The sequence below is a fragment of the Aquitalea sp. ASV15 genome, assembly GCF_016429115.1.
Classification (GTDB): Bacteria; Pseudomonadota; Gammaproteobacteria; order Burkholderiales; family Chromobacteriaceae; genus Aquitalea; species Aquitalea magnusonii.
Genome location: NZ_JAELTZ010000015.1, coordinates 1 through 55,587, shown reverse-complemented (window position 1 = coordinate 55,587; position 55,587 = coordinate 1). Strand labels below are relative to the sequence as shown.

The window sequence follows — 55,587 nt, the reverse complement described above, 5'->3', positions numbered from 1 at the left end:
AACATGCAAGCCATCCTGTTCGACATGGATGGACTGATGATCGACACCGAAAGTGTCAGCGGCCAGTCCTGGCTGCTGGCTGCTGCCGAAGTGGGCGTAACCATCCCCGAACAGGTCATCCTGGGCATGGTCGGGCTGTCGGTGCACAAATGCCGCGACCATGTCGCCGCGCATTTCCAGGACCACAAGCTGGCGGAAACACTCAGCCAGCGCTGCCGTCATCACTACCATCAGCTGATGAGTACCGGCGAACTCAGGCTCAAACCCGGCATCATCGAAGTGCTGGACTGGGTACAGGATCAGGCCATTCCCCATGCAGTGGCCACCTCGACCCAGCGCCTGATGTGCGATCTCAAACTGCAACGTAGCGGATTGGGGCCTTATTTCCAGCACACCGTTGCCGGCGATGAAGTGACCAATACCAAACCGGCCCCGGATGTCTACCTGGCTGCGGCAGCCCTGCTGGACATCGCACCGGCGGCCTGCGTGGTACTGGAAGATTCGCTGATCGGCATGCGGGCGGCACTGGCGGCCGGCATGCGGGTGATTCTGGTGCCGGACATGCTGCAGCCGGCCGCACATGAAACAGCCGGCGCACTGGCCGTCTGCCAAGACCTGCACCAGGCACTGCTGCTGCTGCAGACCCTGTAGACCACCCGCCCCAAAAAACAAGGGCCACTGCAATGCAGCGGCCCTTTCCCAGGCTCCTAGATCATCAAGCGTCGGCGCGAATGCGGGCGATCAGCTCGTCCCGCACCTGCTCATACTGCTCGATGCCAATCTGGCAGGTACCGGCCGCCTCATGCCCGCCACCGCCGTATTGCAGCATCAGTGCACCGACATTGGTAGGGCAGCTGCGATCGATGATCGACTTGCCGGTGGCAAACACGATGTTCTGCTTGTTCAGGCCCCACATCATGTGAATGGAGATATTGCACTGCGGATACATGGCATAAATCAGAAAGCGGTTGGCCGGGTAGATGGTTTCTTCCTGCAGCAGGTCAAGCAGCAGCAGATTGCCATGCACCTGGGCACAGCGCTGGATCTGCTCACGCGCCTGCTCCTGGTACTGCCTATACAGGTCCACCCGTTCCTTCACATCCGGCAAGGCCAGGATTTCCTCGATGCTGTGATCGCGGCAATAACCGATCAGATCCATCATCAGCTGATAGTTGCTGACGGTGAAATTGCGGAAACGGCCCAGCCCGGTACGGGCATCCATCAGGTAATTGAGCAATACCCAGCCGCTTGGATCAAGGATTTCATCGCGGGAGAACTGGGCAGAGTCGGCCTTGTCCACCGCCTCCATCATTTCGTCGCTGATACGGGTAAAAACCTGCTTGCCACCGAAATGGTCGTACACCACGCGGGCTGCCGAGGGGGCGGACGGATCGATGATGTGGTTATCGTGCTGACCATTGCGCAGCGTTTCCGACAAATGGTGATCAAAGGCCAGATAAGCGCCCGGCACATAAGGCAGGTTGGTAGTGATATCACGCTCGGTGATTTCCACCTTGCCATCCTGCATATCCTTGGGGTGAACAAACTTGATTTCATTCACCATGCCCAGCTCGTTCAGCAGCACGGCACAGACCAGGCCGTCAAAATCACTGCGCGTCACCAGGCGGTATTGCTGTTGCGACATCATTTTCTCCCCGAGATCAAGTCATATCAGCCGTGCCGACCCGCCAGCGCTGGCGGCAGGCAGCATCAGCTTTCATCCGTCATGAAATATACCTCACCCGCCAGCAGGTCGTGCAAGCGTGTTTGCAAGGCTTGGCTCTGTGCCAGCGGCATCGACAAGGTCAACACCACCTGCTCGCCGTATGCCGCCGCATCCACACTGATCGCCAGCTCGGCACAACAATGGCGCAGGCGCGACTCGCTGGCAAAGCCGACACGCGCCAGGCAGCTTTGCCGCGGCACCACCGGTTGCAACTGCGCAGTTTGCAATGCCGCATTGACCGCCTGAGTATAGGCGCGCACCAGGCCGCCCGCCCCCAGCTTGATGCCACCAAAATAACGCACCACCACGGCCAGTACATTGTGCAGTTGCTTGTGCATCAATACGTTGTATATAGGGCGGGCCGCCGTACCGGATGGCTCGCCATCATCGTCCAGCATGGAGTCACCGCTCACCAGCAGCACGGCGCAATAATGACGGGCATCGGGCCACTGCCGCCGCAAGGCGGCCAGTTGCAACATGGCTTCATCCCGGCTTTGCACCGGGTATAAACAGGCAATGAAGCGGCTTTTCTTGATGTCGATTTCCGCCATGACAGGCGCTACCAGCTGAAACATTGCTACGCTTTCCATGGTCAAAGCAAATGGAGTGGCCTGCATGGTAACGCCAATCCGCAATCGCCGCCCGCAACATCATCAAAAGGAGCCACGCCATGCCAGCCCTGTTGATCGTTCTGACCCTGTTACTGGAAGCACTGTGGCTGGCACTGGACAAGTACTGGCTTGATATGGAACAAGAAGCCGTGCTGGCCAGATACCTGCCTGACCGGGATCACTGCTGAAAGCAGTTGTCAGTCGCCGCATTCAGCATGAGAATGCCAAATCCATCGTCATGAAAGACGCCTTACCTTGACCCACACCATCTGGTTGGTCGCCGCCTTGCTGGCGCTGATCGCAGAGTTCATGTCCGGCACCTTCTACCTGCTGGTGCTGGCGCTGGCACTAGCCATGGCCGGCCTGGGCAGCCTGGCTGGCGCCAGCGAGACGCTCTGCTGGTTGCTGGCCAGCCTCAGCGGCAGCATCGGCGTAGGCTGCGTGGCGCGCTGGCGCGCCCGTCAGCGTCGAGGCAGGCCCACCACGACAGCGGTGGATGATCCTGACCTTGGCCAGACAGTGTGTATCAGCACGCTGCTGGATGGCAGACTGGCCCGCGTGCACTATCGCGGCACGGAATGGCAGGCCCGCCTGAGCGGCGACGGCCCATGGCAGGCCGGCATGCAGGCCTACATCCATGGCCGCGACGGCAATGTGCTGATTCTTTCCCTCAAGCAAACGGAAACCCGCTAATCATGGAATTCTTCATCATTCTGTTCCTGGCCGTGGTGGTATTCATCATCAAGTCGGTCAAGGTCGTGCCGCAGCAGCATGCCTATATTGTCGAACGCCTGGGCCGCTACCATGCCACGCTGACGCCCGGACTCAACATCCTCATTCCCTTCATCGACCGCCTGGCCTACAAACACAGCCTGAAAGAAGTGCCGCTGGAAGTACCCAGCCAGATCTGCATCACCCGCGACAACACCCAGCTGAAAGTGGACGGCATCCTGTACTTCCAGGTGACCGACCCGCAGCGCGCCTCCTATGGCACCAGTGACTACCTGCTGGCCATCACCCAGCTGTCGCAGACCACGCTGCGCTCGGTCATCGGCAAGATGGAACTGGACAAGACTTTCGAAGAGCGTGATGAAATCAACCAGATCGTGGTGGCCTCGCTGGATGAAGCCGCCATCAACTGGGGCGTGAAGGTATTGCGCTATGAAATCAAGGACCTGGTACCCCCACAGGACATCCTGCACTCGATGCAGGCACAGATTACCGCCGAGCGCGAAAAGCGCGCCCGCATCGCCCAGTCCGAAGGGGTGAAGATGGAGCAGATCAACCTGGCCAACGGTGCACGCGAAGCCGCCATCCAGAAATCACAAGGCGAGATGCAGGCCACCATCAACAACTCCGAAGGCAACAAGCAGGCTGCCATCAACAAGGCCCAGGGCGAGGCCGAGGCACTGCGGCTGGTGGCCGATGCCACGGCCGATGCCGTACGCCGCGTGGCCGAGGCGGTCAAGGTGGATGGCGGCATCGAAGCGGTGAACCTGAAGGTGGCCGAGCAATATGTCGCCGCCTTTGCCCAGCTGGCCAAGCAAAACAACACCGTCATCCTGCCGGCCAATGTGGCCGACGTCAGCTCGCTGGTGGCTACGGCCTTGAGCGTGGTCAAGCAAAGCAATCGTTAACATTTTCAACATGACGTCAGCCTTGCCCTGTCTTGTATAACGGGCAGGCTGCCCCCATAATCAGCCGCATGAAATTTTTATCCGACTTTCTTCCGGTAGCCCTGTTTTTCGGCAGTTACCTGATCACCCACGACATGTTCCTCGCCACCAAGGTGCTGGTTGCCGCCACCACCTTGCTGTTTGCCTGGACATGGTTCAAACACCGCAAGGTGGACGCCATGCAATGGATCAACCTGATCCTCAGCGTGGTGCTGGGTGCGGCGACCGTGATTTCGCACAACGACCTGTTCATCATCTGGAAATTCACCGTTCTGTACTGGCTGATGGCGCTGGCCTTGCTGGTCAGTGACTTCATGGGCAAGAACGGCCTGAAACTACTGATCGGCGAGCAACTCCAGCTGCCACAAGCCATCTGGCGCAAGCTGGCCTATGCCTGGGCTGCCTTCTTCAGCGCCATGGGCGCACTGAATCTGTATGTTGCCTTCAACTTCAGCCGTGAAATCTGGCTGAGCTTCAAGCTGTTCGGCAGTCTGGGCCTGATGGTGATTTTCATCATCGCGCAAAGCCTGTTCCTGTCCAAATACATCGAGGATAAAAAATAATGCTGTACATCATCAGCGGCCAGGACCATCCCGGCAGCCTGGACAAGCGGCTGGCCTCCCGTCCGGAACACCTGGCCCGTCTTTCCGCCCTGCAGGAACAAGGCCGCCTGGTACTGGCCGGCCCCTGCCCGGCCATCGACAGCATCGATCCGGGCAGCGCCGGTTTCACCGGCAGCCTGATCGTGGCCGAATTCGCCAGCCTGGAAGAAGCCCGCAACTGGGCCGATGCCGACCCCTATGTTGCTGCCGGCGTCTACGCGGCGGTGGAAGTAAAGCCCTTCCGCAAGGTATTTCCCGCATGAGTGACACCGTCGCCCTGCTGCAAGCGGCACTGCAAGCACTGCAACCCGAACATCTGGAAATCGAGGATGACAGTGCGGCACATGCCGGCCATGCTGGCGCCCGCTCCGGCGGCGGCCACTACAATCTGCTGATCGTTTCCAGCCGCTTTGCCGGGCTGGGCAGCGTGGCCCGCCACCGGCTGGTCTACGCCACCCTGGGCGATCTGATGCAAACCCGGGTGCATGCGCTGGCCATTCGCGCACTGACACCTGACGAACTTTGATTTCGAGAAAGAGTTATCCATGAAAAACGCCCGTATCGCCGCCCTGCTGCTGGCAGCCAGCATCAGTGTTCCGGCCATGGCCGAATCCATTGCCATGGTCAATGGCAAGGCCATCGACAAGACCGATCTGGACAATGCCGTCGCGCTGGTCGTGCAGAACAGCAATGGCAATGTGCAAGACTCCCCCGCCCTGCGCCAGCAGGTGAAGGACACCCTGATCAACCGCGAAGTGATCCTGCAGGAAGCCCAGAGCCGCAAGCTGGACCAGCAGCCGGCCTTTATCAAGCGCCTGGATGAAGTGCGCCAGGACATGCTGCGTGAAGCACTGTTTGCCGACCTGCTCAAGCAGGTGAAGATCAGCGATGCCCAGCTGCAGGAACGCTACGCCCAGACCCAGAGCAAGTTCGCCGGCACCAAGGACGTGCATGCGCACCAGATCACCGTTGGCAGCGAGGCCGAGGCACAGAAAATCATCGACAGCCTGAAAAAGGGCGGCAAGTTCGAAGAGCTGGCCAAGAGCCGTTCGCTCGACCCGGCAGCCAAGCAGAATGGCGGTGACATGGGCTGGGGCAATCTGGCACGCATGGAGCCGCAATTGGCCGAAGTGCTGAAGGGGCTGAACAAGGGCCAAGTCAGCAGCAAGCCGATGCAGACCCGCGTGGGCTGGATCGTGTTCAAGGTTGACGATGTACGCGATGCCAAACTGCCGCCGCTGGAAGAAGTAAAACCGCAGATCGAACGTCAGCTGCAGGAAGAAGCCATTGCCAAGGCAGTGGACGAACTGCGCGGCAAGGCGAAAATCCAGTAACACCACACCACTGCAAGTAACAACAGGAATACATCATGCGCAAGACTTTGCTGGCAAGCGCCCTGCTGGCCGCCCTGAGCACCACCGTCGTACTGGCTGCCGGCCCGTCCGTGAATGGCAATGAAATCTCCCAGGCCCGCATCGACGCCGTCGTGCAAATGATGGCCGCCCAGGGTCAGGCCGCTGACGACAAGACCAAGGACATGGTCAAGGATCAGCTGATCACCGCCGAAGTGCTGCGTCAGGAAGCCATCAAGAAGGGCTTCGACAAGACGGCCGACTTCAAGGCCGAACTGCAAAACATGGAAGCCATGGCCCTGGCCAACCGTGTGATCAAGGATTTCCAGAAAGCCAACCCGGTCACTGACGACCAGCTGAAGGCCGAATACGACAAGCTGGTGGCTTCGGTTCCGGAAACCAAGCAATACCACGCCCGTCACATTCTGGTAGGCAGCGAAGCGGAAGCCAAGGCCGTGATCGAAGCCCTGCGCAAGGGCAAGGCCTTCGACCTGCTGGCCAAGGAAAAATCCAAGGATCCGGGCAGCAAGGCTAGCGGCGGCGATCTGGGCTGGCAGGAAGCCGGCACTTTCGTACCGGAGTTCTCCGATGCCATGGCCAAGCTGAGCAAGGGCCAGGTCACCGCCAAGCCGGTGAAAACCCAGTTTGGCTGGCACATCATCAAGCTGGACGACGTGCGTACCGAGCGCAATGTTCCCTCGCTGGAAGATGCCCGTCCGCAGCTGACCCAGCGCATCATGGGCGCCCGTATCGAAAAATACGTGGGCGACCTGAAGGCCCAGGCCAAGATCCAGCAGTAAACCGTCATCGGCCCGGCTTGCCGGGTGATGCGCAGAAAAAAAGGGATGCTCACGCATCCCTTTTTTACCTGCCCGTGCCAGCCAGCATCAGTCCTCGTCGGCCCAGCCTGGTGCGCGCTTGCCGAGAAAAGCCGCCACGCCTTCCAGCTGCTCCTCGCCGCCCACCAACTCCAGCAAAGCCTGCCGACCTTGCTGCAGATGCTGCTCCAGCGACAGGTTCACGCTATCCTCGATCAATTGCCGGGCACGCGCCACGGCCTGCGGTGCCTGATTGGCCACCTTGCCAGCCAGGCTGACAGCGATGATCTTGGCAAAGCCCGGATCGACAATCTCCTCTACCAGACCGATATCATAGGCTTTTTGCGCGTCGACAATCTCGCCGCCCAGAATCATCCGTTTGGCCCAGGACACCCCCACCTTGTCCGCCAGCCGTTTACAGCCGCCACCGGCCGGCAGCAGGCCGACCCGGGCTTCCGGCAGGCCCAGTCTGGCACCACGTTCCACCACCATGTAGTCGCACATCAGGGCGCACTCCAGTCCGCCACCCAGGGCATAACCATTGATGGCAGCCACCGTCACGCCGGAATAATTGCGCACGGCGGCAAATGCAGCCGCAAAAGCATCCAGCAGGGCCTGTGCCTCCTGCTTGCTGCCGGCAGCAAACAGATTCAGGTCGGCACCGGCACAAAAAAAGGCATCGCCCGCCCCGGTCAACACGACCGAGCGCACGCTCTTGTCCGACTGCAGCGCTGACATCAGCCCGGCCAATTCCTGCAGGCTGGCAATGGTCCACAAGTTGGCGGGAGGGTGATTGATGGTGATGATTGCAGACTGGCCCAGATGTTCAAGCGTCAAATACTTGGCCATGTAGTTTCCTCAGTTTCTCTATGGGTCGTTACACATTGCGGCTCCTGCCCGCGTGGCCTTGTTACCAGACCATCCCCGATACCGACAGGAAAGAATGAGCATTCTCAGGGCTTGCACCACCTTTTTCCAGCATGGAATGCCGATATGCTCAACTTTTTTTCTAGATGGCTGCGCACTTGAATGCCAAACAGAATTTGCGTTTTTTTTACTATTACCATGTCACAATTTGCCTAATATTCAGGCAATCCGGCCTGTTGGCCGCTCTGTTAGAATAGAGGTTTAAGCAACAGGCTGTCGCATGTTAGAAACAAACTTCTGGATCATCTTCCTGACCGGCCTGCTGGGTGGCGGACATTGCATGGGCATGTGCGGCGGCATCATCACCGCGCTCACGCTGAACCTGCCGGCCGGGCAACGGCGCTGGCTGATCCTGCTTTCCTACAATATCGGTCGCATCGGCAGCTATGTGCTGGTGGGCGTCCTGCTGGGCGGCCTGGCCGGCGCCGGCCTCAGCCTGCTGACGGCGCGGCCGGCACAGCTTGCCTTGCTGGTGCTGGCCAACCTGATGCTGATTGCCATGGGCCTGTACCTGGCTGGCCTGTCTTCCGCCATCACTGCCCTGGAAAAACTGGGCCGGCCGGTATGGGCCCGTCTGCAACCCCTGCTGGCACGCTTGCTCCCCATCCGCAGTCCACGCACGGCACTGCTGGCAGGCATGCTGTGGGGCTGGCTGCCCTGCGGTCTGGTATACAGCGCCTCATTGTCCGCCCTGGCCAGCGGCAAAGCCACTCAGGGCGGTTTGCTGATGCTGGCTTTCGGCCTGGGCACCCTGCCGAATCTGTTGCTGATGGGGGTGTTTGCCGACACCTTGCGCCAGTGGCTGCAACAAAAACCGGTGCGTCTACTGGCTGGTTTGCTGGTTGCCGGCATGGGTCTGACTCGACTGGCACTGCTGGCTGCCGCTCATTAAAAAAGCCGTCGCGTTGGCGCGACGGCTTTATGAACGGATACGCAGACTGCCGCTGCCGCGTCAGCGAATGGACTTCAGGATGGTTTCCACATTGTAGTGAAACAGCTTGAGGTAATCGCTGGCCGGGCCGCTGGGCTTGGACAGGGCATCGGCATACAGCTCGCCGCCGATCTTCACCTTGGCTTCGCGGGTCAGCTGCTCCAGCAGGCGCTTGTCGGTCATGTTTTCCATGAACACCGCACTGACCTTTTCCTGCCGCACCTGGCGCACCAATTGCGCCACCCCCTTGGCCGAGGCTTCGGCTTCGGTGCTGACGCCCTGGATGGCCAGCAGCTTGATGCCGTAACGTTCACCAAAATAGCCGAAGGCATCATGCGAGGTCAGCATCTTGCGCTTGGCTGCCGGAATGGCGGCAAATTCCTTGGCCGCCCAATCGTCCTGCTGCTTCACCTTGGCGGCAAACTCCGCGGCACGGCGGGTATACTCCGCCTTGCCTTGCGGGTCGGCCTTGATCAGGCCATCGGTGATGTTGCGGATATAGACTTGCACCCGCTGCGGATCATGCCAGGCGTGCGGATCCACCATCTCATGGCCATGTTCTTCGCCTTCTTCGGCCGGCGCCAAGCGCGTCTTGATGCCCTTGCCCGCCTCGACCAGCACGCCCTTGAAGCTGGAAGCCTTGGTCAGACGACCCATCCAGCCCTCCAGACCCAGACCGTTGGTGACAAACAGCCGCGAAGCCGACAGTTTCTTCACATCGGCAGGCGATGGCTGAAACACATGGGCATCCTGATCGGGCCCCACCAGCGACACCACATCCACGCGATCGCCGCCGATTTGACGGGCCATGTCACCCACAATGCTGAAACTGGCCACCACCGGCAGCTTCGCCGCCAGGGCAAAGGCCGGCAGACTCAGCAATAACAAGCCGAACAGGCTTTTTTTCATGCCATCTCCTCAGGATTCAAAATGCCGCGCACGGATATAGCGCGGCAAGGCACCGCCCGCGGGCGCGAACAACAGGGAAAACAGATAGAACAGGCCGGCCACCAGGATGATGGCGGGGCCGGACGGCAGCTCGAAATGGTAGGACAGCAGCAAACCGGCCATGCCGCTGACAAAGGCCACACTCACCGCCATCACCAGCATACCTTCCACCGACTCCGACCACAGCCGCGCGGTGATTGCCGGCAGCATCATCAGGCCGACCGCCATCAGCGTGCCCAGCGCCTGGAAACCGGATACCAGGTTCAGCACCACCAGCATCAAAAAGGCCATGTGCCACAGGCCGCCACGCGCACCCACCGCACGCAGGAATACCGGGTCCAGGCTTTCCAGCAGCATGGGCCGATAGATAAAGGCCAGGCAGATCAGCGTGACCGAGGCCACTCCGCTCACCAGATAGAGTGCCGCATCATCCACCGCCAGCACCGAGCCAAACAGGATGTGCATCAGGTCGACATTGCTGCCGCTCTTGGACACCAGCAATACGCCAATGGCCAGTGACAACAAATAGAAGGCGGCAAAACTGGCATCTTCCTTGATGCTGGAAAAACGGGTGGCCAATCCGGCCAGCACCGCCACCAGCACGCCGGCGAAAAAGCCGCCCAGGCTCATGGCCGGCAGGCTGAGACCGGCCAGCATGAAGCCCACCGCCGCACCGGGCAGCACGGCATGGCTCATGGCATCGCCCATCAGGCTCATGCGCCGCATCACCAGAAACAGGCCGATGGGACCACTGCCCAGCGATAGCGCCAGACAACCGGCCAGCGCGCGGCGCATGAAGGCGAAATCCACAAAGGGAGCAATCAACAAGTCATACAGGTGTTGCATCAGACATTGACCCCGTCGACCCGGCAGACCGCTGCGCGGTCCTGCCAGTGGGCTGCGGTATCCACCGCCCGTTTCAGATTGGCATCGGTCAGCACCTGCTCGGTACGGCCCCAGGCCACCACCTCGCGCGCCAACAGCAAGGTATGCGGGAAATAGGCGCGCACCTGCTCGTAGTCATGCAGGACCGCGATGATGGTGCGGCCCTCTTCTTTCCAGCGCCGCACCAGCTCCAGCAAATCGAAGGTGGTTTTGGCATCCATGGCGGTGAAGGGCTCGTCCAGCAGGATCAGCCGCGCGTCCTGCAGCAGGATGCGGGCGAACAATACGCGCTGGAATTGCCCGCTGGACAGCGCGGAGATGGCACGCGGCGCGAAATCGGCCAGCCCTACCTGCTCTAGCGCATCCATGGCCTGCCCCAGGCCGGCACGCCCTACCTTGCCAAACGGCCCGGTGCGATGCCACAAGCCGGTGGCCACCAGGTCCAGCACACTGACCGGCAGCGAACGGTCGATCTCGGACTGCTGCGGCAGATAGGCAATATCCTGGCGGGCAAAACCATCCAGCCGGGCCTGACCGGAATCGGGCGTCAGGGCACCGATCATGGCCTTGAGCAAGGTGCTCTTGCCGGCACCGTTCGGCCCGAAAATGGCCGTGGCATCACCGGCAACAAAGCTGCCACTGACATGGTGTACGGCGGGATGACGCTGATAAGACACTGTCAGATTATCGAGAATGACTGTCATGCCACCTCCCGCAAGGCCCACAGCACCACGCCCCACAGACCGGCCAGCACCAGCAGGGCCAGCGCCAGGCGCTGCCAGGCGGACATGGCCAGCAGGCTGACGGGCGGGCGCAGATTGGCGGCAGTCAGATGCTGGTGCGGTGTGGCGGCATGATCATGAGCATGCTTATCAGCCGAAGAAGAATGTTGATGTTTCATGTTGCTACTTACTCGAAGCAAGCCTGCAAGGCTGCCTCAATCCTTGCGTTATCCAGCGCCGGGGCGATCAGCTCGAAGCGGCTGTCGCGCCGCCATGACACCTGGCTGGCGCTCCACTGCCCTTCCACCCAGTTCAGCCAGACCCAGCTGTCCAGCACCTTGAACACGCCCTTGGCCCTGACCAGACCAGGCAGCAGCTGGGGCAAGGTGTCAAAGAAATCGGTGAGCTTTTCGCCACTGAAAGCCTGCTCTGGCGGGAAGGTCCAGCCGGCAGAGTCCCAGCCGCTGCCACTATCCGCCGGAATGGCAGGCCGGTAGCGCGGCTTGAGCGTGACGGCGGCGTCCAGCCAGCTCACATCCAGCAGGCCATCGCGCACCTCGGCCACCACCGACTTGGGCGGGAACAGCTTGCCCGCCTGGCTACGGAAGGCTTCCAGCGTGTCCACATCGGCCATATCGATCTTGTTGGCTACCAGCACATCGGCAATGGCCACCTGGTCGCGGTACAAGGGCTGGCGCAGGTAGTCCGGGCTGACAAACTGGCGCGGATCGACCAGGGTCAGCACCGCACCCACTTCCAGTGCCTCACCCAGCGGTTTGGTGCGCAACTCGTCGATGACGCCAGCCGCATGGGCGAGGCCGCTGGCCTCGATCAGCAGACGGTCCGGTCGTTCGCGCCGCAGCAAGGTGGCGACGGTGGCCGTCATTTGCGGGCCCGCCACGCAGCACAGGCAGCCGCCGGCAATTTCCGCCACCGGCAGCTCGTCGTTCATCAGTGCGGCACCATCGATGCCCACTTCTCCGAATTCATTGACGATGACCGCCCATTTTTCACTGGCCGGACGGGTGGCAATCAAATGGCGCAGGGCTGTGGTCTTGCCCACGCCCAGAAAGCCGGTAAACAGATTGACGATGGTTTTTTTCATATGCGGCATGCCTTGCAAAGTCCGGTTAGCGTCAGGTTCTGGCGGCTGAGGGTAAAGTCGGCGGCGTCCGCCACATCGCGCAGGCCGGCCAGTGCCGCGATGACGTCCACTTCCTGTACCTTGCCGCAGGTTTCACAGACCAGAATCATGCTTTCGTGCTGACACTCGAAATGGTCACAGACAACAAAGCCGTTCAGGGCATCCACGCGGTGCAGCAAGCCCTGCTCGACCAGGAAATCCAGGGCGCGGTATACGGTGGGCGGGGCGGCAATGCCGCGCTCCTTTTGCAAATCGGCCAGCACCTGATAGGCCTTGACCACGCCCTCGTGGCGCAGCACCAGCTCCAGCACCTGGCGGCGCAGGGCAGTCAGCTTGCAGCCGCGGCGCTCGCAATGGGCTTCGGCAGCCTGGAGGTAATCCGTGCGGTTCATTGGCGACTCCTGTTGGCGAGGGCGAATGTTACTTTATAACATCAGTAGCGCACAACCATTAACACTACCGGGTTCTACCTGTCATCCACCCGTGTTAGCCTGCCTTATCCCCTGCAGCAGCTTGCAACCTTCAAAGGAGTTCACATGAAAAAAACCCTCATGCTCAGCCTTTGCGCCGTTCTGGCCAGCCCGGCCTTTGCCGCCACCGATCCGGTTTCTGCCCGTCAGGACATTTTCAAGCAGTTCAAGAAAGATGCCGCGGCGATGGGCAAGATGGTGAAGAGCGATACGATCAACAAGGAGGAATTCAGCAAGCTGGCTGCGCATCTGGATGAAGTGGCCCAGCAGCCCTGGCAACACTTCCCGGCTGGCACCGCCAGTGGGCAGGCTGCCAGAAAGACTGAAGCAAAGGCAGAAATCTGGAGCAAGCCCGCAGAATGGACCAAGGCTGTGGACAGCTTCAAGGCCGAAACCGGCAAATTGAAACAGGTCGCCGCCAACGGCGATGCGGCCAGCATCAAGAACCAGTTTGCTGCCGTGCAAAAAACCTGTAAGAGCTGCCACGACGCCTTTCGCAAAGACTGATAAACTCAGCGCTTGATCAAAAAAAGTTCAGCAACATTGCTGAACTTTTTTTATGAAGCCTCCTCACAACGCAGTTCCAACCACCGTAGCGCCAACATGAAACAGACTGTTACCGCCCTGCTGCTTGCCGCACTGGCCATTCCGGCTGCCATGGCCGACTCGCCCGCCGAAATCCGCACTCAAAGCTTCAAGAAGGTGCTGCGCGCCTTCGAACCCATGGGCATGGTGGTGCGTGATCGCGACCCCTACAACAAGGCCAAATTCATCGTCATGGCCGACGCGCTGAAGCAGATTGCCGGCGAGCCGTTCAACCACTTCCCCGCAGGCAGCATCGATGCCAAGAGCCGCGCCAAGCCGGAAATCTGGAGCCAGCCGGCCAAATTCCAGGCGGCACGCGACACCTTTCTCAAAGCCGTCAATGATCTGGACAGCACCGCCCACAACGGCGACCTGGCCAGCATCAAAAAGAGCTATGGCGTAGTGGCACAAAGCTGCAAGGCCTGTCATGACAGCTTCCGCGGCCCGGAAAAATAAACAGCCATCGACAAAGCAAAAAGCCCTGCGCTGCAGGGCTTTGCTTAGGTCAGATGCCGTTTTTCACAGGCGGGTAAGCAGGAAAATGCCACCACTGGCCGCCAGCAAGGCCAGCACCGCCAGCAAGCCGGAGCGGAAGCGCAATGGCGGCACCTCGGTGGACACCTCCTGGTAGCCGGTCAGCATGGGCTTGACCAGATTCTGCTTTCTGATCACCCGGTATGCCACGATTGCCGCCACATGCAGGGCCACCAGCAGCAGGATGATATTGAACAGCGCTTTGTGAAAACCGGTAATCGATTCGGACAGGCTGCTGCTGATCAACCTGGCCAGCGGCCCATCAAAGGTGTAGCTGTCCACATCGCTGGCAAACAGGCCACTCGCCACCTGTAATGACAGCACACCCAGCAAGGCCACCACCATCAGGCCACCCAGCGGATTGTGCCCCGGCTGCGGCCCGGCCCCCTCGCCCTTCAGATAACGAAGAATGGCCGCCGGCCCTTTGACAAACTGGCTGAAGCGGGCGGTTTCGCTGCCGATCACTCCCCAGATCAGGCGAAACAGCAGCAGCGCCGCCACGGCCTCGCCGCACAGCACATGATAGTGCAGCCAGTCACCACCCTGCTCGCCGCTGAACCACATGCCGGCAAACAGCACTACCAGCGTCCAGTGGAAAAACCGCGTCGGGGCATCCCACACCTTGATCATCCGCACCATCGTCACCCTCGCTCGGCAATTGTTCAAAGTGAAAAGTGTAACCAGCCCGCACCTTGCTGCCTACTGCCGACGCCTTAATCTCTGTTAAGCACACGGCAGCAGCAGCGCCACCGACCGGGGCATTTGCCGGTTCCGGATCCAAAAACCCACGCTTTTCGGGTAGTATTAGCCCTTTCGCCGCCCGCCTTCGCGCAGCCAGACCTGCCCGGAGCGGATGCCGGCCAACGCACTGACAGCCCGCTGCGGCTGTGTTTTCACGCATTGAGTTGGAGAATGTAATGACCCAAGCTTCACTGATGGAAGATCTGGAGGCACGCGGCCTGATCGCGCAAACCACAGACGCCGCCGCCTTGTCCGAACTGCTGGCCAAGGAACAGGTCACCCTGTATTGCGGATTCGACCCCACGGCCGACAGCCTGCATATCGGCAGCCTGGTTCCCATCCTGATGCTCAAGCGCTTCCAGCAAGCCGGTCATCGCCCCATCGCCCTGGTGGGCGGCGCCACCGGCATGATCGGCGACCCCAGCTTCAAGGCCACCGAACGCAAGCTGAACACCCCGGACGTGATTGAAGGCTGGGTGGACAAAATCCGCGCCCAGGTTTCGCCCTTCCTGTCTTTCGAAGGCGACAACGCCGCCGTCATGGCCAATAACTACGACTGGTTTGGCGGCATGGGCGCACTGGAATTCCTGCGCGACATCGGCAAGCATTTCTCGGTCAATGCCATGATCAAGAAAGAAGCGGTACAACAACGCATCAACCGCGACGACCAGGGCATTTCCTATACCGAGTTCTCCTACAGCCTGCTGCAGGGTTACGACTTTTCCGAGCTGAACCGCCGCCTGGGCTGCAAGCTGCAAATCGGTGGCTCCGACCAGTGGGGCAATATTACCGCCGGCACCGACCTTACCCGTCGCCTGAACCAGCAACAGGTATTCGGCCTGACCATGCCGCTGGTCACCAAATCGGACGGCACCAAGTTTGGCAAGACCGAATCCGGCACCATCTGGCTGGACGCACGCAAGACCTCGCCCTACGCCTTCTACCAGTTCTGGCTGGGCACGGCCGATGCCGATGTCTACAAATTCCTGCGCTACTTCAGCTTCCTGTCGGTGGCAGAAATCGCCGCCATCGAAGCAGCCGACAAGGCCCGCGATGGCAAGCCGGAAGCCCAGCGCATCCTGGCCGAACAAGTGACCGAACTGGTGCACGGCAAGGCCGCCCTGGCCGCCGCCCAGCGCATTACCCACAGCCTGTTCAGCAATGACCTGTCCAGCCTGACCGAGGACGACTTCGCCCAGTTGGCACAGGACGGCCTGCCGCACTTCGTGCTGAATGCCAGCGATGACAGCCTGATCGACGCCGTGGCCAATGGCGGCCTGGCCAAGTCCAAGAGTGAGGCACGTACCTTCATCCAGAGCGGCGCGGTCAGCATCAACGGCAACAAGGCAGACAGCATCGAGCATCGTTTCACTGCCGATGACCGACTGTTCGGTCGCTTCAGCCTGCTCAAGCGCGGCAAGAAGAACTATGCACTGATCGAATGGCAGGCCTGATACCGGCCTGATGCCCGCCTTGTCGGGCAATGCCACGGCGGCCCGCTACTGCACTTGCAGGCGGGCCGTTTTTTCATGGCGACACCGCGACACTCGACGCCGTGGCGACCATGCCACTAGAATTCCGCCATCCTCCCTTCTCACCAGGGCTAGCACCATGGAAAGAATCGGTTTTATCGGCCTGGGCCTGATGGGCCTGCCCCTATGCCGCAGGCTGCAGGCTGCCGGCTTCCCGCTCACCGTCTGGAACCGCTCGGCTGACAAGCTGGAGCAGGCTCGCACCGAGGGCATGCAAACCACCACTTCGCTGGTGGAACTGGCAGTCAGCAGCGACATGCTGATGCTGTGCATTGCCGATGGCGCTGCGGTGCAAAGCGTTGCCACGCAGTTAGCCCCGGCCCTGCGCACCGGGCAGCTGATCATCGACTTGTCCAGCATCGACCCGGACACCACCCGGCGCTGCGCAGAGCTGGTCAGGCAACAAGGGGCCAACTGGGTGGATGCGCCGGTATCCGGCGGGGTCAAGGGGGCGGAGCAAGGCAGCCTGGTGGTGATGGCGGGCGGCAGCGCGGCGGACATCCAGCGCGCCAGCCTGCCCTTGCAAGCCCTGTCACAACGCATCACCCGTATGGGAGAGGTCGGCAGCGGCCAGGTCACCAAGATCTGCAATCAATTGATTGTGGCCGCCAATGCCATGCTGATTGCCGAAGCAGTAGCGCTGGCCGAAAACAATGGCGTGGATGCCAGCCTGCTGGCACCGGCGCTGGCTGGCGGCTTTGCCGATTCGCTGCCGCTGCAAATCCTGGCCCCGCGCATGGCGGCGCGTCAGGCCGAGCCGGTGCAATGGAAGGTGGCCACCTTGCTGAAGGATCTGGACAACGCCGGCCAGCTATCCAAAAACAGCCAGTCCGCCACGCCGCTGGCGGCGCTGGCCAGCCAGCTGATGCGCCTGCACGCTGCCCGGGGCCACGCCACGGCCGACCTCAGCAGCGTCATCCAGCTCTATCAGGAGCAGGAGCAAGCCGCATGCTGAAACTGTCAGCCAATCTGAGCATGCTGTTTGCCCACCTGCCGTGGCCGCAGCGCTTTGCCGCCGCCCGTGCCGCCGGTTTTTCCGCCGTGGAAATCCAGTTTCCTTACGAACACACGGTAGAACAGCTGCAACACTGGCTGGGAGAGAAGCAGCTCAAGCTGGTGCTGATCAATGCTCCGGCTGGCGACCTGATGCAAGGCGGCAGCGGCCTGGCCGGCACACCCGGCCGGGAAGCGGAATTCGCCGCCGGCCTGCAGCAATGCCTGCACTATGCCACCGCTCTGGGCGTGGAGGCGGTCAACATCCTGCCGGGACGACTGAGCGCAGGCTGCAGCCGCGAACAGGCCATCGCGACATTGCATGGCAATCTGCTGCTGGCCGCCGACACGCTGGCCCCGCACCATATCCGCTGCACGGTGGAGGCCATCAACCGCCATGACATGCCGGACTTTCTCATCAGCACGCCCGCCGAGCTGCAGCAGCTGCCGGCGCATGCCAATCTTTACTGGCAGATCGACCTCTATCACATGGCGCGCATGGGCGAGCCGCTGGAGCCCTTGCTGCGCCAACACTGGCCGCGCATCGGCCACCTGCAGTTTGCCGATGTGCCGGGACGTGGCGCGCCGGGTAGCGGAGCGCTGGATTTCAGCGCCCTGTTCGCGCAGATCGCCAGCCTGCCCTATGCCTGCTGGAGTGGCGCGGAATATCGCGATACCGATGGTGCAGTGCAATGGCTGCAGCCATTGCTGGCAATGCAAGCCATGAATGGCCAGCAGGGCTGAATATTGCAGAAATATGCAATTTTTCTCTTTTTGCGACATCACCTGGCGGTGAATCAATCACTTAGCCAAGCACTTTGCAAAAACAGCTTGCAAACGCTTTCATTTTACCGTAAAGTGCCAACCCTTCTGATTTCCATTTCCACCGGCAGTTTTTGCAGCTGTTTTGCAGCATTGCCGGTGTGATGCTTCATCGTCCCTGACCGATATTCCAGGCTTCGTCCACGTAGTGTCTCTTTTGACTGGACTGCTGTTCGCCGCTTGCACAGGTTGGTGCCGATGACCGACGGCCTCTGAACGAGGCTGCTAACCGCCACATCTCCTGGCCAAGCGACACCGGCTCTACTCCGGTTTGAAAGGATATTATGCATTTCTCCGATCTGGGCATTGCCCCTACCATTCTGCGCGCACTCGAAACTGCTGGTTACACCTCGCCCACCGGCGTACAAGCCGAAGCCATCCCCGCTGCCATCGCTGGCCGCGACCTGCTGGTTTCCGCCCAAACCGGTAGCGGCAAGACCGCAGCCTTCCTGCTGCCGGCACTGACCAAGCTGTCCGAGCGCTCCACTGGCAAGGGCCAGGGTCCGCGCGTACTGGTACTGTGCCCGACTCGCGAACTGGCACAACAGGTTGAGAAAAACGCCCTGGAATACGGCAAGGACCTGCGCTGGATGAAAACCGCCTGCCTGGTTGGCGGCGCTTCCTTCGGCTACCAGACCCGCGCCCTGTCCCGCCCGATCGACCTGATCGTGGCCACCCCGGGCCGTCTGATGGACCACATGCGCTCCGGCCGCATCGACTTCTCCCGCCTGGAAATGCTGGTACTGGATGAAGCCGACCGCATGCTGGACATGGGCTTCATCGATGACATCGAAACCATCGTCAAGGCCACTCCGGAAACCCGTCAGACCGTACTGTTCTCCGCCACCCTGGACGGCACCGTTGGTCGCATGGCCGAAAAGATGACCCGCGATCCGCAGCGCATCGAAATCGCCCGCACCGAAACCTCCGGCGGCACCATCGAAGAGCACCTGCTGTACGCTGACGACCTGAACCACAAGCATCGCCTGCTGGATCACATCCTGAAGGAATCGGGTTTTGACCAGTGCGTGATCTTCTCGGCCACCAAGGCCTACACCGAAGAACTGGCCGACAAGCTGTCCGACCAGGGCTACTCCGCCGCCTGCCTGCATGGCGACATGCCGCAAAGCTGGCGTAACCGTACCCTGAACGACCTGCGTCGCGGCCGTATCAAAATCCTGGTGGCCACCGACGTGGCAGCCCGCGGTATCGACGTACCGACCATCACCCACGTGGTGAACTTCGACCTGCCCAAGCAAGCTGAAGACTACGTACACCGCATTGGCCGTACCGGTCGTGCCGGTCGCGATGGCACTGCCATCACCCTGGCGGAATCGAAAGAATTCCACAAGGTTCGCCGCATCGAGCAATACCTGAAGCGCCAGATCACCGAGGGCGTGATCGAAGGCATGGAGCCGACCCGTCGCCCGCCGAAAGGCCCGCGTCGCAACGGCAAGCCGGGCGGCTACGGCGCCCAGGGCCAGCGTCGCGGCAGCAGCAGTGGCAACGGCTACGGTCGCGAGCGTCGCGAAGGCGGCTATGGCCGTGGCACCGGCAGCAGCTATGACAAGCGCGGTCCGCGTTCGTCCAGCGCCAGCCAGGGCCAGCGCAGCACCCAGCGCGCTGACTGAGCAACAGGCAGTTGATTGAAAAAGGCGATCTGCGGATCGCCTTTTTTATTATCCAGTGCCAGCCATGCGCAAAATGCATGGCGACCCCGGCATAAACTCGCTTGTCAGCCTGCCATGCGCGCACCAGAATAGCCGGATACACCGCACTGGAAACCCGCATGACACCCCTGCTCACCATCCCCCAGCGCCTGGCCGCCTTGCGCCAGGCCATGCAGCAACAACATGTCGACGCCTGCCTGATCCCCTCCTCCGATCCGCACCTGTCGGAATACCTGCCCGCACACTGGCAGGCACGCCAATGGCTGTCCGGCTTCAAGGGTTCGATGGGCACGCTGATCGTGACAGCAGACCAAGCCGGCCTGTGGGCCGATAGCCGCTACTGGGAACAGGCGGAACAAGAGCTGGCAGGCAGCGGCATTACCCTGATGAAAATCCAGACTGCCGCCAGCACCCAGCATCTGGACTGGCTGGCACAGCAGCTGGGCAGCGGCCAGACACTGAGCGTAGACGGCGATGTATTGAGCCTGGCGGCAGCGCAAGCCCTGCAAACCACCCTGCACGCCAAGGGCGTACAGCTGCGCACCGACCTTGATCTGGTCGGTCAAATCTGGGCTGAGCGCCCAGCCCTGCCCCATGCTGCCATCTATGCGCACACCGCTCCATTTGCCAGCACCAGCCGTGCAGACAAGTTGCAGGCGGTGCGCCAGGCCATGCAGCAGGCAGCCGCCAGTCATCACTTCATTTCCACTCTGGACGACATTGCCTGGCTGTTCAATCTGCGCGGGGCTGATGTCAGCTACAATCCGGTGTTTGTCAGCCATGCACTGCTCAGCGCCACCCAGGCCACGCTGTTTGTCGACCGCAGCAAACTGGATGCCAGCCTGCAAGCCGAACTGGCCGCCGACGGCGTGGAGCTGGCGGATTACCATCAGGCCAAGACCGCACTCGGCCAGCTGCACGCCAGCGACGTCATTCTGATCGATCCGCGCCGCATCACCCTGGGCCTGCGCCAGGCGATGGCCACCGACAGCCGCGTCATCACGGCAATCAACCCCAGCACCTTGCTCAAATCGCGCAAGACCGCCGCCGAGGCCGCGCAGGTACGCGCCACCATGGAGCAGGATGGCGCCGCCTTGTGCGAGTTCTTTGCCTGGTTCGAACAGGCGGTCAACCATGAGACCATCAGCGAGCTGACCATAGACGAGCAGATCACCGCCGCCCGCGCCCGCCGCCCCGGCTTTGTCTCGCCCAGCTTCGCCACCATTGCCGGCTTCAATGCCAATGGCGCGCTGCCACACTACCGGGCAACGGAACAAGCGCATGCCAGCATTGCCGGCAACGGCCTGCTGCTGATCGACTCCGGCGGCCAGTATCTGGGTGGCACCACCGACATCACCCGCGTGGTGGCCGTCGGCACACCCAGCCCGGAACAAAAGCGCGACTTCACCCTGGTGCTGAAGGGAACCATCAATCTGTCGATGGCCCACTTTCCGCGCGGCACCCTGTCGCCGATGCTGGACGCGCTGGCCCGCGCGCCAATGTGGCAGCACGATATCGACTTTGGCCACGGCACCGGCCATGGCGTCGGTTACTTCCTCAATGTGCACGAAGGCCCGCAAACCATCTCGCGCAGCCTGCCTGACCCCAGCATGGCGATGCAGGAAGGCATGATCACCTCGATCGAGCCCGGCATTTACCGTCCCGGCCTATGGGGGGTGCGTATCGAGAACCTGGTGCTGAACGTCGCCGCCGGGCAGAACGACTTTGGTGACTTCCTGCGCTTTGAAACGCTAACCCTGTGTCCGATTGACAGCCGCTGCATCGAACACAGCCTGCTGTCACGCCAGGAGGTGGACTGGCTGAATCACTACCACGGCGAGGTACGACGCCGCCTGCTGCCACTGGTAGATGGCGCTGCCCGCGACTGGCTGCTGCAGGCTACACAAGCCATCTGAACAAGACAAAGCACAATAAAAAACGCCCTGATATTTCAGGGCGTTTTTTCATACCAGGCCAGCCAGAATGGCTTACATGGTTTCCAGCACCTTGATCCCCAACAGATCCAGGCCGGTCTTCAGCGTCTTGCCGGTCAGCGCAGCCAGTTGCAGGCGGCTGGCACGTACCTCGCCTTCGCTCTTGAGAATCGGGCAGGCTTCGTAAAAGCGCGAGAACAGCGTGGCGATCTGGTACAGATAGTTGGACAGATAATGCGGATAGCAGCCTTCTGCCACCGACAGCAAGGTGTCTTCAAACTGTGCCAGCGCCGCCGCCAGATGTTTTTCGGCCGGCTCGGTAATCACGATGGGCGCATCGGCATCCACGTTTTCCGCCTTGCGGAATACGCTTTGCACGCGAGTGTAGGCGTATTGCAGATACGGCGCGGTATTGCCTTCGAAGGCGAGCATGGTGTCCCAGTTGAAGATGTAATCGCTCATGCGGTTCTTCGACAGGTCGGCATATTTCACCGCACCGATGCCGACCACGGCGGCAATCTCGCGTCTTTCGGCTTCCGGCAGGTCCGGATTTTTAGCCGAAACCAGATCAAAAGCACGCTGCTCGGCCTCATCCAGCAGCTCGATCAGCTTGACCGTACCACCGGAGCGGGTCTTGAACGGCTTGCCGTCGTCGCCCATCATCACGCCAAAGCCAATATGCTCCAGCAGCATGCTTGCCGGGGCGAAACCGGCCTTGCGACAGATGCTGAACATCTGGGCAAAGTGCTGGCTTTGCCGTGCATCCACCACGTAGATGACGCGATCCAGATTCAGCACCTTGTGACGGTAGCGCACGGCGCCCAGGTCGGTGGTGGTATACAGGAAGCCGCCGTCTTTCTTGCGGATGATCACGCCCATCGGCTCGTCGTCCTGGGTGCGGAACTCTTCCAGGAACACCACCTCGGCGCCTTCGCTTTCGCTGAGCAGGCCAGCGGCACGCAGCTCTTCCACAATCACCGGCAGGTCATCGTTATAGGCCGATTCGCCACGCACATGCTCGCGCTTGAGGCCGACATTCAGCTTTTGATACACCGCCTCGCAATGCTTGAGCGAGATGTCGACAAACTGCGCCCACAGCTTGAGCACTTCTTCGTCACCACCCTGCAGACGCACCACGTAGTCACGCGCGCGGTCGGCGAATTCTTCGCTTTCGTCAAAGCGCACCTTGGCATTGCGGTAGAAGGTTTCCAGGTCGGACAATTCCAGCGCGCTATCACCGGCCTGGCGGATTTCCACCAGGTAAGCAGTCAGCATGCCGAACTGGGTACCCCAGTCGCCCACGTGGTTGGCACGCACCACATCGTGACCGAGGAATTCCATCACCCGCGCCAGTGCGTCACCAATAATGGAAGAACGCAGGTGGCCTACGTGCATTTCCTTGGCCAGATTGGGCGAGGAATACTCCACCATCACCCGCTGCGGCTGTACCGGTGTCACACCCAGCCGTGCGTCTTTCAGGGCAGTTTCGCTGCGTCGGGCCAGATATTCAGGGGCTAGATGAATATTGATGAAACCCGGGCCGGCGATTTCCACCTTGTCGGCAATGCCGTGCAAGTCCAGCGCCGCCACCACTTTTTGCGCCAGTTCGCGCGGATTGGTCTTGAGCGCCTTGGCCGCACCCATCACGCCATTGGCCTGATAGTCGCCAAATTCCGGCTTGGAAGCCGGCTGGATCACCGCCGGCGCATCCGGCGCACCGGCCGCGCTTAGCGCAGCCTGCACCCGTTCATTGATCAATTGCAGAATCGTCATGCCTAGCCCCATATTGCTGTGAAAACGAAAAAAATCCTTCGTTTTCGAAAAAAATAACACTGTCGATTGTATGCCCCCCAGCCTTGACGGGCAATGTTTGCATCGCAGCAAAATGGCGTCTTGCGCAGCAAGCCAAAGCAAAATACCGCCAGCATGCTCTGCATCCGTCGCGGCCGGCTACAGCCAGATGGTTTCGCCAATGGCCGGCAGCATGAAATCGTCAGGGCTGACCCCCTGCTCGCGCAAGGCCATGGCCAGCTCCGCCATCGGCTGCTGTATCGGTTCGTCAGTGAGAATGAAGGTGCCCCAGTGCACCGCCCAGGCCTTGCGCGCCGCCACATGCCTGAAAATGCGTACCGCCTCATCCGGATTGACATGCTGGGCGCGCATGACCTTGCGCGGCTCGTAAGCGCCGATTGGCAGCAAGGCCAAATCCACCGGCCCGATATGCAGGCCGATCTCATGAAACAGCTCGGCCTGATAACCGGTATCGCCGGGATACCAGATTTTCAGGCCCGCACCTTCCAGCAGATAGCCGCCCCACAGCGCCTTGTTCAGATCTCCCCACGGGCCACGATTGCTCCAGTGATGCGCCGGCGTCAGCAGCACACGCAGCGCACCGCGCTGCACGGCATGCCACCAGTCCAGCTCGACAATCCGCTCGGCCGGCACGCCGGCGGCGCGCACGGCACGTGCCACGCCCAGCGGCACCACGAAGTCGGGCGCCCCGCCCTGCTGGCGCGCCAGGCGCTTGAGCGTGGGAAAATCCAGATGGTCGTAATGCAGATGCGTCAGCAAGACCAGGTCTATGCGCGGCAAATCTGGCAGATCAATGGGCAAGGGCACTTGCCGCCGCGGCCCCAGATGGCGGAAGGGCGACACCCGTGGCGACAGTGCCGGATCAATCAGCACATTCTGTCCGGCCAACTGCACAAAGCTGCTGGCATGCCCCAGCCAGGTCACGCTGCTGCGCAGGTGATTGGCACGCAAGGCGGCGGGGTCGCCGCTGGTCAAGGGCACCATTTCCGGCCGGTGATCCGGGCGTGGCCGCCACCACTGTGCCAGCTTCCAGTGCAACAGGCTGCCCAGTGAAGGCAGGCGGAAGGGATAGAGATTGCGATAGCCGGCGGGGCCATGATGACGCGCCGCCGGCTGTGCCACATAGGGCGCACGGTTGAACAGCGAGGCCAGCCAGTCAGGACGTCTGAACATGCAGCATTCCAGCAAAGACAATGCATGAGTGTGCCGCCCCGGCCCTGCTTTGCCAAGCCAAAAGCGGAAAAAGTGCATCCATGAAAAATGGCCTCCAGCGGAGGCCATTCGAGCGCTAAAACAGTCTGGCGATCAGAAGCTGTACACTGCCTGGGCAGCGAAAATGTCGTTGCTCTTGCGATAGTTGCCACTATTACGCACAAACACATCGCGGTTGGCCCAGTCGTGGCGGTATTCCATCTTCAGGGTCAGCTGATCGGTCGGGTAGAACAGCAGGGCTGCCGTCAGAGCCTGACGGGTAGCACCGGAGCAGTCGGAACCATTGACCGAGCTATTGCTGAAGCAGGCCTGGGAAATGCCGAAGCCGTTGGTGCCATCCACCCCACCATAACCCGTACCGGAAGACAGCGCGATACCGCCGCCACCGCCGCCATTCTTGCTGTCATTCAGGTAGTCGTAACGCAGGGTGGCACCCATGCGGCCAAACAGTTCGCTGGTCCACTTCTGATGGGCCAGCAAGGAGAAGCCGTACCATACCGCGTCCTCACCATTCCAGGCAGCCTGCTTTTGCCGGCCATAATCCAGCTCGGCATTCAGCACGCCGTCGGTCATGGTGTAGGTGGCATCCAGCTCGGCAAAGTAGTAATTGCTGTACGGGCTGGTGGCATTACCCTGGTAGCCATAGCCCGTTCCAGTGGCATTGCTGTCCTTGCCTGGCAGGGTCTGACGGCCGGCATTGGCCGAAGCGCCGATATCCAGTGCACTGCTCCAGGTGTAATCAACACGGCCGGTTACGGTAGGCGTGTTGTTGGACTTGCCATTAGTCAAGTTGGCGTTGGTATGGTATTGCTCGTTGGCAATCATGAACTTGGTTGCCCACTCGCCATGCGCCCAGTTAAAGCCGGCACCCACATAGCCACCCGGATCGCTGAAGTCATACAGCAGGCCATGGGTAATGGTGTTCATCTGGTTGGACTGCTGTACTTCGTAGCCGCCAAAGCTGTTCATCAAGCCGGCCACCAGCTGGGTGGTATCGGACAGCGGATAGGTAATGACCGCCGTATTGATGATGTTGCCCAGACCGGTACTGCCGCTGCCGTTATTACTGCCGCCACTGGAGGAGCTGCTCTGCAGCAAGGTATTGCCCGAACCACGGTTGGGCAGGATGCTGATTTCCGCGCTCGGCGCCAGCGGGCCTACGCCGAAGGTTTTCTTGATATCCAGATAGACATCACCAAAGGTACTGTTGGTATAGGCATACTGGTTGCTGTGATTGACGAACTGGAAGCCCGAGCCCTTGGTGCTGCGGTTGTACAGATAGGTCGGGTCCAGATAGCCGGTCACACTCAAGCCGGCAATCGGGCCTTCGCTGGCATCGGTCGTCAGCTTGTCCACTTTCAGCTCCATGCCGGCCACCCGCTGCTTCAGCTCGGTATTGGCATCATCCGCTTCCGGAGCCTTGGCGGCAGTCGCGGCGTTCACGGCCTGCTGCAGCTGTTGCATTTGCGCCTGCAGAGCCTCTAACTGGGCTTTCAGCTTGGCGATCTCGTCTCCCTTGGCATCGGCCATGGCTACGCCGGGAAGACCTGCGATCAGAGCACTGATCAACAATTTCTTCATCTCACTTCTCCCTTGTCCTACTGCATGGATACCACGTTGTTTTTGCCTCTATAACCCCAACGGGGCAGCAACCGGAATGGTGCCTTATCCCTGCTGCTGCCCCGTCCTTGCCTGCGACCTGCCTTGGTGGCTTACGCCTGATTGAAGGCCAGTTGCATTTCACGGTCACGCTTGCGTTGTACCGAGCGCATATACAGATTGCCCGCCACGACACCCACCGACACCACGATGATGAACAGGGTGGCCAGGGCGTTCATTTCCGGGTTCAGACCCAGGCGCACGCGAGAGAAGATCACCATCGGCAGCGTGGTGGAACCCGGGCCGGACAGGAAGGCTGTCAGCACCAGGTCATCCAGCGACAGGGTGAAGGACAGCAGCCAGCCGGACACCAGTGCCTGGGAAATCAGCGGCAGGGTGATCACGAAGAACACCTTGAGCGGACGCGCTCCCAGATCCATGGCCGCTTCTTCCAGCGAACGGTTCAGTTCACGTACACGGGACTGCACCACGATGGCCACATAGGACACGCACAGCATCACGTGACCAATCCAGATGGTGAACACACCACGACCTTCCGGCCAGCCAAATGCCTGCTCCATGGCCACGAACAGCAGCAGCAGCGAGATACCCTGAATCACTTCGGGAATCACCAGCGGCGCATTGATCATGCCGGCAAACAGCGGGAACAGGCGGAAGCGGTTGAGCCGCGCCATCACGAAACCTGCCCAGGTGCCGATGACCACGGCCGCGGTGGCCGTCATCAGGGCAATCTTGATGCTGAGCAGGGCGGCATTGATCAGCTCGTCATCTTCCAGCAGTGCCCAGTACCACTTGGTGGAGAAACCGGACCATACCGTGACCAGCTTGGACTCGTTGAACGAGTAGATCACCAGCAGGACGATGGGCAGATAAAGGAAGGCATAGCCGAAGCCAAGTACCGCAAACGACAGCGGTTTGCTGGGTTTCATCGTGCTCATTTCACTTCCTCCATCACTTTCGCCTGGTAATGCTGGAACAGCGCCATCGGCACCAGCAGCAGCAGCACCATGGCGCAGGTCACGGTAGCAGCCATCGGCCAGTCCATATTGTTAAAGAATTCATCCCACATCACACGACCGATCATCAGCGTGTCCGAACCACCCAGCAGTTCCGGGATCACGTATTCGCCCACCGCCGGAATGAACACCAGCAGGCTGCCGGCGATGATGCCGTTTTTCGACAGCGGCAGGGTCACCTGGACAAAGGCCTTCCACGGACGGGCACCCAGGTCATAGGCGGCCTCCAGCAGGCGCAGGTCCATTTTCACCAGGTGGGCATACAGCGGCATGATCATGAAGGGCAGATAGGAGAACACCATGCCGATATACACGCCCCAGTTGGTGTGATACAGCCGCAGCGGGGTATCGATGACGCCCAGCCACATCAGGAACTGATTGAGGAAACCGTCATTCTTGAGAATGCCGATCCAGGCATAAACGCGAATCAGGTAGGAAGTCCAGAACGGCAGCATCACCATCATCATCAGCGTGTCACGAGCAGACTCGGAGGCACGGGCGATGTAATAGGCCATGGGGTAGCCGATCAGCAAGCACAGCACAGTCGAGACAAAAGCCATCTGCACCGAGCTGATGTAGGTGGCAAAGTACAGATCGTCACCCAGCATGAACTTGTAGTGACCGACATTCAGCACCAGGGTAAAGACATCGTCTTCGATCTTGGTCAGCGGCGTATAGGGCGGAATGCCCAGCTGCTGCTGCGAAAAGCTGATGCCGACCACCAGCAGGAAGGGCAGCAGGAAAAACACAAACAAAAACAGGAAGGGAACACCGATGACGGTAGTCCTGCCGGACGGAAACCATCGACTAAAATTGAGACTTTTCATGTTTAGCACCACTTGGCCGGTGGGACCGGCTTGCCAAGCACATCTTTACAGCCATCATATCAAGGCCCTGTCACGACTCGCCCTGATGTGATGACTTACGTTTCACTACAGCCCGGCTCTGCGGAACCAGACTGTAACCCTCACTCCAGTACTGCTTTTTCTTAGCCAGCTGCCGTGCCGGCAATGCGGTAGCAGCGGCTGTTGCATCCATCCCTGCGGCCTTGACGACCGCGGGGATCGTGCAGGTCAGAACCAGCCGGGCGCACAGCCACCCGGCTGATCAGGACACGGCTTAGCGGCCAGTCTTCAGCTGGGTCCACAGACGGTTCTGCAGACGCATGATGTCAGACGGCAGCGGCTTGAGCAGGAACAAGGTCTTCATGACCGATTCCGGCGGGTAGATGGACGGATCGTTGGCGATTTCCGGCTTGACGAACTTGCGGGCTGCCGCATTGGCAGTCGGGTAGAACACTTCGTCGGTAATCGCGGCATTGACTTCCGGATTCTCGATGTAGTTGATCCACTTGAGGGCCGCATCAACATGCGGTGCATCTTTCGGGATCACCATCACGTCAAACCAGATCGGTGCGCCGGACTTCGGAATCACGTAACCCAGCTGGTAGGTACGCTTGGCCTCGGCAGCGCGATGCTTGGCGATGTTGACGTCGCCAGACCAGCCCAGCGCCAGGCAGATGTCGCCGTTGGCCAGGTCATTGATATAGCCGGAAGAGTTGAACTGGGTGATGTAGGGGCGGATTTTCTTCAGCAGTTCGAAGGCGGCCTGGTAGTCGGCCGGGTTCTTGCTGTTCGGGTCCTTGCCCAGATGATGCAGGGCAACGGCGAACACGTCATTGGCCTGATCCAGTACCGATACGCCGCAGCCCTTGAGCTTGGAGACGTATTTCGGGTCAAACAGGATGTCCCAGGTATCCAGCGGGGTATCCTTGCCCAGGATGGCCTTGACCTTGGTGAAGTTGTAACCCAGGCCATCGGTGCCATAAGCCCACGGCACGCCATGTGCATTGCCCGGATCGGCATCCTGGATCTTGGCCATCAGCCCTTTGTCCAGATTCGCCAGATTGGGGATCTTGGACTTGTCCAGCTTCTGGTAGATGCCAGCCTCGATCTGCTTGGCCATGAAGTTGGAAGTGGGCACCACGATGTCGTAACCGGCGCGGCCGGTCATCATCTTGGCTTGCAGGGTATCGTCGCTGTCGTACACGTCATACTTGACCTTGACCCCGGCCTGCTTTTCAAAGCCAGGGATGGTGCTCTTGGCGATGTAATCAGACCAGTTGTAGACGTTCAGCACCTTGTCTTCTGCCAGTACGCCCGCACTAGGCAACAGCAGAAGCAGCGAACACAGCACTTTCTTGACAAGTTTCTTCTTCATTACAGGCTTCCTAATGTATTGCAAGACCATAAACTCCCTGTTGTCTGGGGACGCAAGGGACCTGATGAACTGCACCTCCTGTTGACCGTCCGGGGTTTCTCCCTCGAATCCGGTCAGCGCCAAACCTGGGGTAATAATGGCACGCTTAGGCATTAAGCAATATTCGTGCACAACATTTATAACCCCATCCTATCCACTCTGGCTATTGCTATCCCAGTTGGATGCGGTAACTGTCAGGCAAGAGACGACGAACTTGCAGCACGGAGCCGCCAGTCGTCCTGATATTTATTGTTATCACAGGAAACCTGTGGAAACCGGCTGGCCAGACAGCGCACTGCGCTGAGCATTGCAGCCTGTTTCCCGCAAGGGTAGACCTTCCCCATTACCAAGCCTCCTCCACTGTAGATGCCACCTCTGTAATGTTTAATAAAATCCACAATTCGTGGTGAGGTGTTACAGCTTTTTAACCACAAAGACATTCAGCCGCAACATGAATTTATTTTGCAGCGCAAAAAATTCAACAGCCGAATGCTCTTGACGGCGGTCCGTGTTTACTATTCTGAACATCTGATCATTTCCTCCGGCCCAAACCGCTGTACAGCACAAATTTGCCTATACATATGATCAAAACCAGCGCTCCGCCTGATGTTTCAAGGCTTTAGCAAGATCCGGGCAGGCGCGGCAGCTGTCTGCTTTCTGGTGGCCGACAGCAGCGCGCCTGATCACTCAACGCAGCCGGCCAGCTGCTGGCCGACAAAAAAGATTTTTTCTTGCCACAGGACAAGCTGAGGCAGATTTGCCACAGATCAAATCCAGTCCGTATTGGCCGTGGCAACAGGCGAAAGAAAAGCGGATGGCCCCTGCAGGCAATCCGCTCACGTTTTAGCAACTTTCGACAGCACGGTTACATTTGATCAGATCAACCGTGCCAGCAGCGCTTTTTCCATGCCGACCATGTCGGGGATACGCACCTGCATGCCATTGCCGGCGGCCAGCTCCACCGCCGCGCCATTGCGGGTCATCTGCTTGAGCTCGACGATACGGTTGCCGCGCGGATGAATCACTTCGATGCGATCGCCCACACCGAAGCGGTTTTTCACCTCTACCAGCGCCCAGCCCTCGGCATCGACTTCCAGCACATCGCCGACATACTGGCTTTGCTTGGCCTTGGAATGCCCGTCCAGATAGTTCTGGTAATCCTGGGTCTGATGGCGCTCCAGAAAGCCCGGGGTGTAGCCGCGATTGGCCAGCCCATCCAGCTCGGCCAGCAGGCCCAAATCAAAGGGACGCCCCGCCACCGCGTCGTCGATGGCGCGGCGATATACCTGGGCGGTACGCGCCACGTAGTACAGGCTCTTGGTGCGGCCTTCGATCTTGAGCGAATCCACCCCGATCTTCACCAGCTTCTCCACCTGCTCCACGGCACGCAGGTCCTTGGAGTTCATGATGTAAGTACCATGCTCGTCTTCGATGATGGGCATCAGCTCGCCCGGGCGGCTGCCCTCCTCGATCAGGTAGGTCTTGTCAGCCAGCGGATGACGCTCGGCGCCGCCGCAGGCAGCAAAGCTCTGGTTGGCTTCTTCCAGCGCCTTGTTGAAATCCAGCTTGATGGTTTGCACATCACCCGCGTCGTCACCCTGGGTATCGTGCATCTTGTAATCCCAACGGCAGGCATTGGTACAGGTACCCTGGTTCGGGTCACGGTGATTGAAATAGCCCGACAGCAGGCAGCGACCGGAGTAAGCAATGCACAGCGCGCCATGCACGAACACTTCCAGCTCGATATCCGGGCATTCCTGGCGGATTTCGGCAATCTCGTCCAGGCTCAGCTCGCGGGACAGGATGATGCGCGACACGCCCAGCTTCTGCCAGAACTTCACCCCCATGTAGTTGACGGTATTGGCCTGCACCGACAGATGAATCGGCACCTCGGGCCAGCGTTCGCGCACCATCATGATCAGGCCCGGATCGGCCATGATCAGCGCATCCGGCTTCATGGCGATCACCGGTTCCATGTCCGCCATATAGGTCTTGATCTTGCTATTGTGCGGCAGCAGGTTGCTGGCCACGAAAAACAGCTTGCCGCGTGCATGGGCTTCGTCAATACCGGTTTTCAGTTCTTCCAGCTTGAAGTCATTATTGCGGGCACGCAGCGAGTAGCGCGGCTGGCCGGCATAGACGGCATCGGCACCAAAATCGTAGGCGGCGCGCATTTTGTCCAGCGTGCCGGCGGGCAGCAGCAGTTCCGGGGCTTTCATCATGATGGCTTGGCTTCCTTAATGTGACAGGCAGGCAATGGGCAGCGGCAGTCGGTCCGGCGGCACAAAGCCGCGACGCGAGGCATCCTGGTTTAACCTGTCAGCAGAGTAATATTGCAGCACCACCGCCCGTGCATCCTGCAGCACATCGTCGCAGGTCGCGAGAAAGGACGGCCAGTCTTCCAGCATGGCCGGCTGCTCTTGGGCACGGTGGTAGAGAATGGACAACAGCGACATGGTCAGGGTGTGGTGGTATTTTTCCGCCGCTCCCTGCGCCATGGCATAGCGCGACAAGGCGCGCGCGCAGCGCACTGCCGCCTCGGCAGCCGGGTACTGGCGGCGGTAAGCCCAGGCCGCATACAAATGCGCCTGATGGGTAAAGTCGGATGCAGGCAGCGTACTGGATTCCAACTGACGCAAAAACGCCTGATAGTCCATGATTCGGGTATCTCCGAAAACTGTAAAAGCAAAAAGGCCCCGCCGTATCAGGGGCCTTTTCTTATGTTGCGGCGCGATTATGCGCCGTGCGCGCAGCCATCGTCAAGTCTGACACCCTGCAGCAATGCGACATTAAATCACTGTTTTCAATGCCCTTTTTCAGTCAGGGTTTTTGCAACAGCACCCACAGCATCAACAACTGCCCCAGCAAGGCCGGCAGCATCAGCAAAATGCACAACAAACTGGCCACGGGTGAGCTGGCAAAGTCCAGCACACTCAGGCAGGCCGCACACAGCACAAACAACAAGGTCGCCAGCAGCAGGCCGGCAAGGGCCAGTTTGCGTTGCTGGCGCAAGCGCCACAAAAGCCGGTAAAACATGCGGTACTCCATCAGGAAACGAACGGCAGCAGGGAGCTCAGTCCTTGGCTAGCTGCAACCATTGCAGCTCGGCCTCGGAAAAGCCTGCCTGCCGGCGGGCATCAATATTGTAGCTGCCACGGTGCGCGGTCAGATCATACTCTGCAAGCAGGCGGCTGAAGGTTGCCATCGGCTCCAGCGCACGCTGCCGGCACAGATAATGAAACCAGTGGTTGCCCACTTGCACATGGCCGATTTCATCGCGCAGGATAATATCCAGAATAGCCACACTGGCTTCATCGCCGATATTGGCCAGCTTGCGTTGCAATTCGGGGCTGGCATCCAGGCCGCGCGCTTCCAGTACGCGTGGCACCAGCGCCATGCGCACCAGCACATCATGGTCAGTGACATGGCAGATCTCCCACAGACCGTTATGGGCGGGAAAGTCGCCATAGCGGTAGCCCAGCTGCTGCAACCTGCCCTGCAACAGACGGAAATGGCCCGCCTCCTCCGCGGCAATGCGCAGCCAGTCGCTGACAAAATCATCCGGCATGTCGCGAAAACGCCAGGCCGCGTCCAGGGCCAGGTTGACCGCGTTGAATTCGATATGGGCGATGGCATGCAACATGGCGGGCTGGCCTTGCGGCGAACCCGGCCGCCGGCGCGGCACCTTGGTGGCATGCACCAGCTCAGGCCGCTCGGGATGGCCCGCCATCGGCAGCCGGGTCAATGGCGCATCTTCACGCGGCAACTCGCCACGCTGCCAGGCAGCATGGATGGCTTCGGTGGCAGCCAGCTTGTCGGCTACATCCGTGCAGAGCAAGGCCGCCTGAATGCGGGGATATAAAGCAGTAGGCATCATCATGGTGCGCCATTCTAGCCGTTTGCACCGCCATCAGGCAGGCTTGTCATCAAATCGGTGCATGGCACCCGGGCAACAGGCTGCCTGCTCCACCCTGCCGCATGCCCTATTTCCGGAATGTCGGGATCGTCGCCGGATAAGGCTTGATGCATAATGCCAACATCTGCCACAGGGAGAATGTCATGCTGTTCAATTCCAGCCAACTCGGTGCTGTAGAAGTGGATGAAAGCACCATCATCAATTTTGACCAGGGCATTCCCGCCCTGGAAAACTGCACCCAGTTCAAACTGTTCCACAATGCCGACAGCAATAATCCTTCGGTGTACTGGATGCAGTCACTGGACGACGCGGCCATCACCCTAAGCGTCACCCTGCCACAGCAGCTGGGCGTGCGTTATGAAGTGGAACTGAACGACGAGGAAGTGGCCCGCCTGCAATTGAGCAAGCCGGAAGACGCAGTCATCCTGGTGCTGCTCTACCAGGAACAGTCGGCAACCGAAGCCCACCCGGCGCTGGGCGAACTGAAAGCCAATATCCGCAATCCGCTGGTACTCAATCTGGCCAGCCGCCAGGGCCTGCAGAAAACCGGCCTGTCCTGCGACATCCTGATGCACAACCTCAGCTGACCCAACCCTGCCGCCCGGCCCCGCCGGGCGGTGCCGGAGCCACCCCCATGACCGCTCTTGCCTTGCCGCGCTGCCCCTGGTGTGGCGACGATCCGCTTTATATGGCCTATCACGATCAGGAATGGGGCCGCCCCCAGCACGATGATCACAAACTGTTTGAAATGCTGATTCTGGAAGGGGCGCAAGCCGGACTGTCGTGGATCACCATCTTGCGCAAGCGCGAGGGCTACCGCCGCGCCTTTCATGGCTTCGACCCGCAGCAAGTGGCACAAATGGGCGAGGATGATGTGGAAAAACTGATGCAGGACAGCAGCATCGTGCGCAACCGGCTGAAGATCAACAGCGCCATCCGCAATGCACGGGTATTCCTGCAATTGCAGCAGCAATATGGCAGCTTTGCCCAATGGCTATGGGCATATACCGATGGCCAAAGCCTGGTGAATCACTGGCAATCGCTGGCCGAATGTCCGGCCAGCACCCCGTTGTCCGACAGCATCAGCAAGGCTTTGAAAAAAGCGGGGATGAACTTTGTCGGCAGCACGGTGATTTACGCCTACCTGCAAGCCACCGGCGTGGTGAATGACCACCTGCTGGGCTGCCACCTGCATCCGGCCTATCCGCACTGAACGATTCAGGCCGCCTTGGTTTCGAACACCACAGTACGGAACAGCCCGTCCGCCGAGTGAAAAGGATGGGCACACACCACGCCACCATCCTGACAGAAGGCCATCATGCGCCAGCTCTGGATCAGTTCCTGCAATTCCTCTTCCGACCAGGGACCGGCAAAGCGGTCCGGCACTAGCGCTGACAACTCGGAACACAGGGCCTGGCGCTGTTCCGGCCTGTCCAGCTGCTGCACACTGAAAGACAGGGTCTTGCCGTGCTTCATGACAAATCCTTTCAACCCGAAATGGATATGAGGAGAACCGCCATCATTCCACGATTTATTATTCAGCACCAGTTGAAAGTCTATTAGGCGTGAGCGGTAAGTAAAAATACGGCAGGAATACAACGCTTCCAGCCAAGAAAAAGGGCCAGCCCACACGGGATGGCCCTTTGACCGCATGCCGGATGGCTGCAGGATCAGAACAACTTCAGCCCTTTCAGCATCACCACCAGAATCAGCAGCGGCGACACAAAGCGCACCACCACAAACAGCACACGCACCAGCGCCTCGTTATGCAGCCGCCCTTCATTGGACAGCGCTGCCTTCAGCCGGTCAAAACCCCACACCCAGCCCACGAACAGGCACAGGAAAATCCCGCCCAGCGGCATCAGGATGTTGGAGGTGACAAAGTCGAACAGGTCGAACATGGTCATGCCGAACAGCTTGAACTCGGCCATGCTGCTATTGGACAGCGCACAGCTGGCACCAATCACGGCCAGCAGCAGCAGGTTGAGCACGGTGGCCTTGGGGCGGCTGATGCCGAAACGCTCGCTCAATACCGATACCGGCACTTCCAGAATGGACAGCATGGCACCAGTGGAGGCAATCGCCGCCAGGATAAAGAAAGCCACCATGAACAACTGGCCCAGCGGCATGCTGGCAAACACTGCCGGAATCGTGATGAACAGCAGCGACGGACCGGCTTCCGGCTTGAAACCAAAGGCAAACACCGCCGGGAAGATGGCGATGCCAGCCAGCATGGAAACAAACAGGTCGGCACACATCACCCGCAGGGTGGTCGCCGGGATGTTCTGGTCGTCACGGAAATAGCTGCCGTAGGTCATCATGGTGCCCATGCCGATGGACAGCTTGAAGAAGGCCAGACCCACCGCGGTCAGCACCACCCCCGCCGTGATCTTGGAAAAATCCGGGGTAAACAGAAAGGACACCCCCTGCATGGCACCCGGCAGCATCAGGCTGCGCACGCCAATCACCAGCAACAGCAAGAACAGCAGGGGCATCAGCTTCTTGGTCACCGCCTCGATGCCCTTGGCTACCCCCATCAGCAGGATGCCGCCGATCAGCGCCAGTACCAGCCACTGCCACAGCAGCGATTGCACCGGGTCGGCAATCAGCGAACCGAAGGCGGCCGAAGTCACCTTGGGATCACTGGAAAGAATGCCGCCGCCAATGGCCTTGAACACATAGGCAAATACCCAGGCAGCTACCTCGGAATAAAAAGCCATGATCAGGAAGGCCGACAGCACGCCAAAAGCGCTGATCAGCCACCAGGGCTGTCCGGCCGGGGCCAGTTTTTTCAGCGCCGTCACCGCATCGGACTTGGCACGGCGGCCCAGCATGATTTCGGAAATCATCACCGGCAGGCCCACCAGCAAAGTGGCACAGACATACACCACCAGAAAACCGGCACCGCCATTGGTACCGGTCAGATAAGGAAATTTCCAGATATTGCCCAGGCCTACGGCTGAGCCCAGCGTGGCCGCCAATACGCCAAAACTGGAAGTAAAACCGTCACGGGCCTTGCTGGCACCCACGGTGGCCGAGGATCTGTTGTCCTGTTTCATTTGGTCTCTCATCACGACAAAAAACAAACCCGCTCAAGCGATAACCTGAACGGGTGCCTCTGGTTCCGGGGTCACCGGAGCCGGAATTCTGAAGTGATTTGCCAGACCATGCAAAATTTTTTGCTAGCACTGACTGTCGCTGCGACACAACTCGCCGGTCAGACGGCCCAGCCAGTCAAAACAGGCTTGCAATTGACTCTCCTCAATGAATTCGTCCGGGCGATGTGCCTGCTCGATCGAACCCGGCCCCAGCACCACGCATGGCATGCCTGCAGCATGGAACACACCGGCCTCTGTGGTATAGGCTACCCCATCGCCTCCCTGGCAGCCGCACAGCTTTTCCACATAACCCAGCACCGCGCTGTCCGGCGTGGCTTCAAAAGCTGGGCAGTACACCATAGGCTCGATGGAAATCGCGGCTTCCGGTGCCACCTGGCGCATCTCCAGCAACAGGTTGTCGGCATAGTCACGCACCGAGTCGACAAAGCGCTGCGGATCATCCCCCGGCAGCCAGCGGCATTCAAAAGTGAATTCGCAATCCTTGGGCACGATATTGTTGGCGGTACCACCATGAATCGTCCCGGTCTGCAAGGTGGTGAACGGCACATCATACAAAGGCTGATGATGACCAAACGAGGCCTCCGTATCAGCCAGCCGCCGCACATGGCTGATCAGCCGCGCCGCATATTCGATGGCATTGACCCCCTGCGGCGTCAGCGAGGAATGCGCCGCCCGCCCCTGCACATGGCAGTGATAATGCGCAATACCCTTGTGCGCCACCACCGGCCGCATCGAAGTGGGCTCGCCAATAATGCAGCCGGTCACCGGCACGCCTTGCTGCAGCAAGGCATCAATCAAGCGCGGCACACCAAGGCAACCCACTTCTTCGTCATACGACAGGGCAATGCCGATGCCCTGCTGCAAACGTCCCTGCTGTGCCAGCCTGACCCATTCGGGGACATGTGCCAGCACGCAGGCAATAAAGCCTTTCATGTCGGCCGTGCCACGGCCATACCAGCGCCCGTCGCCCTTATCGGTCAATACAAAGGGAGGCGAGCTCCATACCTGACCATCCACCGGCACCACATCGGTATGGCCGGACAACAGCATCAGCGGCAAGTCCTCCGCACCAATGCGGGCAAACAGATTGGACTTGCTGCCGTCATCGTTCAGCGTGCGCTGGCTGCCAATACCAAATCCGGCCAGATACTGGCTCACCCAGTCGATCAGCTCCAGGTTGGAATGACGGCTGGTGGTATCAAAAGCAAGCAGGGTTCGCAGCAGCGGCAGATAGGAAGGAGCCATGGCAGTCCTGTAATAAGTGTCCGGTCATGCCGGAAGTCTGCCCTGACAGGGTGGGCAAGGGCAACCACATCCTGCGCCATGCCAGCGCAACAGGCTGCAGGCAGCCGCCAGTTTTTTGCTGAGACAAGCGCAAATGCTTGGCAAACCGCGGCAAACCCGTTATTATTCGCACTCTTCTGCGGCGGGTCTCCTCGCATTGTACGGTAGCAAACCTGGTCAGGTCCGGAAGGAAGCAGCCATAGTTACTTAGTGCAAGTGCCGAGGGTCAGGCTCGCCACCCCTCCCTTCCCATATGTACATGTTCACGACATGGCGATACTATTTCACGCCAGATAGCAAAGATTCCATTGTATTTCTAGATAAGAATACGCTAACATAAGAAAAACAAGATGCACAAAAATCATTGAACTTAATGATTTTTTTTGCATCCGAATTATTCCTTATGGATTTTCTTTGCTATTTTTAGGACATAGGGCAGTGTCCTAAACCATACCTATAATTCAATACAATACTGTTTAGCCTTTTAAGAGGAACAACCCATGAAACTCTTTGAAAAAATCACCAACCCGCGCGAAATCCGTCGCAAGCTTGGCCTGAACCAACAGGAATTCTGGAGCCGCATCGGCGTGACCCAGTCTGGTGGTTCCCGCTACGAAAGCGGCCGCAACATGCCCAAGCCGGTGCGCGAGCTGCTGCGCCTGGTTCATGTTGAGCAAATCGACCTGTCCAAGGTACGCCGCGAAGACTTCGAAATCGTCGAATACCTGAAGGAAACCCATCCGGACCTGTACAAGAGCCTGCGCAAGGCCGTGCGTGCCCAGATGGAAGCCCAGGAAGGCTCGACCGAAGCCACAGCCAGCTGATAGTCTGTCCGACAAAGGGCAGTAGCAAGCAACTTACAGCTGCTTGCTACTGCCCTTTTTCTTTGACAGGTCTAGATCAGCCAGCACATGCCGGCCATCGCCGGCTCACTCCCCGGCATTGCGCACCAGCAAGACCGGTATATCAGCCTGCTTGAGCAAGCCCTCGGCCACACTACCCATCAGGATATGCATCAGCCCACTCCAGCCATGCGTGCCCATCACCACCAGATCAGCCCCCCAGCCATTGGCATCATCCAGCAGCACGGAAGCGATCTTGTCGCCCCAGCTTTCAAGAATCTTCACCTCGGGCGTCAAGCCAGCTGCCACCGCCTGCGCTTGCGCCTGACCCAGCACCTGCTCACCCGCCTGCTTGATCGACTTTTGCAATTCGGCAGCATCCAGAAACTCGGTCCCGCCCCAGCCAAACTGGGCTAGATCTACCACATGCACCAGCCGGACGGTACTACCCATATGCTTGGCAAGGCGGCAAGCCTCGGCCAGGGCCAGATTGGACGTGTCACTATCATCCACCGGCACGAATATGCGTTGATACATAACCCTCTCCTTTGGTGTGTTGGTACTATGCATACAGTCTAGCAAACCGGTCCGGCCTGCGGTTGATGCAGATTAAGACAGTCGATTAGACTGAATGTCATTTTACCCAGGTGAAATCATGGCCCGCATCAAGATCGCCCTGCCCGAGCAATTCATTTTCGAGACCGTGCTGGATGTCCGCATCGGCGACATCAACTACGGCGGCCACATGGCCAATGATGCCATTCTGCGCCTGGCTCACGAAGCACGCTTGCGTTTTCTGAAAAGCCTTGCTTACAGCGAACTGGATGTAGAAGGCGTGGGAATCATCATGGCCGATGCCGCCGTCATGTACCGTGCAGAGGCCTTCCACGGCGACCAGCTGCACTTCAAACTGGGCGTGTGCGACCTCAACAAGTACGGACTGGACATCGTCTATCAGGCCATCGATGGCAACAATGGCAAAGAAGTGGCAAGATTGAAGACCGGCATCGTTTTCTTTGATTACCAGACCCGCCAGGTAAGCACCATGCCGGCGGCCTTTGTCGCCAAACTGAGCCAGTCATAACAACAGGAAATTCCGACATGCGTCCATACCCAAACAACAGTCCGCAAGCCATTGCCCGCCTGCTGGCAATGTTCATGATTACCGACGGCAATATGGATCCGCGTGAGCTGGACCTGCTGGAGAACGTCGATGCCTACGAACTGATCGGCCTGCCCCGCAAACAGTTTGCCCAGGTACTGGCGGACTACTGCGACGACATTTCCGACGAGGCCGAGCAGGATGGCACCATCCACCTGCTGGATACCGACCGTATCGAATTCATGCTGTCCGAAGTCACCGACCGCAACAAGCGCATTCTCACTTGCGTGCTGGCCATGGACATCAGCAAATCGGACGGCACCATCAGCGATCCGGAAATTGTCCTGCTGCGTCACATGATGAAGGAATGGAACATCAGCCTGGAAGACCTGGAACGCCAGTTCGTTCGTTAAGCGCCCTTCCCCGCTGTCAGCAAGGCCGGCCGCCAATCCTGCTCTTTCATCCAGGGTAGCGGCCAGCCGAATGAAAGCCGCCGGGCCATCCTGGCGGCTTTGTGTTGTCATCACTACCGGGCCAACCCCTATGAGTACACGCTTTAACGGCAGCGCACATTATGTTGCCACCGACGACCTGATGATGGCAGTCAATGCGGCCATCACCCTGCAACGCCCACTGCTGGTCAAGGGTGAGCCGGGCACCGGCAAGACCATGCTGGCCGAGGAAATTGCTGCCAGCCTTGGCCGCCAGCTTATTGTCTGGCCAATCAAATCCACCACCAAGGCCCAGCATGGCCTTTATGAGTATGATGCGGTATCCCGCCTGCGCGATTCGCAGCTGGGCGACGCCAAGGTGCAGGACATCGGCAATTACATCATCAAGGGCCAGCTGTGGCAGGCTTTTGAAGCCGACACCGCCCCCGTGCTGCTGATTGACGAGATTGACAAGGCCGACATCGAATTCCCCAACGACCTGCTGCGCGAGCTGGACCAGATGGAATTCTTTGTCCACGAAACCCAGCAATTCGTGCGCGCCAGACAACGCCCCATCATCATCATCACCTCGAATAATGAAAAAGAGCTGCCCGATGCCTTTTTGCGGCGCTGCTTCTTCCATTACATCCGCTTCCCGGACCGCGAGACCATGCAGGCCATCATCGACGTGCACTATCCGGGCCTGCAGCAACAACTGATCCGCCAGGCCATGGAAGTGTTCTTTTCCATTCGCGAACTGCCCGGCCTGAAAAAAAAGCCCACCACGTCGGAATTGCTGGACTGGCTGAAGCTGCTGGGCAGCGAGGATATCAGCAGCGAAGAGCTGGCCAGCCGGCATGACAAGGCCAGCCTGCCGCCGCTGGCCGGGGCCTTGTTGAAAAACGAGCAGGATCTGTCGCTGTTTGAGCGCCTGGCGCAAATGACCAAACTGCGCCGTGGCTGAGCTGCTCCCACTGCTACAGGGCTTTGCCGACCAGCTGCGGCTGCAAGGTAAAAGCCCGCATACGCTGGATGCCTATCTGCGTGATCTGCACAGCCTGCAGCCACTGCTTGGCGAACGCGATTGCCTGCAGCTCAAGGCCGACGACATCCGCAAGGCCATGGCCACCCTGCACGCCCGCGGCCTGGGCAGCCGCAGCCTGGCGCGCAAGCTGTCATCCTGGCGCCAGTTTTACGACTGGCTGTTACAGCAGCAACTGGTCAGCGGCAATCCCTGTCTGGGTCTGCGTGCACCCCGCCAGGACAAGCCCCTGCCCAAGGCGCTGCCGGTGGATGGCACGGCCGCCCTGCTGGAGCATATTGCGCCGGATGACAGCCTCAGCCTGCGCGACCGTGCACTGTTCGAACTGATGTACTCTTCCGGCTTGCGCCTGTCCGAGGCCGTCAATCTGGATCTGCCGGATCTGGATCTGGCCGAGCAACTGATGCGGGTGCGCGGCAAGGGCAACAAGATACGTCTGCTGCCCATAGGCCGCACGGCGCTGAGCTACCTGCAGCAATGGCTGGCAGAACGGCACAGCACGCCAGACTGTCTGGCCGTGTTTGTCGGTCGTCACGGCCAGCGCCTGGGTAGCCGCCAGGTACAAAAGCGCCTGGCCGCCTGGTCGATCCGCACGGGAATGGACCGCCATGTTCACCCGCACATGCTGCGCCACTCCTTTGCCAGCCACATCCTGCAATCCTCAGGCGATTTACGGGCGGTACAGGAACTGCTGGGCCACGCCAACCTGTCGACTACCCAGATCTACACCGCACTGGATTTCCAGCACCTGGCCAAGGTCTATGATGCAGCCCACCCGCGCGCCAAAAAGAAAGACTGAACACCCTTGAGAAATGGATAAAGAAAAAGCTCCGTCATCCGGAGCTTTTTCTTTGCCGCACAAGGACTCAGCGACGCTCGGGCATCGCCGCCAGCACGGCCTTGAGCAATTGCCAGGCCTTGCCCACCGACTCCACCTCGACCCGCTCGCCCGGCGCATGCGCACCACGGATGGTCGGACCGAAGGAAACCATGTCCATATCAGGATACTTGGAGCCGATAATGCCACACTCCAACCCGGCATGAATCACCTGCACGCCGGACTTGGCAGCAAACTCTCGCTCATATACCTGCTGAAACAACGCCAGCAACGGCGACTGCGGATTGGGCGCCCAGCCCGGATAGCCGCCTTCCATCTCAACAGCAAAGCCGGCCAGGCCAAACAGGCTTTCCACTTCGCGCGCCAGCATCCAGGTACCGGAGTCCAGTAGCGAACGCACCATCAGGTTGGCAAATACCTTGCCCCCCTCCACCCGAACCACGCCCAGATTATTCGAGGTTTCCACCACGCCACTCACCCGCTGGCTCATGCGCTTCACCCCATGCGGGGCAGCATGCAGCGCAGCCAGAATGGCTTGCTGATCCTCGATGGCCAGCACCTGGCTCGCCGAGGCTGCAGCCAACTCCACGGTGACACCCTCGTCTACACCAGCCAGCTCGAAACGCAACAAGGACTGGAAGGCATCCAGTCTGGCAGCCACGCTGGCCGCATCCTGCTGCGGATAAGCCACGACAGCCTGCGCCTCGCGTGCCAATGCATTGCGGGCAGTACCGCCACTGAAACTGATCAGGCGCAAATCGCTATCGGCCTGCAGTTCGCGCAGCAGGCGGACCAGAATCTTGTTGGCATTGCCACGCCCCAGATGAATGTCAGCACCGGAGTGACCACCCTTCAGGCCACGCACCGATAGCGCACTCACGGCATAAGCAGCGGGCAGCGCAGTAGTCTGATACTCGCGGGTGACATTGACATCGACGCCGCCGGCGCAGCCCATATAGAACTCACCCCATTCCTCGGTATCGATATTGATCATCATGCTGCCTTGCAACAGGCCGGCTTCCAGCCCGAGCGCCCCGCCCATGCCGGCCTCTTCATCCAGCGTCATCAGCACTTCAACCGGGCCATGCGGAATATCCTCACTGGCCAGCACGGCCAGCCCCATGGCGACGCCGATGCCGTTATCCGCGCCCAGTGTGGTGTTTTCCGCCACCAGCCAGCCATCCCGCAGCACGGGCCGCACCGGGTCCTTGAAAAAATCGTGTTCGGTACCGGCATTCGCCTGGCACACCATGTCCAGATGTCCTTGCAGCACCACACCCACCCGGTTTTCATAACCCGGAGTCGCCGGTTTGCGCACGATCAGATTGCCCGCCGCGTCCACAATCGTCTGCAAGCCACGCAGCTCGGCCCAGCCCTTGAGGTAGTCGCGCAGTTGCTGCTCATGCTTGGAGGGGCGCGGAATCTCGCATAGCGTCTGAAAATGCTCCCAGACCGCCTGCGGTTGGAGTTCGGCGATATTGACCACAATGTATCCTTTGTCTTGACGTGCTGATGGGCATATTACGTCACCATCATCGATGAAACGTGGCAGAGACTGTTGCCTACAGCCCTGTTTTGTACACAATCGACTTTATCATGCTGGCGACGCGTGGTCATGCTGCAATGCAGCCACGGTGCGACACATTGCGGCCCGGAAGAGTGGCACACCAGGCGCAGGACAGATCAGCAGCAGGAGCATGGCTGCGCGACACAGCCGCCGGATGGAGAGCGGCATGGCCCGCATCCCGGCAAACAGGATGCAGTCCATGCGGGGAGGAAGGGTCAGGCCAGGGCCAACTGCGCGCGGGCGGCCACCTGTGTGGCCGGACGCATGTAATGATCCAGCAGCAAGCGCATGAACTGATGACTCTTGCAGATGGCATTGCGCAGCTTGGTGATGGTCACCTGGCTGGGCTGCAAGCCCACCAGGGTCACAATGATTTCCAGCGCTTCCCATGGATGGGCATCATCATACTTGGCATGCAGCTTCAGCCACTTCATGGCCTTGGCGCGCACTTCCTCGTCAAACAGATTGGCATAGCGGTCTTCCGAGCAGACCCGGGCCGACCACTCGCCCGTCGCGCCTTCGATGGCGTAATTGGTGGCGGCCATGGCCACGGCCAGTGATTCACGATCACACACCTGCCAGCACCATTGGCTCAGCGACAGCGTCTCCAGCGCATGCTGGTTGTGCAGCATGGCCTGGATATCCACGCCGGATTCACTCGCCCAGTTGACCCAGTGATCGGCATGATTCTGCTCCACACGAATATTGCGGATCAGGTAGCGCCGCGCCATATCATGCCCTTCGCCTTGTCCATAGCGGATTTTCAGCAAATTCATCGCCATGTACTGGGGAAACTGGTCGATGACCGGCCAGCCGCCGGACAGGAAAGCCTTGTGTATGGAATGCTCCAGCCGCGCTTCCTTCATCTGGGTGAACAAATCGTGCTCGACCACCTCGCTTTTGAAGCGATCGCAGTAATGCACCATTTCCTGCGTCCACTCCGGGTAGCTGGACACTTCCATCAAGGGACCGGTTCTGACAAATTGATGCTGGTCTTTCATTCTGGACCTCTTTCTCAATTGTGGGCCTGTGTCACTCCCCATCGGGCAGACGATACAACAGCGACTGCGGCCTGCCGTGCAAGGGAGGGATGAAAGGAGCGGGCTCGCCAATGTAATACCCCTGGGCGAAATCCACTCCAATTCTTTGCAGCTCCGCCAGGATTTCTGGCGCACTGACGAATTCGGCGATGGTTTTCTTGCCAGTGACATGGCCGATATGGTTGATCATTTCCACCATGGCCCTGTCCACCGAGTCGTCCACCATGTCCTTGACAAAGCTGCCGTCGATCTTGAGGTAGTCGACCTGCAAATGCTTGAGATAGGCAAATGAGGACATGCCCGCACCAAAATCATCCAATGAGAAGTGGCAACCCAGGCCCTTCAGCTCGCTGATAAAGCGGGTGGCCTGCTGCAGATTGGAAATGGCGCTGGTTTCGGTGATCTCAAAGCAGATCATGCCGGCCGGAATGTCATAGCTGACAAACTGCCGGCGGATGAAATCAAGGAAATTGTCATCACACAGCGTGGCACCGGACAGATTCACGGCGCAGACATCAATCGACCGGTCTCCCAGCGAACGCATGTTCCACAAGGTTTCGAAGGTCTGGCGCACCACGATGCGGTCGATATCCGGCATCAGGCCGAAGCGCTCGGCCGCCGGGATGAAGGACCCTGGCAAGATGATGTTGCCGTTTTCGTCACGCAGCCGCAGCAGCACTTCGACATGCCGCCCTGCCCCCTTGGCCACCGGCCGCAATGGCACGATTTCCTGGCTGTACAGACAGAAGCGTTCTTGCTCCATGGCGGTGCGCAGACGCTGCACCCAGGCCATCTCCACCGAACGCACCGCCAGCTCGGTGTCTTTCGAACTATAAAGCTGGATGCGATTGCGGCCCTTTTCCTTGGCCATGTAACAAGCGATGTCTGCCGCCTGCAGCGCCTCGGCCAGCGTGGCACCGGCCTCGCCCAGGAATACCATGCCGATGCTGGCACTGATGGAGAAGGGAATGCCTTCCCACTGGAAGCTGGACTGCTGCACTGCACGCCGCAAACGGTCGGCCTTGTCCAGCGCCTCGTCCACCCGGCAATCTTCCAGCAAGACACCGAACTCGTCGCCTCCCAGGCGGGCCAGTACATCGGACAGACCCAGCTGTTCCTGCAACACCCGGCATACCTGGCGCAACAACTCGTCGCCCGCTGCATGGCCGTTGGTATCGTTGACCAGCTTGAACTGGTCGAGGTCGACGAACAGCAGGGCATGCGAAGTTTCCGTCACCATCAGCCGGCTGAGTGCGCGCGTGACACGTTGTTCGAATTCGCGCCGGTTATACAGGCCGGTGAGCGCATCATGCGCCGCCTGCCAGGACAAATGATTGATGTATTGCTGCTCGATCGACTTGTCGTGCAAGGCCAGCACCAGGCCGTCCACCTGACCAAGCGAGTTGTGAATGGGTGCGGCCACCAGCGAAATCATGTGACTGCTGCCGTCCAGTCCTTGCAGGCGCAGGCTGGGATAGGTCTGCTTGCTTTCACACTTTGCCCGCAACTGGCTGGTGGTGATCAGGTCCATGCTGCTGCCGGAAAGATCGATCATCGAGAACACGTCTTCGAAATAACGACCGATGGCACCTTTGCCTGCACCTCCGACCAGATGCAGCGCCACGGCATTGAGGTAGCGCAGCTTGCCGGACAGATCGATGGTGACCACGGCATCGCCAATCGAATTGAGCGTGGTTTCCGCCCTTTCCTTTTCAGCATGCAACTCCGCCTCAAAGCGGGCGGACTGCCGCAGCAAAACCTGTACCTGGCGCACGGTCAGCAGCAGCAAGATTCCCCCGGTCATCAGGTTGATCCACCACAGCATGCTCGTGGCAAAGCGGGAGCCCTCGCCCAGCACTTCCGAGAAGGAACGCGCCGGCGCTTTCAGCTCTTCGTTGATATCGGAAATACGCCGGCTGAGCACCATCAGCTCGTCATCGCCGATATAGCTGCGGGTAAATCCATCATGCAGCCGGTCGGCGATGCTGGAGATCTCGACGATATAGCTGTCACCGATTTCCCAGTAATGAATGGCCTGGCTCAGATAGCTGACATGGCGAAACCACAGGAAAGCATTGATGACGTTGGCGATATCGTCGGGATGGTTGCCACCCTGCATCAGCCCGGACCGGGCCTGTTGCAGATCGGGCTGCGGTCGGTCCAGCGCCAGTCGCGCCTGCCGGTCGCCCAACTGGATGGCGATGGCCGCCTTGTACGCCTGGAAATCCTGTTCCGAACGGCTGCCGGCATAGCGCGTCAGATAGTAGATGGCATCTTTTTGCGCCTTCGACCACAGACCTTCCCCGCCCACATAGGCACGGATGGTGGACAAGGCATTGAAGCTGAAGGCACTGATCAGCAACAAGGCGCCCACAATGGCGACAAAGGGCCAGACTACCCGTATCAGCCTGCGGCTGCCGTACGCACTCATTGCAGACATTGCCCCCCGCTTACTGCATTGCTCATTTATGGAATTATCATCCACACCCGATCATTTTTACCACAGATAGCATGCTGGGGCATGCCGTCGCGGCTAGCTGCAGTCCGCCATCGCCACGCCATCTGCCGCGGCGGCCATGACCAGCCAGCAGACGCCAGCGTTGCCACGTCTGCCGACCGCCAGCCACAGACAGCGGCGCTTATCGATTGTCCGCGATATTTATTACTAATATTTAAATGTCAATTAAACATACTGTCAACGCAGGGCGGCTTGCATCTGGCATAGTCATCTAATAGGTATAGCCCGCTTTGGCACAAGTATTTGTAACAGCTGCATTTTTCCCATGCACAATGAAAAAAGCTGCCGAAGCAGCTTTCCATGCCATACCAGAGCAACACCCACCTTAAGACCCGCTAACAAAACCCCCGCTCCTGCGTTGCGCCTCCTTGCCGTACTTTTTGTACTGTCTGCGTCGGCGCGCCTTGGCCCGGGTTCTCTACGAGGTTTTATTAGCCGCTCTAAGCTGTCAGCTCACCCGCCTGCTGTTCCTGTTGCAGATGCCACATTTCCGCATAACGCCCGCCATGCTCGATCAGCTCACGATGGCTACCCCGCTCCAGCACCCGGCCATCTTCCATCACGATGATCTGGTCGACATCGACAATGGTGGACAGGCGGTGGGCGATGATCAGGGTGGTACGATTGGCCGAGATGGCAGCCAGCTCTTGCTGGATGGCTTTCTCGGTACGCGAATCCAGCGCGCTGGTGGCCTCGTCAAAGATCAGGATGGGCGGGTTTTTCAGGATGGTGCGGGCAATGGCCACCCGCTGCTTTTCACCACCGGACAGTTTCAGCCCGCGCTCGCCCACCTGGGTGTCGTAACCATCGGGCAGACTCATCACAAAGTCGTGAATATGCGCCGAACGCGCTGCTTCCATCACCTCGTCACGGCTGGCATCCGGCCGGCCATAGGCAATGTTGTAATAGATGCTGTCGTTAAACAGCACGGTATCCTGGGGCACGATGCCGATATGGCTGCGCAGGCTATCCTGTCGCAACTGACGGATATCGGTGCCGTTGATACTGATGCTGCCGCGGCCCACATCATAAAAACGGAATAACAGGCGCGACAATGTGGATTTGCCAGCACCACTGGCGCCCACCACGGCCAGCGAGCTGCCCGCCGGAATCTCGAAATTCAGGCCATGCAAAATGGTGCGCTTGCTGTCGTAGCCAAACTCCACGCCAGCAAAACGGATGCTGGCCTGGCGCGTGTCCAGCTGCTGCGCAGCAGGTGCGTCATCCACTTCCTGATTGGTGGACAGCAGGCCGAACATGCGTTCGATATCCGCCAGCGAATGCTTGATCTCGCGATAGACAAAGCCCAGGAAGTTCAGCGGTGCATACAACTGGGTGATGAAGGTGGCCACCAGCACCACATCGCCAACCGTCATGCTGTGATTCACCACACCACGCGCGGCCAGCACCATGATCAGGGTGACACCACTGGCAATGATGATGCCCTGCCCGGCATTGAGCATGGACAGCGAAACCTGGTTCTTGATGGCAGAGGCTTCCCAGGCCGCCAGATTGCGGTCATAGCGCGCCTCTTCGTAGGCTTCGTTATTGAAGTACTTGACGGTTTCGTAATTGATCAGCGCATCGATGGCCTTGGCATTGGCCTTGGAATCCAGATCGTTCATGCTGCGGCGGAACACCGTGCGCCATTCGGTCACCAGCAGGGTGAACACGATGTAGATGGCAATGGTGGCCAGCGTGACCACGGCGAATTCCCAGGCATAGCGGCGGAACAGAATGGCCGCCACCATGCCGATTTCCAGCAGGGTGGGCAGGATGTTGAACACGGTGAAATTGAGCAGGAAGCCAATGCCCTTGGTTCCGCGTTCGATGTCGCGGCTCATGCCACCGGTCTGGCGCTCCAGATGAAAACGCAGCGACAGGCGGAACAGGTGCTGGAACACACTGCGCGCCACGCTGCGCACCGCTCCCTGGATGACCCGGGCAAACACTGCATCGCGCAGCTCGCCCAGCACACTGGAAGTGAGCCTGGCCAGGCCATAGCCGACCAGCGCCATCACCGGCACCGCCAGCAGGGTGGCCGGTACGGAGAGTTGATCGACGATGTCCTTCAGATAGAGCGGCACCGTGACCGCCGCCACCTTGGCCAGAATCATGCAGGCCAGCGCCAATATTACCCGGCCCTTGAAAGCCCACAGATAAGGCAGCAGCGTCTTGAGGGTTTGCCAGTCGTTGCGATTGGCAGGAGCCGGACCGCTATGGGTGAAGCGCATGGAAACTACCTGTCGATATGCCGGCCAGCGCCGGCGCGAAAATGGATGAGCAAAGCCGCCAGCTGGCGGCTCTGGCAAGATACGGCAGCAGGTCCCGGCGGCATCAATGCAGCACGCGCGGTGCCACCAGCGTCATTTCGGGAATGCTGACATCGAAACGCTTGCCGTCGTCGGCCAGCATCTGGTAGCTGCCGCGCATGGAGCCATAAGGGGTTTTCAGATGCGTGGCACTGCTGTATTCAAAGGACTGGCCCGGCTCCAGCCGTGGCTGCTCGCCCACCACGCCCATGCCGCGCACTTCCTGTTCCTGATTATTGGCATCGACAATAATCCAGTGGCGGCTGACCAGCTGGGCGGGTTCGCTGCCGGTATTGGTCAGGCGGATGCGATAAGCGAACACATAAACATCGGTCGCCACGTTCGATTGCTCGGCGATGTAATGCGGCTCGGCCTCCACCTCTATCTGGTAGGTTTTGTCTGGCATGCTGTTTTCCTTGTGCTGTTGTACTGCATTTTATCCCGCCTTTGGCCTTGGGCGCGGTAGAATAAACGCCATTTCATGACCCCATCCGTGTTTGCAAGGTAGACCATGCGCAACTTCCGTATTGCCCCCAGCCTCCTTTCCGCCGATTTCGCCTGTCTGGGCCAGGAGGTGCGCGATGTCATCGCCGCCGGAGCCGACATCATCCACTTCGATGTCATGGACAATCACTATGTGCCGAACCTGACAGTCGGCCCCCTGGTATGTGAAGCCATCCGCCCGCATACACAAGCCCCCATCGACGTGCACCTGATGGTGAAGCCGGTGGACAGCCTGGCGCCGATGTTTGCCAAGGCCGGCGCCGACATCATCACCTTCCACCCGGAAGCATCCGAACACATCGACCGCACCCTGGGCCTGATCAAGGAATCCGGCTGCAAGGCTGGCCTGGTCTTCAACCCGGCCACCTCGCTGTCCTACCTTGACCATGTCATGGACAAGATAGACATGGTGCTGATCATGTCGGTGAATCCGGGCTTTGGCGGCCAGTCTTTCATTCCGCATGCGCTGGAAAAAGTGCGCGCGGCACGCCAGCGCATCGACGAGTATACCGCCAAGCATGGCGGCGAGATCTGGCTGGAAGTTGACGGCGGCATCAAGGTCGACAATATCGCTGCCGTCGCTGCCGCCGGCGCGGACACTTTTGTTGCCGGCTCGGCCATTTACGGCCAGCCGGACTATCAGGCGGTGATTGCCGCCATGCGTGCCGAACTGGCCAAGGTAGCCTGATGCAAGCGGCCATCGTCACCGGCGCCTCGCGTGGACTGGGGCTGGCCCTGTGTGCCGAGTTACTGCAGCGCGGCTTTGTGGTGGTGGGGCTGGCCAGACAGCATAGCGAGCAGTTTCGCCAGTTGGCACAGCAATATCCACAACAGCTGCACTACCTGCGCGCCGACATGGCCGACAGCCCTGCCCTGCACGGCCTGCTGGCCGAAGCCTTGCAACTGCTGCCCATGCAGGCTGTCCGGCAATTGCTGCTGATCAACAATGCCGGCGTAGTCATGCCCATCGCCAGTGCTGGCTTCTACCCGACAGCCGAGTTGACGCAGGCCATTGCCATCAACCTGACGGCTCCCATGCTGCTGACCGATGCCCTGCTGCGGCTGAGCGACGAGCTGGACTGCCAGCTGCGCATTCTGTGCATCTCATCGGGGGCGGCGGTCAAAGCCTATCCCGGCTGGGGCGTCTACGGCAGCAGCAAGGCCGGGCTTGACCACTTCTGCCGCCATGTGGCGGAAGAGCAGCAAGCCTGCGCCAACCCGGCACTGATTGCCGCCGTGTATCCCGGCGTGGTGGATACCGACATGCAGGCACATATCCGCGACAGCGACCCGGCGCAGTTCCCCAACAAGGAACGGTTCGATGAGCTTAAGCGCACAGGCAGCCTGAGCACGCCACAACAGGCCGCCCGCCAGTTGGCCGACCATCTGCTCAGCGCAGACTTCGGCCGCGACCCCGTACTCGACATCCGCCATTTGCCGGACCCAGCCCAGAACTGATATTCCAGACCTGACATCGTATGAATCTGAAACACATCAAAGCCGTCGCCTTCGATCTGGACGGCACCCTGGTTGACTCCATTCCCGACTTGGCCGCTGCGGCCAATGCCATGCGCCAGCATCTGGGCCTGCCGGCCCTGGCCGAGATGCGCATACAGGAGCATGTCGGCGACGGCATTGCCAGCCTGGTACACCGTGCCATTACCGATGAACGCCACGGCGAGGCGGCTGCCGCTCTGTGGGAGCAGGGTTTCAGCTTTTTCGTGCGCTATTATCACGAGCACCTGAGCGACAACACCCGCGTCTATCCCGGTGTGCGCGATGGCCTGGCCTTGCTGCGCGCCCTGCAACTGCCGCTGGTGGTGGTCACCAACAAATCGGAATACCTGGCCGTGCCGCTGCTGCAGCAACTGGAGCTGCGCGATGCCTTCAGCCTGGTGATCGGCGGCGACACCCTGGCCGAGAAAAAGCCCTCGGCACTGCCACTGCAGCATGTCTGCGAGGTGCTGGGCATCAACAGCAGCGAACTGGCCATGGTGGGCGACTCCGAAAACGACATCCTGTCCGCCCGCGCGGCCGGTGCTGCGGCCCTCGCCGTCAGCTATGGCTATGCTGATGCCAGCACGCTGCAGGCCGATCTGGTCATCGGCAATCTTGCCGAACTGTACGATTTGATGAAAAATAACTGACCACTACAACATTCAATACGGATTGCATCTGCATCATGACTATCCTGCCCGCACCGGCCAGTTGGCGATGGCAACGCTAAGCCACACCCTGTTTACTTCTTTCGCTTTCCATCCGGTTTCAAGGTAGCTCACTCATGACGCATGACACATTCGACCAGCTGGCCGCAGCTGGTTACAACCGTATTCCGGTAACGCTGGAACTGTTCGCCGACCTGGACACCCCGCTGTCGGTCTATCTCAAACTGGCCAATCAGCCTTACTCCTACCTGCTGGAATCGGTAGTGGGTGGCGAGCGTTTTGGCCGCTACTCCTTTATCGGCCTGCCTGCCACCACGCGCCTGCGCGTCAATGCCAACAAGGTACAGGTAGAATACGGTGACAAGGTGATCGAGCAGTTCGAAGGCGACCCGCTGGCCTTTATCGAAGCCTTCCAGCAGCGCTTTAGCGCACCGCCGGTCGCCGGCCTGCCACGCTTTACCGGTGGCCTGGTCGGCTATTTCGGCTACGACACCATCCGCTATGTGGAAAAACGCCTGGCGGCCACCCGCAAGCCAGATGCCATTGGCACGCCGGATATCCTGCTGATGGTGTCGGAAGAACTGGCGGTGGTGGACAATCTGTCGGGCAAGCTCTATCTGATTGTCTACGCCGACCCAGCCGTACCCAATGCTCTGGCCAAGGCGGAAAGCCGGCTCGGCCAGCTGCGCGCCCGCCTGCGCGAACCAATGGATATTCCGCTGTCACTACCTTCCCAGCCCAGCAAGGCGGTGTCCGAATATGGTCAGGAAGAGTTCAAGCAGGCTGTCGCGCAATGCAAGCAGTACATCGTCGACGGCGACATCATGCAGGTGGTGCTGTCGCAGCGCATGCAGATGCCTTACAGCGACTCGCCGCTGTCGCTGTATCGTGCCCTGCGCAGCCTGAACCCTTCGCCTTATATGTTCTTCTACCATTTCGACGACTTCCATGTTGTCGGCTCCTCGCCGGAAATCCTGGTACGGCGCGAGCAGGAAACCGTCACCGTACGCCCGATTGCCGGCACCCGTGTGCGCGGCAAGAACCGCGAGGAAGATGAGGCCCTGGCCGAAGAACTGCTGGCCGACCCCAAGGAAATTGCCGAGCACGTGATGCTGATGGACCTGGGTCGCAATGATATCGGCCGCGTCGCCAACACCGGCAGCGTCAACATCACCGACAATATGGTGATCGAACGTTATTCCCACGTAATGCACATCGTTTCCAGCGTGGAAGGCAGCGTCAAGCCGGAAGTGTCCAATATCGACATCCTCAAGGCCACCTTCCCGGCCGGCACCCTGTCCGGAGCGCCGAAAGTACGGGCCATGGAAATCATCGACGAGTTCGAACCCACCAAGCGCGGCGTGTATGGCGGTGCCGTGGGTTACCTGGGTTTCAATGGCGACATGGATCTGGCCATCGCCATCCGCACTGCCGTGGTCAAGAACAAGATGCTGTACGTGCAATCCGGCGCCGGCATCGTGGCCGATTCGGTACCCGAATCGGAATGGCAGGAAACCCAGAACAAGGCCCGCGCGGTGATTCGCGCTGCCGAGCTGGCACAAGCAGGACTGGATGCCTGAACCAGCAATCAGACCTTGCAGCAAACAATGCAAACCCCGCCACGGCGGGGTTTGTCATGTTGTATGCAGTGTTTGCTGCAAGGACTGACGCACCCCTGTGCGCAACAGAAACAGAAACACGGTCATCATCGGGATAGTTATCATCGGCCACGCCACCAAGCGAAACAGCAAGATATCGAATCCGGGAAACCATGCATCTCCCATTATGGAAAACCATAAAGTGGCTGACACCATGGATACCGTAATCTTATTCAGACAAATAAACAGAATTTCGCTTGCAGAAATGCTTTCCAATCCAACATACAACATCATCGAAAAAAACAGACCCGCCAAAAAATAAAATATCGAATCCAAAAACATATACAACATCCATGCAGCACTCTCCGATTCCAGATACAGTAGCAAAACCTTGCAGCAGCACCCAATCAGCAAAATGACCATGCCTTTACGAAAACCCAAGACAACACCTGCCAAATAGACAAATTCACTACTCATATTAAATACAACATTATTAAAAACAAAACAACATACAGCCAAAGTGACGCTGACGAGCATCATCAAAACAAACATCAGCAATGCATAATCGCGCCGAAAAAATCCAGGAGCAACGAATGAAACAAACGCCTCCAAAATGCCACTCCTTGACATTGCAAACAAAACACACATCAACAAGAATTGCAATATTACATAAGGATAAGATTGAACAATATAGTTAAAGTGATACTGGAACAACATAAACAAATCACTCAATTGATACATATCATCACTCCAATGTGGCAGCAATATCCAGTTGTGCCTGGCATTGCAAATCATCAAACAGTCAATCCCTCGCCGTAAGAAAATTTTTTAGAAACTACGCCAAACAGGATGCTTGCCATTATCGGCGTGATCGCATTGATTGATAAAATTGCAAATCTATCCTCTGTCAGGATGGCAATAAATCAGAAAGTTCTTGGAATGAGTCATTGTCAAGCAACGCTGACCGGCAAGGCAGTAGCACATTCAGCATCGGCAGGAAGGCAGAAGCGGGTATAATCTTTCAGTCAAGCTCGTACGCCGCCATATGCCATTCCTTATCCGACACAGCGAGACTGAGACTGACCGACCATCAAAGAGAAGACCCGTTTACATGACCCGTTCGTTCAGCATATTCCGCACCCTCAGCCTTGCCCTGACGCTTGCCGCCGCCCTGCCGGCCCAGGCAGGCAATAACGAAGACCTGCTTGCCGCACGCGAAGCCTATCGCAGCAACGACCTTGGCAAGCTGGCCAGCATCGCGGCAGGCATGCCGGCCAGCTACGCACTGCACGACTACCCGTCCTACTGGCTCACCCTCAAAGCACTGGACCGTGATAACGATGGCCAGGTAGTGGGCTTCCTCAATACCGTGCGCGAAGGCTGGATGCCGGAAAAAATCCGCAATGAGTGGCTGAAAAAACTGGGCAAGCGTGAAGACTGGGGCAGCTTCTCCGCGGAGTGGAAAAAGCTGCCGGAAGAGGCAAGGGATGAAGAATCCACCTGCTACGGGCAATTGCAAGACCTGCGCCAGGGCAGGAAGCCGGATGATCTCAACCGCTTTCTCGAGATGCGCCCCGCTCCCGATGGCTGCAACCAGTTGCTGACGGCCGCCGCGGCCCAAGGCATGCTCAGCCAGGACTGGCTGTGGCGGCGGGTGCGCCTGCTGCTGGCCGGCAATTACCTCAGCCAGGCACGCCAGCTGGCTGATGCCACCAATTTGCCGCTGGACAATGCGGCACTGAGCAATCCGGCTGCCGCCAGTCCGGC

Annotated in this window: 58 protein-coding genes, 1 other RNA gene and 1 pseudogene (1 of these 60 only partly in view); 30 read left to right on the top strand and 30 right to left on the bottom strand. The window is 59.5% G+C overall.

All coding sequences use genetic code 11. From position 1 onward, the window contains the following. Positions 1 to 651, top strand: partial view of an HAD family phosphatase gene (locus tag JHD64_RS08885; RefSeq protein WP_199053011.1) — the 3' portion only. Its footprint begins 9 nt before the window's first position; only the last 651 of its 660 coding nucleotides appear in the window; its start codon lies off the left edge, out of view; it ends in the stop codon at positions 649 to 651. 64 nt (positions 652 to 715) lie between these two features. Here JHD64_RS08885 and JHD64_RS08880 read toward each other — a convergent pair whose 3' ends face one another. Both JHD64_RS08880 and JHD64_RS08875 read right to left on the bottom strand, forming a co-directional pair. Further along, complete coding sequence (locus JHD64_RS08880) at positions 716 to 1,648, bottom strand: exopolyphosphatase (protein WP_199053010.1); 933 nt, start codon at positions 1,646 to 1,648, stop codon at positions 716 to 718. A 62-nt stretch (positions 1,649 to 1,710) separates the two neighbouring features. Then, complete coding sequence (locus tag JHD64_RS08875) at positions 1,711 to 2,301, bottom strand: YigZ family protein (protein WP_059284954.1); 591 nt, start codon at positions 2,299 to 2,301, stop codon at positions 1,711 to 1,713. A gap of 95 nt (positions 2,302 to 2,396) precedes the next feature. Between JHD64_RS08875 and JHD64_RS22215 the strand changes: the two genes are divergently transcribed. The 8 genes from JHD64_RS22215 (at position 2,397) to JHD64_RS08840 (ending at position 6,767) form a co-directional block, all read left to right on the top strand. Continuing rightward, positions 2,397 to 2,525 carry a hypothetical protein gene (locus tag JHD64_RS22215; RefSeq protein WP_255524340.1) on the top strand — a complete coding sequence of 43 codons (129 nt, stop codon included), beginning with the start codon at positions 2,397 to 2,399 and terminating at the stop codon, positions 2,523 to 2,525. Between the two features lie 67 nt (positions 2,526 to 2,592). Next, on the top strand, positions 2,593 to 3,030 hold the full coding sequence (locus tag JHD64_RS08870; RefSeq protein ID WP_199053009.1) for an NfeD family protein: 438 nt from the start codon (positions 2,593 to 2,595) through the stop codon (positions 3,028 to 3,030). 2 nt (positions 3,031 to 3,032) lie between these two features. Then, the gene (locus JHD64_RS08865) at positions 3,033 to 3,974 is read left to right on the top strand and encodes an SPFH domain-containing protein (RefSeq protein WP_059284956.1); all 942 of its coding nucleotides are present in this window, start codon (positions 3,033 to 3,035) and stop codon (positions 3,972 to 3,974) included. Between the two features lie 68 nt (positions 3,975 to 4,042). After that, positions 4,043 to 4,576: a septation protein A gene (locus tag JHD64_RS08860; protein ID WP_059284957.1), complete on the top strand. Its 534-nt coding sequence runs from the start codon at positions 4,043 to 4,045 to the stop codon at positions 4,574 to 4,576. Next, complete coding sequence (locus JHD64_RS08855; RefSeq protein WP_059284958.1) at positions 4,576 to 4,878, top strand: YciI family protein; 303 nt, start codon at positions 4,576 to 4,578, stop codon at positions 4,876 to 4,878. The genes JHD64_RS08860 and JHD64_RS08855 overlap by 1 nt, the downstream gene beginning before the upstream one ends. Beyond that, complete coding sequence (locus JHD64_RS08850; RefSeq protein ID WP_059284959.1) at positions 4,875 to 5,141, top strand: BolA family transcriptional regulator; 267 nt, start codon at positions 4,875 to 4,877, stop codon at positions 5,139 to 5,141. The genes JHD64_RS08855 and JHD64_RS08850 overlap by 4 nt, the downstream gene beginning before the upstream one ends. Positions 5,142 to 5,160: 19 nt before the next feature. Then, positions 5,161 to 5,949 (top strand): peptidyl-prolyl cis-trans isomerase, encoded by a 789-nt coding sequence (locus JHD64_RS08845; RefSeq protein WP_199053008.1) that lies wholly within the window; start codon positions 5,161 to 5,163, stop codon positions 5,947 to 5,949. 35 nt (positions 5,950 to 5,984) lie between these two features. Further along, positions 5,985 to 6,767 (top strand): peptidylprolyl isomerase, encoded by a 783-nt coding sequence (locus tag JHD64_RS08840; protein ID WP_059284960.1) that lies wholly within the window; start codon positions 5,985 to 5,987, stop codon positions 6,765 to 6,767. Between the two features lie 87 nt (positions 6,768 to 6,854). On the opposite strand, the gene JHD64_RS08835 is transcribed toward JHD64_RS08840, so the two are convergent. Next, the gene (locus JHD64_RS08835; RefSeq protein WP_110313307.1) at positions 6,855 to 7,634 is read right to left on the bottom strand and encodes an enoyl-CoA hydratase; all 780 of its coding nucleotides are present in this window, start codon (positions 7,632 to 7,634) and stop codon (positions 6,855 to 6,857) included. 298 nt (positions 7,635 to 7,932) lie between these two features. Between JHD64_RS08835 and JHD64_RS08830 the strand changes: the two genes are divergently transcribed. Next, a complete protein-coding gene (locus tag JHD64_RS08830; RefSeq protein WP_199053007.1) occupies positions 7,933 to 8,604 on the top strand; it encodes a sulfite exporter TauE/SafE family protein in 672 nt (223 codons plus the stop codon). A 60-nt stretch (positions 8,605 to 8,664) separates the two neighbouring features. Here JHD64_RS08830 and JHD64_RS08825 read toward each other — a convergent pair whose 3' ends face one another. Genes JHD64_RS08825 through JHD64_RS08800 form a run of 6 tightly spaced genes read right to left on the bottom strand, consistent with a single transcriptional unit; the run spans position 8,665 to position 12,734 of the window. After that, positions 8,665 to 9,552, bottom strand: a complete 888-nt coding sequence (locus JHD64_RS08825) for a metal ABC transporter substrate-binding protein (protein WP_199053006.1) — start codon at positions 9,550 to 9,552, stop codon at positions 8,665 to 8,667. 9 nt (positions 9,553 to 9,561) lie between these two features. Continuing rightward, complete coding sequence (locus JHD64_RS08820; RefSeq protein ID WP_059284963.1) at positions 9,562 to 10,437, bottom strand: metal ABC transporter permease; 876 nt, start codon at positions 10,435 to 10,437, stop codon at positions 9,562 to 9,564. Continuing rightward, a complete protein-coding gene (locus JHD64_RS08815) occupies positions 10,437 to 11,180 on the bottom strand; it encodes a metal ABC transporter ATP-binding protein (RefSeq protein WP_059284964.1) in 744 nt (247 codons plus the stop codon). Before JHD64_RS08815 ends, JHD64_RS08820 begins: the two co-directional genes overlap by 1 nt. Then, the gene (locus JHD64_RS08810; protein ID WP_199053005.1) at positions 11,177 to 11,377 is read right to left on the bottom strand and encodes a hypothetical protein; all 201 of its coding nucleotides are present in this window, start codon (positions 11,375 to 11,377) and stop codon (positions 11,177 to 11,179) included. Before JHD64_RS08810 ends, JHD64_RS08815 begins: the two co-directional genes overlap by 4 nt. Before the next feature lie 8 nt (positions 11,378 to 11,385). Then, positions 11,386 to 12,312 carry a GTP-binding protein gene (locus tag JHD64_RS08805; protein WP_199053004.1) on the bottom strand — a complete coding sequence of 309 codons (927 nt, stop codon included), beginning with the start codon at positions 12,310 to 12,312 and terminating at the stop codon, positions 11,386 to 11,388. Further along, on the bottom strand, positions 12,300 to 12,734 hold the full coding sequence (locus JHD64_RS08800) for a Fur family transcriptional regulator (protein WP_059284967.1): 435 nt from the start codon (positions 12,732 to 12,734) through the stop codon (positions 12,300 to 12,302). Before JHD64_RS08800 ends, JHD64_RS08805 begins: the two co-directional genes overlap by 13 nt. Before the next feature lie 144 nt (positions 12,735 to 12,878). Between JHD64_RS08800 and JHD64_RS08795 the strand changes: the two genes are divergently transcribed. Beyond that, the gene (locus JHD64_RS08795) at positions 12,879 to 13,319 is read left to right on the top strand and encodes a cytochrome c (protein ID WP_199053003.1); all 441 of its coding nucleotides are present in this window, start codon (positions 12,879 to 12,881) and stop codon (positions 13,317 to 13,319) included. 96 nt (positions 13,320 to 13,415) lie between these two features. Then, the gene (locus JHD64_RS08790) at positions 13,416 to 13,853 is read left to right on the top strand and encodes a cytochrome c (RefSeq protein WP_059284974.1); all 438 of its coding nucleotides are present in this window, start codon (positions 13,416 to 13,418) and stop codon (positions 13,851 to 13,853) included. Between the two features lie 63 nt (positions 13,854 to 13,916). Here JHD64_RS08790 and JHD64_RS08785 read toward each other — a convergent pair whose 3' ends face one another. Beyond that, positions 13,917 to 14,570: a cytochrome b/b6 domain-containing protein gene (locus JHD64_RS08785; RefSeq protein ID WP_199053002.1), complete on the bottom strand. Its 654-nt coding sequence runs from the start codon at positions 14,568 to 14,570 to the stop codon at positions 13,917 to 13,919. A gap of 278 nt (positions 14,571 to 14,848) precedes the next feature. Between JHD64_RS08785 and tyrS the strand changes: the two genes are divergently transcribed. The 5 genes from tyrS to JHD64_RS08760 all read left to right on the top strand — a co-directional run bounded on the left by tyrS (position 14,849) and on the right by JHD64_RS08760 (position 21,605). Next, positions 14,849 to 16,126, top strand: a complete 1,278-nt coding sequence (gene tyrS, locus JHD64_RS08780; protein ID WP_199053001.1) for a tyrosine--tRNA ligase — start codon at positions 14,849 to 14,851, stop codon at positions 16,124 to 16,126. Positions 16,127 to 16,136: 10 nt separating this feature from the next. Next, positions 16,137 to 17,159 (top strand): NAD(P)-dependent oxidoreductase, encoded by a 1,023-nt coding sequence (locus tag JHD64_RS08775; RefSeq protein WP_199053000.1) that lies wholly within the window; start codon positions 16,137 to 16,139, stop codon positions 17,157 to 17,159. Continuing rightward, positions 17,153 to 17,941: a hydroxypyruvate isomerase family protein gene (locus JHD64_RS08770; RefSeq protein WP_199052999.1), complete on the top strand. Its 789-nt coding sequence runs from the start codon at positions 17,153 to 17,155 to the stop codon at positions 17,939 to 17,941. Before JHD64_RS08775 ends, JHD64_RS08770 begins: the two co-directional genes overlap by 7 nt. Positions 17,942 to 18,303: 362 nt before the next feature. Further along, on the top strand, positions 18,304 to 19,650 hold the full coding sequence (locus JHD64_RS08765; RefSeq protein WP_059284971.1) for a DEAD/DEAH box helicase: 1,347 nt from the start codon (positions 18,304 to 18,306) through the stop codon (positions 19,648 to 19,650). A gap of 158 nt (positions 19,651 to 19,808) precedes the next feature. Continuing rightward, on the top strand, positions 19,809 to 21,605 hold the full coding sequence (locus JHD64_RS08760; protein WP_199052998.1) for an aminopeptidase P family protein: 1,797 nt from the start codon (positions 19,809 to 19,811) through the stop codon (positions 21,603 to 21,605). Between the two features lie 72 nt (positions 21,606 to 21,677). On the opposite strand, the gene argS is transcribed toward JHD64_RS08760, so the two are convergent. The 10 genes from argS to JHD64_RS08710 form a co-directional block, all read right to left on the bottom strand. Continuing rightward, positions 21,678 to 23,396, bottom strand: coding sequence for an arginine--tRNA ligase (gene argS, locus JHD64_RS08755; RefSeq protein WP_110313309.1), 1,719 nt, complete (start codon positions 23,394 to 23,396; stop codon positions 21,678 to 21,680). A 177-nt stretch (positions 23,397 to 23,573) separates the two neighbouring features. After that, positions 23,574 to 24,608 (bottom strand): MBL fold metallo-hydrolase, encoded by a 1,035-nt coding sequence (locus JHD64_RS08750; protein WP_199052997.1) that lies wholly within the window; start codon positions 24,606 to 24,608, stop codon positions 23,574 to 23,576. A 132-nt stretch (positions 24,609 to 24,740) separates the two neighbouring features. Continuing rightward, positions 24,741 to 26,228 carry a DUF3138 family protein gene (locus JHD64_RS08745; RefSeq protein ID WP_059285010.1) on the bottom strand — a complete coding sequence of 496 codons (1,488 nt, stop codon included), beginning with the start codon at positions 26,226 to 26,228 and terminating at the stop codon, positions 24,741 to 24,743. Positions 26,229 to 26,359: 131 nt separating this feature from the next. Then, complete coding sequence (locus JHD64_RS08740) at positions 26,360 to 27,196, bottom strand: ABC transporter permease subunit (protein ID WP_059285016.1); 837 nt, start codon at positions 27,194 to 27,196, stop codon at positions 26,360 to 26,362. Between the two features lie 5 nt (positions 27,197 to 27,201). Beyond that, a complete protein-coding gene (locus JHD64_RS08735) occupies positions 27,202 to 28,110 on the bottom strand; it encodes an ABC transporter permease subunit (protein ID WP_059285009.1) in 909 nt (302 codons plus the stop codon). A 292-nt stretch (positions 28,111 to 28,402) separates the two neighbouring features. After that, positions 28,403 to 29,503: a polyamine ABC transporter substrate-binding protein gene (locus tag JHD64_RS08730; protein ID WP_199052996.1), complete on the bottom strand. Its 1,101-nt coding sequence runs from the start codon at positions 29,501 to 29,503 to the stop codon at positions 28,403 to 28,405. A gap of 914 nt (positions 29,504 to 30,417) precedes the next feature. Continuing rightward, on the bottom strand, positions 30,418 to 31,761 hold the full coding sequence (gene yegQ, locus JHD64_RS08725; protein ID WP_059285015.1) for a tRNA 5-hydroxyuridine modification protein YegQ: 1,344 nt from the start codon (positions 31,759 to 31,761) through the stop codon (positions 30,418 to 30,420). Between the two features lie 18 nt (positions 31,762 to 31,779). Then, positions 31,780 to 32,199, bottom strand: a complete 420-nt coding sequence (locus JHD64_RS08720) for a hypothetical protein (protein WP_059285007.1) — start codon at positions 32,197 to 32,199, stop codon at positions 31,780 to 31,782. Between the two features lie 163 nt (positions 32,200 to 32,362). Next, positions 32,363 to 32,578, bottom strand: coding sequence for a hypothetical protein (locus JHD64_RS08715; RefSeq protein WP_146215955.1), 216 nt, complete (start codon positions 32,576 to 32,578; stop codon positions 32,363 to 32,365). Positions 32,579 to 32,615: 37 nt separating this feature from the next. Further along, a complete protein-coding gene (locus JHD64_RS08710) occupies positions 32,616 to 33,422 on the bottom strand; it encodes a ferritin-like domain-containing protein (RefSeq protein ID WP_233170415.1) in 807 nt (268 codons plus the stop codon). Positions 33,423 to 33,601: 179 nt separating this feature from the next. Between JHD64_RS08710 and fliW the strand changes: the two genes are divergently transcribed. Together fliW and JHD64_RS08700 are read left to right on the top strand one after the other, a co-directional pair. Beyond that, a complete protein-coding gene (gene fliW / locus JHD64_RS08705) occupies positions 33,602 to 34,045 on the top strand; it encodes a flagellar assembly protein FliW (protein ID WP_059285013.1) in 444 nt (147 codons plus the stop codon). Between the two features lie 47 nt (positions 34,046 to 34,092). Next, complete coding sequence (locus JHD64_RS08700; protein WP_199052995.1) at positions 34,093 to 34,671, top strand: DNA-3-methyladenine glycosylase I; 579 nt, start codon at positions 34,093 to 34,095, stop codon at positions 34,669 to 34,671. A gap of 5 nt (positions 34,672 to 34,676) precedes the next feature. On the opposite strand, the gene JHD64_RS08695 is transcribed toward JHD64_RS08700, so the two are convergent. The 3 genes from JHD64_RS08695 to argE form a co-directional block, all read right to left on the bottom strand. Next, positions 34,677 to 34,934: a hypothetical protein gene (locus tag JHD64_RS08695; RefSeq protein ID WP_059285004.1), complete on the bottom strand. Its 258-nt coding sequence runs from the start codon at positions 34,932 to 34,934 to the stop codon at positions 34,677 to 34,679. A gap of 194 nt (positions 34,935 to 35,128) precedes the next feature. Continuing rightward, positions 35,129 to 36,517 (bottom strand): sodium-dependent transporter, encoded by a 1,389-nt coding sequence (locus JHD64_RS08690; protein WP_199052994.1) that lies wholly within the window; start codon positions 36,515 to 36,517, stop codon positions 35,129 to 35,131. A 123-nt stretch (positions 36,518 to 36,640) separates the two neighbouring features. Continuing rightward, positions 36,641 to 37,822, bottom strand: coding sequence for an acetylornithine deacetylase (gene argE, locus JHD64_RS08685; RefSeq protein ID WP_199052993.1), 1,182 nt, complete (start codon positions 37,820 to 37,822; stop codon positions 36,641 to 36,643). Between the two features lie 180 nt (positions 37,823 to 38,002). Here argE and ffs point away from each other — a divergent pair. Together ffs and JHD64_RS08675 are read left to right on the top strand one after the other, a co-directional pair. After that, positions 38,003 to 38,101, top strand: an RNA gene (ffs, locus tag JHD64_RS08680) — signal recognition particle sRNA small type. A 260-nt stretch (positions 38,102 to 38,361) separates the two neighbouring features. Further along, a complete protein-coding gene (locus JHD64_RS08675; RefSeq protein WP_059285001.1) occupies positions 38,362 to 38,685 on the top strand; it encodes a DNA-binding transcriptional regulator in 324 nt (107 codons plus the stop codon). 105 nt (positions 38,686 to 38,790) lie between these two features. Here the strand turns inward: JHD64_RS08675 and JHD64_RS08670 are convergent, their stop codons facing one another. Continuing rightward, a complete protein-coding gene (locus tag JHD64_RS08670; RefSeq protein ID WP_059285000.1) occupies positions 38,791 to 39,240 on the bottom strand; it encodes a universal stress protein in 450 nt (149 codons plus the stop codon). 118 nt (positions 39,241 to 39,358) lie between these two features. Here JHD64_RS08670 and JHD64_RS08665 point away from each other — a divergent pair, with 118 nt between their 5' ends. The 4 genes from JHD64_RS08665 to xerC all read left to right on the top strand — a co-directional run bounded on the left by JHD64_RS08665 (position 39,359) and on the right by xerC (position 42,077). Then, entirely contained in the window at positions 39,359 to 39,787 is a 429-nt protein-coding gene (locus tag JHD64_RS08665) for a thioesterase family protein (protein WP_199052992.1), read from the top strand. A gap of 17 nt (positions 39,788 to 39,804) precedes the next feature. Next, positions 39,805 to 40,218, top strand: a complete 414-nt coding sequence (locus tag JHD64_RS08660) for a TerB family tellurite resistance protein (RefSeq protein ID WP_059284999.1) — start codon at positions 39,805 to 39,807, stop codon at positions 40,216 to 40,218. A gap of 130 nt (positions 40,219 to 40,348) precedes the next feature. Next, complete coding sequence (locus JHD64_RS08655; protein WP_110313313.1) at positions 40,349 to 41,200, top strand: MoxR family ATPase; 852 nt, start codon at positions 40,349 to 40,351, stop codon at positions 41,198 to 41,200. Further along, positions 41,193 to 42,077, top strand: a complete 885-nt coding sequence (xerC, locus tag JHD64_RS08650; protein WP_370540944.1) for a tyrosine recombinase XerC — start codon at positions 41,193 to 41,195, stop codon at positions 42,075 to 42,077. The genes JHD64_RS08655 and xerC overlap by 8 nt, the downstream gene beginning before the upstream one ends. 67 nt (positions 42,078 to 42,144) lie before the next feature. On the opposite strand, the gene JHD64_RS08645 is transcribed toward xerC, so the two are convergent. The 5 genes from JHD64_RS08645 to apaG form a co-directional block, all read right to left on the bottom strand. Next, on the bottom strand, positions 42,145 to 43,602 hold the full coding sequence (locus JHD64_RS08645; RefSeq protein WP_199052991.1) for an aminoacyl-histidine dipeptidase: 1,458 nt from the start codon (positions 43,600 to 43,602) through the stop codon (positions 42,145 to 42,147). Positions 43,603 to 43,898: 296 nt separating this feature from the next. Further along, entirely contained in the window at positions 43,899 to 44,684 is a 786-nt protein-coding gene (locus JHD64_RS08640) for a TenA family transcriptional regulator (RefSeq protein WP_199052990.1), read from the bottom strand. 31 nt (positions 44,685 to 44,715) lie between these two features. Then, a complete protein-coding gene (locus JHD64_RS08635; protein ID WP_199052989.1) occupies positions 44,716 to 47,154 on the bottom strand; it encodes an EAL domain-containing protein in 2,439 nt (812 codons plus the stop codon). A gap of 527 nt (positions 47,155 to 47,681) precedes the next feature. Further along, a complete protein-coding gene (locus JHD64_RS08630) occupies positions 47,682 to 49,475 on the bottom strand; it encodes an ABC transporter ATP-binding protein/permease (RefSeq protein WP_199052988.1) in 1,794 nt (597 codons plus the stop codon). A gap of 103 nt (positions 49,476 to 49,578) precedes the next feature. Beyond that, positions 49,579 to 49,959, bottom strand: a complete 381-nt coding sequence (gene apaG / locus JHD64_RS08625; RefSeq protein WP_059284994.1) for a Co2+/Mg2+ efflux protein ApaG — start codon at positions 49,957 to 49,959, stop codon at positions 49,579 to 49,581. A gap of 105 nt (positions 49,960 to 50,064) precedes the next feature. On the opposite strand from apaG, the gene rpe reads away from it, so the two are divergent. From rpe to trpE, 4 genes are all read left to right on the top strand, one after another. Further along, positions 50,065 to 50,745 (top strand): ribulose-phosphate 3-epimerase, encoded by a 681-nt coding sequence (rpe, locus tag JHD64_RS08620; RefSeq protein WP_059284993.1) that lies wholly within the window; start codon positions 50,065 to 50,067, stop codon positions 50,743 to 50,745. Further along, complete coding sequence (locus JHD64_RS08615) at positions 50,745 to 51,515, top strand: SDR family NAD(P)-dependent oxidoreductase (RefSeq protein WP_059284992.1); 771 nt, start codon at positions 50,745 to 50,747, stop codon at positions 51,513 to 51,515. Before rpe ends, JHD64_RS08615 begins: the two co-directional genes overlap by 1 nt. Positions 51,516 to 51,535: 20 nt before the next feature. After that, positions 51,536 to 52,204: a phosphoglycolate phosphatase gene (locus JHD64_RS08610; protein ID WP_199052987.1), complete on the top strand. Its 669-nt coding sequence runs from the start codon at positions 51,536 to 51,538 to the stop codon at positions 52,202 to 52,204. A gap of 134 nt (positions 52,205 to 52,338) precedes the next feature. Then, the gene (trpE, locus tag JHD64_RS08605; RefSeq protein WP_059284990.1) at positions 52,339 to 53,802 is read left to right on the top strand and encodes an anthranilate synthase component I; all 1,464 of its coding nucleotides are present in this window, start codon (positions 52,339 to 52,341) and stop codon (positions 53,800 to 53,802) included. 54 nt (positions 53,803 to 53,856) lie between these two features. On the opposite strand, the gene JHD64_RS08600 is transcribed toward trpE, so the two are convergent. Next, positions 53,857 to 54,561 carry a hypothetical protein gene (locus tag JHD64_RS08600; protein ID WP_199052986.1) on the bottom strand — a complete coding sequence of 235 codons (705 nt, stop codon included), beginning with the start codon at positions 54,559 to 54,561 and terminating at the stop codon, positions 53,857 to 53,859. 370 nt (positions 54,562 to 54,931) lie between these two features. Here JHD64_RS08600 and JHD64_RS08595 point away from each other — a divergent pair. Next, a pseudogene (locus JHD64_RS08595) lies at positions 54,932 to 55,587 on the top strand (peptidoglycan N-acetylmuramoylhydrolase); the annotation flags it as partial.

Excerpts from the sequence above, each read along its gene's own strand:
- JHD64_RS08810 (WP_199053005.1), bottom strand. The coding sequence starts at position 11,377 with ATGAAACATCAACATTCTTCTTCGGCTGATAAGCATGCTCATGATCAT.
- JHD64_RS08815 (WP_059284964.1), bottom strand. The coding sequence starts at position 11,180 with ATGACAGTCATTCTCGATAATCTGACAGTGTCTTATCAGCGTCATCCC.
- JHD64_RS08750 (WP_199052997.1), bottom strand. The coding sequence starts at position 24,608 with ATGTTCAGACGTCCTGACTGGCTGGCCTCGCTGTTCAACCGTGCGCCC.
- JHD64_RS08630 (WP_199052988.1), bottom strand. The coding sequence starts at position 49,475 with ATGCGCTTCACCCATAGCGGTCCGGCTCCTGCCAATCGCAACGACTGG.
- apaG (WP_059284994.1), bottom strand. The coding sequence starts at position 49,959 with ATGCCAGACAAAACCTACCAGATAGAGGTGGAGGCCGAGCCGCATTAC.
- JHD64_RS08670 (WP_059285000.1), bottom strand. The coding sequence starts at position 39,240 with ATGTATCAACGCATATTCGTGCCGGTGGATGATAGTGACACGTCCAAT.
- JHD64_RS08735 (WP_059285009.1), bottom strand. The coding sequence starts at position 28,110 with ATGAAAAGTCTCAATTTTAGTCGATGGTTTCCGTCCGGCAGGACTACC.
- argS (WP_110313309.1), bottom strand. The coding sequence starts at position 23,396 with ATGACGATTCTGCAATTGATCAATGAACGGGTGCAGGCTGCGCTAAGC.
- JHD64_RS22215 (WP_255524340.1), top strand. The coding sequence starts at position 2,397 with ATGCCAGCCCTGTTGATCGTTCTGACCCTGTTACTGGAAGCACTGTGG.
- rpe (WP_059284993.1), top strand. The coding sequence starts at position 50,065 with ATGCGCAACTTCCGTATTGCCCCCAGCCTCCTTTCCGCCGATTTCGCC.
- JHD64_RS08840 (WP_059284960.1), top strand. The coding sequence starts at position 5,985 with ATGCGCAAGACTTTGCTGGCAAGCGCCCTGCTGGCCGCCCTGAGCACC.
- JHD64_RS08640 (WP_199052990.1), bottom strand. The coding sequence starts at position 44,684 with ATGAAAGACCAGCATCAATTTGTCAGAACCGGTCCCTTGATGGAAGTG.
- JHD64_RS08835 (WP_110313307.1), bottom strand. The coding sequence starts at position 7,634 with ATGGCCAAGTATTTGACGCTTGAACATCTGGGCCAGTCTGCAATCATC.
- JHD64_RS08770 (WP_199052999.1), top strand. The coding sequence starts at position 17,153 with ATGCTGAAACTGTCAGCCAATCTGAGCATGCTGTTTGCCCACCTGCCG.
- JHD64_RS08775 (WP_199053000.1), top strand. The coding sequence starts at position 16,137 with ATGCCCGCCTTGTCGGGCAATGCCACGGCGGCCCGCTACTGCACTTGC.
- trpE (WP_059284990.1), top strand. The coding sequence starts at position 52,339 with ATGACGCATGACACATTCGACCAGCTGGCCGCAGCTGGTTACAACCGT.
- JHD64_RS08865 (WP_059284956.1), top strand. The coding sequence starts at position 3,033 with ATGGAATTCTTCATCATTCTGTTCCTGGCCGTGGTGGTATTCATCATC.
- JHD64_RS08760 (WP_199052998.1), top strand. The coding sequence starts at position 19,809 with ATGACACCCCTGCTCACCATCCCCCAGCGCCTGGCCGCCTTGCGCCAG.
- JHD64_RS08875 (WP_059284954.1), bottom strand. The coding sequence starts at position 2,301 with ATGTTTCAGCTGGTAGCGCCTGTCATGGCGGAAATCGACATCAAGAAA.
- JHD64_RS08795 (WP_199053003.1), top strand. The coding sequence starts at position 12,879 with ATGAAAAAAACCCTCATGCTCAGCCTTTGCGCCGTTCTGGCCAGCCCG.
- JHD64_RS08850 (WP_059284959.1), top strand. The coding sequence starts at position 4,875 with ATGAGTGACACCGTCGCCCTGCTGCAAGCGGCACTGCAAGCACTGCAA.
- JHD64_RS08880 (WP_199053010.1), bottom strand. The coding sequence starts at position 1,648 with ATGATGTCGCAACAGCAATACCGCCTGGTGACGCGCAGTGATTTTGAC.
- JHD64_RS08700 (WP_199052995.1), top strand. The coding sequence starts at position 34,093 with ATGACCGCTCTTGCCTTGCCGCGCTGCCCCTGGTGTGGCGACGATCCG.
- argE (WP_199052993.1), bottom strand. The coding sequence starts at position 37,822 with ATGGCTCCTTCCTATCTGCCGCTGCTGCGAACCCTGCTTGCTTTTGAT.
- JHD64_RS08665 (WP_199052992.1), top strand. The coding sequence starts at position 39,359 with ATGGCCCGCATCAAGATCGCCCTGCCCGAGCAATTCATTTTCGAGACC.
- JHD64_RS08740 (WP_059285016.1), bottom strand. The coding sequence starts at position 27,196 with ATGAAACCCAGCAAACCGCTGTCGTTTGCGGTACTTGGCTTCGGCTAT.
- JHD64_RS08660 (WP_059284999.1), top strand. The coding sequence starts at position 39,805 with ATGCGTCCATACCCAAACAACAGTCCGCAAGCCATTGCCCGCCTGCTG.
- JHD64_RS08830 (WP_199053007.1), top strand. The coding sequence starts at position 7,933 with ATGTTAGAAACAAACTTCTGGATCATCTTCCTGACCGGCCTGCTGGGT.
- JHD64_RS08695 (WP_059285004.1), bottom strand. The coding sequence starts at position 34,934 with ATGAAGCACGGCAAGACCCTGTCTTTCAGTGTGCAGCAGCTGGACAGG.
- JHD64_RS08790 (WP_059284974.1), top strand. The coding sequence starts at position 13,416 with ATGAAACAGACTGTTACCGCCCTGCTGCTTGCCGCACTGGCCATTCCG.
- JHD64_RS08675 (WP_059285001.1), top strand. The coding sequence starts at position 38,362 with ATGAAACTCTTTGAAAAAATCACCAACCCGCGCGAAATCCGTCGCAAG.
- JHD64_RS08855 (WP_059284958.1), top strand. The coding sequence starts at position 4,576 with ATGCTGTACATCATCAGCGGCCAGGACCATCCCGGCAGCCTGGACAAG.
- JHD64_RS08690 (WP_199052994.1), bottom strand. The coding sequence starts at position 36,517 with ATGAAACAGGACAACAGATCCTCGGCCACCGTGGGTGCCAGCAAGGCC.
- fliW (WP_059285013.1), top strand. The coding sequence starts at position 33,602 with ATGCTGTTCAATTCCAGCCAACTCGGTGCTGTAGAAGTGGATGAAAGC.
- JHD64_RS08730 (WP_199052996.1), bottom strand. The coding sequence starts at position 29,503 with ATGAAGAAGAAACTTGTCAAGAAAGTGCTGTGTTCGCTGCTTCTGCTG.
- JHD64_RS08845 (WP_199053008.1), top strand. The coding sequence starts at position 5,161 with ATGAAAAACGCCCGTATCGCCGCCCTGCTGCTGGCAGCCAGCATCAGT.
- JHD64_RS08720 (WP_059285007.1), bottom strand. The coding sequence starts at position 32,199 with ATGGACTATCAGGCGTTTTTGCGTCAGTTGGAATCCAGTACGCTGCCT.
- JHD64_RS08615 (WP_059284992.1), top strand. The coding sequence starts at position 50,745 with ATGCAAGCGGCCATCGTCACCGGCGCCTCGCGTGGACTGGGGCTGGCC.
- JHD64_RS08800 (WP_059284967.1), bottom strand. The coding sequence starts at position 12,734 with ATGAACCGCACGGATTACCTCCAGGCTGCCGAAGCCCATTGCGAGCGC.
- JHD64_RS08825 (WP_199053006.1), bottom strand. The coding sequence starts at position 9,552 with ATGAAAAAAAGCCTGTTCGGCTTGTTATTGCTGAGTCTGCCGGCCTTT.
- JHD64_RS08715 (WP_146215955.1), bottom strand. The coding sequence starts at position 32,578 with ATGTTTTACCGGCTTTTGTGGCGCTTGCGCCAGCAACGCAAACTGGCC.
- JHD64_RS08860 (WP_059284957.1), top strand. The coding sequence starts at position 4,043 with ATGAAATTTTTATCCGACTTTCTTCCGGTAGCCCTGTTTTTCGGCAGT.
- JHD64_RS08745 (WP_059285010.1), bottom strand. The coding sequence starts at position 26,228 with ATGAAGAAATTGTTGATCAGTGCTCTGATCGCAGGTCTTCCCGGCGTA.
- JHD64_RS08655 (WP_110313313.1), top strand. The coding sequence starts at position 40,349 with ATGAGTACACGCTTTAACGGCAGCGCACATTATGTTGCCACCGACGAC.
- JHD64_RS08805 (WP_199053004.1), bottom strand. The coding sequence starts at position 12,312 with ATGCCGCATATGAAAAAAACCATCGTCAATCTGTTTACCGGCTTTCTG.
- JHD64_RS08600 (WP_199052986.1), bottom strand. The coding sequence starts at position 54,561 with ATGTATCAATTGAGTGATTTGTTTATGTTGTTCCAGTATCACTTTAAC.
- JHD64_RS08610 (WP_199052987.1), top strand. The coding sequence starts at position 51,536 with ATGAATCTGAAACACATCAAAGCCGTCGCCTTCGATCTGGACGGCACC.
- JHD64_RS08820 (WP_059284963.1), bottom strand. The coding sequence starts at position 10,437 with ATGCAACACCTGTATGACTTGTTGATTGCTCCCTTTGTGGATTTCGCC.
- JHD64_RS08765 (WP_059284971.1), top strand. The coding sequence starts at position 18,304 with ATGCATTTCTCCGATCTGGGCATTGCCCCTACCATTCTGCGCGCACTC.
- yegQ (WP_059285015.1), bottom strand. The coding sequence starts at position 31,761 with ATGAAAGCCCCGGAACTGCTGCTGCCCGCCGGCACGCTGGACAAAATG.
- tyrS (WP_199053001.1), top strand. The coding sequence starts at position 14,849 with ATGACCCAAGCTTCACTGATGGAAGATCTGGAGGCACGCGGCCTGATC.
- JHD64_RS08635 (WP_199052989.1), bottom strand. The coding sequence starts at position 47,154 with ATGAGTGCGTACGGCAGCCGCAGGCTGATACGGGTAGTCTGGCCCTTT.
- JHD64_RS08785 (WP_199053002.1), bottom strand. The coding sequence starts at position 14,570 with ATGGTGCGGATGATCAAGGTGTGGGATGCCCCGACGCGGTTTTTCCAC.
- JHD64_RS08710 (WP_233170415.1), bottom strand. The coding sequence starts at position 33,422 with ATGATGATGCCTACTGCTTTATATCCCCGCATTCAGGCGGCCTTGCTC.